Raw genomic sequence first — 56571 nt, forward strand, 5'->3', positions numbered from 1 at the left:
GCGCAAACAAACTCCCAGAACCAGAAGGCCTCACAGCCTGACCTGGTGCGTTAGGGCGCAAATAATGCGCCTTAACGCACCGGTAAATTGTCCAAGCGCCAAATTTGACCATGATGTCAACGGGCTAAATTTCCCCACTTTAAGGTTTGAATGTCTGAATGGCGCGTGGTAGCCGGGATATCCCAGCCGTTTACAGTGTGTGAATGTTAGCTTTCCGGGGCTTTTGGCTGGGCCCCTGAAAGCGGTTTTTGATATGGTATGACTTCAAAGCTAAGACCCATCTTAAGCCTGTGCAGCCCACAACGTGTGGTGGCCGGAGCGTTCTTCCTTCCTATGCTGGCTTACGCTTTTCCGCCATTCCAGATGTCTGATTTGCCATTTGTCATATGCTTCTTATTTTGGTTCGGGGTGATGGGCATCGCTGTGACGTCGACCTGGATGGCCCGAAAACTGATCCGCGAAACCGGGACTGTTCTGAACCTGCCGGTGCGTGACCTGGCAATCGCCCTGTTTGTTCTGCTGTTGTTTATCCCGTCCCTTTGGTTGCTGGGCGTGGTTCTGTTTTCCATTGGGGGCCACTCTGCACCCGGCATCCCGCAGGTTATAGGATACAGCGCCTTGTTTACTGCTGGCCTAATACTGACCAGCCGAGCGGAACGCAAAAGCGCACCACTATCATCCCCGGCACCGCGGCTTGCGCGACGGTTGCCTGCGTCTTTTCAGGGGCAGATTTATCGCCTGAGCTCGCGCAATCACTATGTGGATGTGGTCACATCTGAGGGCACCTTTGCGATCCGGTTACGGCTCTCTGATGCGGTTGGGGAAATGGAGCCCTTGCGCGGGCACTGTGCGCACCGCTCTCACTGGGTCGTGGATGAAGCAGTTGCAGCCACTGAGAAAGTAGCCGACAGAATTTACTTGAAGCTGGTGAATGGTGACCTGATACCAGTCAGCCGGAAGTACAAGCCGAAGCTCGAGGATGATGGGCTGATATGATCTTAGCGCGGCATTGGGATGATTTGCGGATGAGGGCCGGTCAGGATGGCCATTGCCCGGTCGCTCATCAAGTCACTTAGAACCTTCTCGGAACTTCGCAGCCCGCCTGTATAGGTGCCATAGGCCGGTAGGATAAGCCGTGCATTGTCCAGCAAAAACGCCGGGCGTGTGATCGTCCGACCGCGTGCCCTGATGCGGGTTTTGGGATGGTAGTGACCCGAGACTTCACCTTGCGCACCAAGTAGGGCGATATGTCGGAAAACCAGCGGACCCACCGTGTATTCAGCCAGATGTGTTCCGCCCAGATCTATTGGGCCCGGGTCGTGGTTTCCTTCGATCCAAATCCATTGTCGGCCTGCCTGAAGGGCCGTCAACGAAAGCTTCTCGGTGGTGCCCAATGCAGTCAACGCATCCAGATCGTCAAAGCTATCGCCCAGACAGATGACAGTTTGCGCGCCGGTTCTGTCGATGTCTACGGCCAGCCTGGTCAGGGTGTCCTGACTGTCATAAGGCGGAAGTGAGGGACCACCGCGTCGCGCCATACGTTCGGATTTGCCAAGATGCAGATCGCTGACGCATAGCAGGTTCCGGCTTGGCCACCACAACGCACCAGTTCCCAGAGCGCGCAGGTCTTGATCAACAAAGGAAAACGCCAAATCGTTCATGGTACGTTCTTTGCCTGTTTTGACCTCTGGCGCAACCTGATTTACTTCGTGTCCAGTCCCGCAGCCTGTAGCAACCGGGCGCTTTCCTCGGCCAACAGGCGTTCTTCGGCGGCACCTTTGACTGGTACCTTGCCAACCTCCAGAAACAACGGAGCAGCAAGCGGAGAGACCCGATCAAGCCGAACCAGATCGATCCGGTCGCCAATGCGTTCGATCATCGCCTCGATACGCCCAAAATCGACCAGGCCGCGCATTGCTTCCTCGCGGGTGATCTGCATCAGCAGGTGGTCGGGGTCATACTTCAGCAGCGTATCGTAAAGAATATCCGAGGAAAACGTAGCCTGACGCCCGCTTTTGCGTTGCCCGCCTGTATTGCGCTCGATCAGGCCTGCTATTGTGGCCGAAGCGCGAAAGGTGCGTTTCATGACAGCGTTGCCCGCCAGCCATGTCTCAAGCCCGTCACGCAGTTTGTCCAATTGGAGCAATGGGCTTGGGTCGGTCACAGCATCCAAGCCCCAAATCAGCGTCGCATAGTCGGTGGCAACAAAACCAAGCGGCGCCAACCCGGTTTCCTCCATCCGTTTGGTCAATAAAAGCCCAAGGGTCTGTTGCGCATTGCGCCCAGCGAAGCCGTAAACACACAGGTGTTCACGACCGTCATTGGGAAAACTTTCGATCAGCAAGCGATCCCGTTGAGGCAGTCGGGACATATCCCGCTGCAACGCTAACCATTCGGCCGTGTGGGCAGGTAGTTGTGGCCAGTCTGGCTGAGCGAACATGCGCAGGATACGGTCGCTGAGTTGGGTCGAGGTCGCGAACTTGGTGCCCGAAAATGTAGCGATCTTGGGCTTCTTGTCCGCCCGGCGGCTGACCTCGACCACCATTTCTCGCAGCCCCTCGTACCGTACGATCTGTCCGCCGATCAGAAACGTGTCTCCGGGCGTCAGAGAGGCTGCAAATGCCTCCTCGACCTCACCCAGCGGCTTGCCCCCGCGATTGCGCTTTAGGCGGACTTTCAGCGTGTCTGTGTCCTGTATCGTGCCCAGGTTCATACGAATACGCTGTGCTGCCCGTGGGTCTCTTAGCTGCCATTTCCCATCTGGCCGCTGCAACAGCCGCTGCCAGCGATCATAGGCGCGCAGCGCGTAGCCGCCGGTTGCACAGAAATCCAAACAGGCGTCGAACTCAGCGCGGCTGAGATCAGAATATGGCCCTGCTGCCGTCATTTCGGTGAACAGGGCATCTGCATCGAACGGACCTGCCGCAGCGGCGATGAGCATATGCTGGCACAACACGTCCCTTGGGCCCGGTCCGCGCGGTTCGCCATCCAGATCATGGGCCTTTGCCGCCTCCAACGCGGCGACGCACTCGACCACTTCAAACCGGTTCGCTGGCACTAATAGGGCTTTGGACGGGGCGTTGTAACGGTGGTTGGCACGACCAATGCGTTGAACCAGACGTTTGACGTTCTTGGGCGCGCCAATCTGGATCACTAGATCCACATCGCCCCAGTCGATGCCCAGATCCAGACTGCCGGTGCAAACAATGGCGCGTAGGTCACCGCGGATCATTGCAGCCTCGACCCGTTCGCGCTGTTGCCGATCCAGGCTGCCGTGGTGAATTCCAATGGGCAGCCCGTCATCATTGGCAAGCCAAATGTTGTGAAAGAATATTTCGGCCTGCGCGCGGGTGTTGTGAAAGATAAGCGTGGTTTTGTGTTGTTTGATCTGATCCAACACCGCAGGGATCGAATAGGCCGCCCCTCCACCGGACCAGGGCGGCATCTCTTGCGTCTCAAGCATTTGGATATCGGGGTCGGGGCCGGGATCAGCCTGAATGATCTTGCAAGGATCGGGGTGGCGGGCCAAAAACTGCGCGATGGCATCGGGGTCTTCGACTGTGGCCGACAGGCCGACGCGTCGCAGGTCAGGGCACAAGCTTTGCAAACGGGCCAGCGCCAACATCAACTGATCGCCACGTTTGCTTTCTGCCAGCGCGTGAATCTCGTCCACGATCACGCGCTGAACGCCTGCAAATATCCGCGGGGCGTCTTCGTACGAAGTTAGCAAGGCCAGGCTTTCAGGCGTGGTCAGCAGGATGTGCGGAGGGTCCACGCGCTGACGTTTCTTTTGCGTGGCCGTGGTATCGCCTGTTCGGTCTTCAATGCGAATGGGCAGACCGATTTCATCCGCCGGGCCGCGCAGGTTGCGGCGAATGTCGGCGGCCAACGCTTTGAGCGGCGAAACATAGAGCGTATGCAGGCCGGGGTGATCATTTTCCGCCAGTTCGGCCAGCGTCGGCAGGAAACCGGCCATCGTCTTGCCACCGCCGGTTGGCGCAATGAGCAAAGTGGCCGGGTCCGCAGCCCGGTCAAACATCTTTTGCTGATGTGGATGGATGGACCAGCCTTTGGCGTCAAACCAATCCGTGATCCGGGCGGGAATCTGCGTCATGAACGCAGACTACCCGGCCTGTCCCGGAAATGGCACGGCGTTATTTAACGATTGTTTCGTCTTTAACGAACATGTTGGCCCAGGCCCTGTCGATCAGGTCGGGGCTCATCTGATAGGGGATGCCCTCGAACTCGCAGATCGAGATCATCTGGTCGATCAGGAAGATCGGCTGATAGTTGGCGTAGACGTTGTTGATGGTCGGGTATTTGACCTTCAGCAAATGCACCAGAGCGGATTCATCCAGCGGCATGCCGCGTTTTCGCGCCACCATTGCGAAAATTTTCAGGAAGTCTTCTTGAACCGGACCACCGATCTTGATCTTGAAGAAGATCCGGCGCAGGGCCGCTTGGTCGAAGATCTCGTTCGGGTGGAAGTTGGTCGAGAAGATAACCAGTGTGTCAAAGGGAACCTCGAATTTTTCGCCTGATTGGAGGCCAAGAATATCCTTGTTCTCTTCCAGAGGAACAATCCAACGGTTGACCAGCGCTTGTGGCGGTTCCTGCTGACGACCAAGGTCGTCCACGATAAAGATGCCGCCGGTTGATTTCAGTTGAAGCGGCGCCTGATAGGTGCGTGCAGTCGGGTTGTAGACCAAATCCAGCATGGAAAGCGACAGTTCACCGCCCGTTACAACGGTCGGGCGTTCGCATTGAACATAGCGTGTGTCGAACCGTTTGCGGCGGCGCAGACTGTTGGGGTCATCTGCTTCCTGCTCGATCGCGGTGTGGACGATCGGGTCATAAACGGTGATGACCTGACCGGCATACTCGATGGCACGAGGTACATAGACGTTGTCCCCTAACGCGTCGCGAATACCGTTCGAGATCGAGGACTTACCGTTTCCCGGAGGGCCATACATCAGAATGGATCTGCCAGCGCTGACCGCGGGGCCCAGATGGTCCAGCAGGCTGTTGGGCAGAACCAGATGCCCCATGGCGCCCGTTAGCTGATCGCGGGTCACTTGAATATTTCGGATAGACTGACGCTTGACCTGTTCCCGGTAGACGTCCAGCGGAACCGGCATGGCGCCGAAGTACTCAGATTGGCTCAGCGCGTCCAGAGCGCGGGCTTTGCCGGCATCGGTAAGCTGATAGCCCATCTCATTGCCACTGTTGGCGTTCAGTGTGCCGGTCGCTTCGAGCAGCTTTTGTTCGCGGGCAATGTCCACAAGTTCTTGCGTGACCGCACCTGGCAAACAGACCGCTTCCGCGATTTCCGTGACCGTATCCACGTTCTTTCGGAATATCGTCTTAAGCAGAATGTCCCGCATCATCACGATGGGCAGTTTCATTTCGGCCATACCCTTAGGGGCAGGGGGAGCCATAACCGAGGTCGTCTGCATATTCATGAGCGTTGCCCGTCTATCCACTAATCACGCCAAAAGCCCCACACGGGCCACTTGCCTAAAATCTTAACCTGGTTTGTGTCAGCACCAAGGCACTGAAAAGGCGGACTGATGATAGTTTATGAGCCGGAAACAGTACCGAGAATCAGATAGATCGCCAGGCTGGCCCCCAACGGAAAACCCATCGGGAATTTCTTGCCCCGATCCCAGCTTTCCCAGTCCGGGGCAATTGCCCTAAGGCGCGTGTGTTTGGCCAGCCGATGTGTCACATATGCACCAAGCATGGCACAAGTGGCGATCAGCGTCATAAGCAGATAGTCACCGGCCCAGACAAAGGCCGAGGCGGCCGCTAGAAACTTGGCATCACCTGCGCCCATAACCCCAGCCGCGTTGAGCAGGATGCCAAAAAACAGAACGACAAAGATGTGCTGCAATTGCCATAGATAGGGCGGCAGCGTCAGGGCAATCGGACCAACGCCGCCGGTCGTCCACTCGGTGGACCAAGGTGGCAGCACAATCAATCCGACAACAGCAAAAATCGCGACCAAAGCGATCACGGCGTGATTTTTGATCAACATGCTACGCAGATCAGTGAAGGCTACGTACAAGCAGATCGGCAACACAAATGGCAAAAACCATGCGGCTGCCGTCGCAGGGATATTCATGAATCAGGCCTCTTCAAGCGCGCGAAGCGATCGAACGGCTTCCTCATAATGCTGCGGGTGGGTTGCAATGGCTTCGCGGAACAGGTTCTTGGCCGTTGTGATGTCGCCTTGCTTGATTGCAGAAATGCCCATTGTATTCAGTAACATGGCCCGCTCAACCTGCGTCAGAGGAACAACCGGCATGTTATAGTTGCCCTGCGCGGCCCGGGCCAGAACAAGGTTGTTCTTGGCGGTGAACAGCGATTTGTCCTGACGGATAGCTTCGGAAAACAGCCTTTCCGCATCCGCGTAGTCACCGCGCGATAGCTTGGAGTAGCCCCAGTTGTTCATAACGCTGCCAGGGCGCGTGGTCAGACCGACGGCTGTTTCGTAAAAGTGATCTGCGCGTTTCCAGTCTTTGCGAGAGTCCGCAACGACCGCCTCAAGGCGGTAACGTTGGAATGTCTCATAGGTTGGAGGAACAGAATCCAGCGTCGACTTGGCGGTCGACCAGTCACCTGCGCGGACCGATGCCGCGGCGTATTCGACCCGGTCGACGTTGCTCGCGCCTTTCATGGTTGTCACTTTTTTCCACGCCGAAGCGGCCTCGGTCGTGCGTTTGGCGCGCGTAAGAGAAATCGCGAGGCCCCGTTGCAGGTCGATCCGGCCGGGGTTTTTTGCAGCAGCACCTTTGAAATAGGTCACAGCCTCGTTCGGGTCAGCCGCGGTCAGAAGAACCTCGCTCAGGTTGGTTTCGTCAATGACGTCCACCTCCTGATAGGTGCGTTCGACCTTTTCTTCCTCGGTTTCTTTTTCGCAGGCGGACAGGACCATCCCGCAGATTACCATCGTTGGAATCAAGAATTGCTGGCGCATTTTTTGCGTCCCTTACTGCTCTTGCCAATGTTACGGGAGCTTGCGCAGCTTGAATTGCCCGTCGCCTTGCTGCTCCAGTGTATATTCTTGTTTTTCCGGGGTAGTATTAACAGGATTTTCCATTTTTGCGAGTGCTAAGCGTAGATTGTCTAAGATTGCGTCACTTTCGCCATTGTCCAAAGCAAAGGCGCGCCGGAACATCTGTTCTGCCTCGGGGTATTCGGCCTTTTCCATCAGCACAACACCAAGATTGTTCCACGCGATAGGCCAGTCAGGCTCATCCTCAATTGCGCGGCGCAGCAGTTCCTCTGCCTGCCCTAAACGCCTGAGACCCAGGTTCGCAGTCCCCATTGAGGTCAGGAGTTCCGTTGTCATCCCCTGATCCAGCGCGGCACGGGAAAAGGATGTCAGCGCCAGCTCATATTCGCCCGATGCCATCAGCCGGTTTCCGACTGTAACCGGATCAACAGCTTCGGCCTTAGGGTCGATGCCAGGAGCATCCAGATCGTTCGAAAGGCCTGTTTCTGTACAAGAGGCCACCATGGCAAGAACCAAGGTGGCCTGAAACGTGCGGCGTAGCCTAAACCGGATACACCTGAAATTTGAATTCATCGGGACATTATCCACCGGATCCACTGTTTGCAAAGTCCGCGATGCCTTTTGCCGAGGGGCCGACCAGAATGACCAGCAACGGCGGCACCGTCAGTATCATTGTGGCAAGTGTCATTTTGGTTGGCAACTTATTCGCTGCCTCTTCGGCGCGCATCACTCGTTTGTCACGCATTTCACCGGCATAAACCCGCAGGGCTTCGGCTATTGATGTACCAAATGTGGCCGACTGGATCATAACAGTCACGAACGAGCTGACGTCCTGAACACCGCAACGTGTGCCAAAGTCTCTGAGAACGCTGTCCCTGTCCTTACCTGCCTTCAGTTCGTGCGCGACGACTTCGAACTCTAGGGCGATATCCGGGTAAGAGACTTTCATCTCAGCCGCGACCCGAACGATTGCCTGATCCAGCGACTGACCCGCTTCCACGCAGACCAGCATCAGGTCCAGAGTATCGGGAAACCCTGCGACGATGGCTTCTTCTCGCTCGGCAACGCGTCGCGTTATCCAATAGCGGGGGAGGAAGTAGAACGCACATGCCGGGATCAAGACGCGGGTGGCCGTTTGAGTCGGTGTGAATTCTTGGCCACCGGAAAAAACCGTGACCAACAGAACACCAATCGCGACCCCGACCAAACCAAGGGCAAATTGGGCAAAGTGGAAAAAGCGCACCGCGTCCTTGGATTGATACCCCGCCTGGCGCAGCTTGAGTTCCATCGCGGACAGCTCTTCCTGATTCTGTGGTTCCAGGAAGTTCGCAAATTTCTGAAGCTGCTCGTTGCGACTGGCTTGTCGCAGTTTGTCCTTGTTGCCCTTCTTGCTTTCCTTGGGCGCTGCATTTGTACGTTGCAGTTTCTTGAGAGGGTCCTCTGGTTGGTTCAACATCAGTGGCACGGCCACCAAAATCATAAACAACCCCAGAACACCAACCACAATAAGTGGTCCGAACGGCCCCAAATGCTCGGTCAGGACTTCATTGATTTGGGTCAGAAATTCCATACTCAAGCCCTCAGACTTTGATGTTGGTAAGAATGCGCATGACGATCAGGTTCAGTGTCAGCATGATGCCCACAAAGAAGCACATCGGAATGAACCACTCGTGGTCAACAACCTCGTCATAGTAGCCCGGATCTTTCACCAGAATGAACAACAGGCAGAAAAGGGGGAAGCCAGACAGAAACTTGCCGGACCATTTAGCTTCGGCAGTGATCGCCTTAACGCGCCGGAACAAGCGAAACCGAGCACGGATAACTTGGGCCAAGCCCGCCAAAATTTCCGCCAGGTTACCGCCTGCCTGTTGTTGGATTCCGACAGCAACAGACAAAAAGCGCAAATCTTGCATCCCCAAACGTTCTGCCATGTCCTTTAGGGCTTCACCCACGTCGCGGCCATAGGCGCATTCGTCAGCGATGATACCAAATTCCGTTCCAAGCGGGTCCTGTACTTCGCTCGCAACAATCTGAATTGTTGAGACAAATGGGTTACCAACGCGAAGAGAACGAACCATCAGTTCAACGGCGTCGGGCAGTTGTTCCTCCATCAGGCCCATACGTTTCGAGGCTTTGTGGTTCACCCAAGCATAGACACCCCCGACACCGATCCCAATCGAAAGCGCAATCCGCAATACGGTATCCGTGGCCGTCCCGATACTTAACCCAACATAAGCAAAGCCTGAAACCAGCACCATGATCATAACCAACTGGCGTGGCGAAAAGGCGATTGCGGCCTTTTGCGCCTTGTCGGCCAACAGCGAATAGAGCGGGATGCTCTGGGTTTTCATATGCTGCTGCATTTCCTTGCGCAGCTGTTCCAGGACCTGCTCGCGTCCGACGCCTTTCTCAAGCATATCCAGACGCCGGTTCACACGGCTGTTCAGGCTGATGGACTTGCCAAATGCCACAAGATAGATGCCCTCGACCAGGAGAAGAACTCCTACGAAGATCACAACATAGATAAGAGCCTCTACGGGCAGTTGCATATCCGGATCTCCTTAGACGGTCGTAGGTTCGTAGATGGATGGAGGCAGGTCAAAGCCCCACAGACGGAAGCGTTCGGAATAGTGGCTGCGAACACCGGTCGCGGTAAAATGGCCAATGATCTTGTTGTCTGGCGTCAGACCAACGCGTTGGAACTTGAATATTTCCTGCATAGAAATCACGTCACCTTCCATCCCCGTAATCTCGGTGATTGAGGTCATCCGACGCGAGCCGTCCTGCAAGCGGCTGGCCTGCACAATCAGGTTCACAGCTGATGAGACTTGGCTGCGGACCGCTTTGATCGGCATCTCGATCCCGGCCATTGCGATCATGTTTTCGAGACGCGAAATCCCGTCTCGGGCCGAGTTGGCGTGGATCGTGGTCATTGAACCGTCGTGGCCCGTGTTCATGGCCTGCAGCATGTCGATCACCTCGGCGCCACGCGTCTCGCCAACGATGATGCGGTCAGGACGCATACGAAGGGCGTTTTTCAAACAATCGCGCGGGCTTACTTCGCCTTTGCCTTCGACGTTAGGGGGGCGGCTTTCCATACGTCCTACATGGGTCTGCTGCAGCTGAAGTTCCGCCGTATCCTCGATGGTCAGGATGCGTTCGGCGTCATCAATAAAGCTGGACAAGGCATTCAGCGTCGTCGTTTTGCCCGAGCCTGTACCGCCCGAGACGATGATATTCAGGCGCGTTGAAACAGCTGCCTGCAAATAGGCGGCCATTTCTTCTGTAAAAGCGCCGAAATTGACCAGATCGTCGATGGCCAGCTTGTCTTTTTTAAACTTACGAATGGAAACCAGCGACCCATCAACGGCGATAGGCGGCACCATTGCGTTGAAACGCGACCCGTCAGCCAGGCGGGCGTCAACATAGGGGTTGGATTCATCGACCCGACGACCCACGGCGGATACGATCTTGTCGATGATCCGCATCAGGTGCTTTTCGTCCTTGAACGTGACGTCGCTGATTTCTAGCTTGCCGTGCCGCTCGACAAAAATCTGCTGAGGGCCGTTTACCAAGATGTCGTTGACGCTGTCGTCTTGAAGCAGCGTCTCAAGGGGCCCCAGACCAGTGACTTCGTCATACAGTTCCTTGTTTAACTGCGACCGGTCTTCGCGGTTCAGAACGATATCACGAGATTCAAGGATTTCGCTCGAGATTGCGCTGATTTCTGCACGAAGTTCAGATTCTCCGGCCTTTTCAAGTGCCGCAAGATTCAGGTTTTCCAGCAGTTCCCGGTGCATCTCGATCTTGATTTCACCCAGGCGCTCTTTGCGCTTGCGATCCCGGTCCGAAGCGACCGGTTCAGCGGCCTTTTTTTGGATTGGGCGACGGGCGACGGCGTTTTCAGTGGATGCTTTTTTCGGAGCAGGCGTTTGTGCCGCAGCCTCAGGCGTAGGAGCAGCCTCGACCGGCTGCGCTGCTGGCTGCTTCTTGTATCTTGAAAACACGGCGACTACCCCTCTGAAATACGGTTACGCGGCTTCGGCGCTGCTGCTGCCCAAACTGTGAAGCGATTTTGCAAGTTTTGCGATTTCCCGACGCAGCGGGTTTTTGGCGGCGGATTTGGCCAGCGGCAATCCGTGATCACCGCTTTGCATGACGGGTTTGCCACCATCTGGCAATTGCAGGTCAATTGAAATGCCCAGGCTTTCGCCCATTCGCTTGACCCGGCCTTTGCCATTCAAGTCAGTGAATTTCGGGGCTCGGTTCAGAGCGAACCGGAGCTTGTTGAACGGCAGTTCCTCGGCCTGAAGGGCGCGTTTCAACCGCAGCGCGTTCTGAGCGGATCGCATATCCAGCTCGATCATGGCAAAGTACACATGTGCAGCCTGAAGAACCGTTTCCGACCAATGAACAAGGGTTGTCGGCATATCGACAACCACGTAGTCGAATTTCCTGCGGGCTATTTCGATGACGCGCTCGATGTCTTCGGGTGTGATCAGGTCCAACGGAACCATATCGGACGGTGCAGTCAGGACCTCAAGCTTTTCCTCATAGGTTTGTAGGGCCTGCGAGAAGACATCGTCGTCCATCGAGTTTGTGTCCGACAGCATCTCAAATATGGTTTCGCGTCGGGGAAGGTCCAGATAGGTCGACACGCTGCCGTATTGCAGATCCAGATCGATGACGCACACAGAAGGTGCCTCTTTGTCTGACGCAGTTGCCAGCTCCCAGGCGAGATTGACCGCCATAGTCGTTGATCCCACACCGCCTGCCAGCCCATGGACCACAAACAGCGCGCCTTCCTTCGAATCACCGTGAGCGGCAGGAGCTGTCGCAACCGCAGTCGCTGCTACCGGCTCAGGTTTGTTCATGCGCTCGATGGCTTCCTGCAGCTCTCCCTCGGGAAGAGGGTAGGGGACAAACTCGTCCGCGCCCTTGCGAAGTAGTTGGTGCAGAGATGCAGGTGTGACGTCTTCGGCGATCAGTACGATCTTGATCTTTTTCTCTTTGGCCTGCGAGATGATCTCGCCCATCAGAGAAAGGTTGTCCTCATCTTCTCCGTCAATGGCAAGCGCAACGAATTCAAGGCTTTCCGCCTCAGGTTGGCTGAAAAAAGCCAGGGCTTCGGCGAAGCCAAGGTCGCCCCAGCGTTCGCCCAAAATGGTTTCCATGTCCTCGATCAGAAGATCAAAATTTTGGACGTCACGGCTGATCGTGCAGGCCAGAATGGCAGTTCCGTCATCATGCGTTTTGGCGCTTGTCATTCACACAATCCTCGTCGTCTGGGCCTGCTCACTGCCCGAACATGTCTGGTTCGGTTCAGTTCGCTGTTGCCCGGCCGCGGCCAATTCGGGCCGCACTTCACCTAATTGTTGAAAAGATGGCTTGGAACTTAGGCAAGATTTTGGCGCAAAAGAACCAATTGTAGGGAAATGGGCGACGATGCCGCCCATTTCTTATGGATTATTCATCACTGCCGCCAGCATCGTCGCGCTGGATGTAGCTTTCCCTCGTGGCGCTTTCGACGTATTCGCGGTACACGATTTCGGCGTATTTGCCATCCAGAACCAGCGGATTGCGATCCAAAAAGCCCGACACTTCGGTGACCGTGCGCCTGTTGCGGCGATCTCGGTTCGGAGTGTCGATCAGAGGCCGCGTTTTCCCGAAGGAAACTACAGCTTCCAAACGCGACCGCGAGATCCCTTGCTGCGTCAGGAATGCAACGGCTGCGTTTGCACGACGTTGCCCAAGCGACTGGTTATACCCGGTTGAGCCAACGGCATCGGTATGGCCGTAAACGCGGAACCGTGCTTCGGGGAACTGCTTGATCCATGCCGCTTGCCGCAACAAGACCCGCTGCGCCTGAGCGTCCAGCTGAGAACTGTTAAACGCAAAATTGATCTGCGTTGGCACTTCTGCGGCAAACCGCTGGCCCAGGATTTGTGCGTATGTCAGCTCACCGTTCATGACCTGAACGTTGTTTAGAGTTGCGTTGCCAAAGGCGCCTTGGTCAGCTTCGTACCCCGCTTCACGTGTACACGCGGCAACGGCGACCGACAGACCCAGTGTTATGATCCACTTTTGCATTGGTCCTATCCTCTCAATCATTCCAGGATGTAGCCGTATGAGCTGCCAAAGTCCTGTTTGGCGACTTCAGACGCAGCACCCGAACCAACGCGTGTGGTTCGCGCCGTTCTTCCGTTCAAGAACAGGTCAAACTCGCTAGGCGGTTTGACGCGGTCTGTCGGCAGGGCCAGGGCTTCACCACGGGTGGGTGATACCAGATGGGCTGTGACGATGATAACCAGTTCAGATTGCTGACGCTGGTATTCCGCGCTGCGGAACAAAGAACCCAGTACAGGAATGTCGCCGACCCATGGGATTTGGCTGTTCAGGTCTGCGAAGTTGTCCTGAATCAACCCTGCAATCGCAAAGCTCTCTCCGTCTCGCAATTCAACTGTCGTCTTTGTTTGACGCGAGATAAAGGTAGGCACGTTGTTGCCTGCAATTGAGAAGTTGGAGTTCGGGTCAATAGTTGAGACCGATGTTCCCAACTCAAGGTTAATCAGATCACCATCCACCACGCGAGGGGTAAAGAGAACCTGCACACCGAAGTTCCGATATTCGATTGCAATGTTGCCGTCATCCGCAGGAACAGGAATCGGGACTTGGCCACCCGCCAGGAATTCAGCTTCCTGACCTGACAGGGCTGACAGGTTGGGCTCTGCAAGAGTACGGGCGAGCCCTTTGGTTTCGAGCGCCTCCAACAACAAGCGTACCTGCGTTGAACCGGCACCAAAGCCAAACAGGATGGCACCTGTATTTGTCTGCTGGAAGGGAATTCTGTCGGCGAGGGCGTTCGCCAAAGCGCCTGCACTGTTCAGGGTGTTGAAGCCGCCCGTAGCGTCACCGCCGCCAAAGCCCAACGATGCAGTCAGACTTTTCGCAACCGACCGATTCATTTCGGCAAAGCGAACTTTCAGCATAACCTGTTGAACGCCGCCAACGGACATCAGGTTCGAAACCCGCTCGGGCGCGTAACGTTCTGCAAGCTCCAGAGCACGGGCCAATTTGGCCGAGCTGGAAATCGTGCCAGAAAGAACGATGCCGTCGTTGGCAGTGCGCACTTCGATTGGCTCACCCGGTAGAATCTGCCGCAATCTCTCTTTGAATTCAGACACATCCGGCGAAACACGGACCCGAACATTGGCCAGCAGGTTGCCAGCCCCATCGAACAAAGTCAGCGTGGTCAGGCCAGGTGCCTTACCCAAAACATAGATGGTACGATCAGAAAGGGACGAAATGTCAGCGATGCCTGCGTTGGCAATGCTGAGTTCCGCAAAAGGTGTTTCGCTTTCAACGACGATTGCGCGGTTCATCGGAACGTCCAGCGTTTCCGCCGTACCGTTCTTAACCACGCGAAGTGTTTCAGCCTGGACAGCAGTGCTGGCCGAACTGATAACTAACGCCAACCCCAGAAGGGTTGCGTTGAACCAAGATTTTATTTTCATGTGACCTGCCTCTCCGATCACGCCTCGTTTTAGGTCTAATGCCTTATGTGCGGTAACACTGCGCGAATTACGATTTTATTGCAATAATCAATGGTTTCTGGAATTTTCCTTATGTGGGTAATGCGCAACATTCGAAACGAAACAAGCCGCGCTGATGGCGCGGCTTGTGGCGTTAACGTTTTGATTTCGCGCTAGTTTGTGCAGGGCGTTATTATTCCGGTATCGACGATTTCGCCGCCACGACGCGCCTTAACCGTGCAAATCTGTTTCTCGACTTTGACGGGTGCGGGCGCTGCTTCTTCGATTCCCAAGAGTTTTCTTTGGTCCACTTCAATCGCAGTCGCAATAGTCTCATCTTGTGCACCGACCAGCGCCAGTGACAACCGCCCGGTGTTCTGTGCCTGGGCGAGAGCGGCGACCTGTTCCGGGGTAATAGCGACAGTAACCGTCCTGGCAATAGTTGTGCCGGTCACGTCCGATCCTGCGGTCTGATCAATTGCGATAAGTTCGATGTTGGTCTGGATTAGACGTGTGATCTCTCCCTCGCCGCCAGTACCTCTTAGGGATCCGGTCCAGTAAACGTCGACGTTATCGCCTGGGCGTAAAAAGCCAGATACACCAGATGCAACATCTACACTGATTGCGAAGGCGCGCATGCCTTTCTCAAGACGAGACGTAAGGCCGGCCGACTCACCGGGTTGGGTAACTTTGACTTCCAAAAGGGCTTCGTCTTTTTCGATTGTACGAAGGATAAACCGCTCGCCCCTCCCATCCGTGGGAAACAAAACGGCCATATCCGAAAAAGTCCCTTCGGGAATCGCGTCCTCAGGCCACTGCACGATGCGTACATCTTCCGGCGCAAGACGCTCCCCATACTTCATGGCCCGGTTAACGACCGTGACAGGGACTGTTGGAATGGTCTTAACATTTGCGAGCGCGTTTTGAGTCGCCAATCTTTCCCGTTCAAGTTCCGCTTGGGTTTGACTGATGTAGTCCCTTGCCAAGTAGACGGCCCCACCGGCCAAAGCGACCCCAACAATCAGGACAAGTCCAAATACTAGCCGCATTCGCGTCCCCTCTTAGTTATTCGATTTAGTTAGTTCGTCAAAGATTTACGACGAAGATCAACACTGATCTAAAGGGAGATTGTGTCGAAAAGGGGGACAATATTTGAAAATTTTCGCGTCCAATAATTTTTTTTGGACATTTAAGCAATTGCGAGTTCACGAATCCGGTGCGTCGAAACGCACGGAAATTTCGTCAGCGACATCGATCCCACTCAGGGCTGCACCTGATCTGGCATCCAGGTCTCGGACTGGTTGATGAAAAACAACGAAAACACCGGCGGCAATTCCCACGATTGCGGCTGTCAAAACCACCCAGTCAACCGTCACGGCCCCGTCTTCACGTTTGCAGAATAGGATCGTTCTTTTGAACATATCGTTTCCAATGCTGGGCCATGAAAAATTACGGGGCCGAGTCAAACAACCCAGCCCCGAGAAAAATAGTCACAAAGACTAAGCGCTTAGATTAAGGCGTGGTCGGCGGAGTGACAGGGATCGATGAAGCGGTTTTGGTCGCCGCGTCGGACAGAGTCGCACCTACTTTGTTCGAAACAGCCTGAGTGCCGGTACCGATTTGGGTATAGGCGACCGATGCCAGGCCAACGATTGCTGCGGTCAGAACGACCCAGTCTACTGTTACGGCGCCGTCTTCGTCTTTGCGGAAGTTCTTGATGAACTTGATCATGTTACGTCCCTCCTAAAGGATCTAAAAAAGTCTATTAAACCTCGGCGTCTATCAGAGCTTCCTCTCTCAGTCCGCTCCCGATCGTCTCGGTATGGCACTATGATTGACCGCTATGCGTGGCAGGAATTGGGCCAAACACCATTTTTTTTTGATGAAGTTTAACTTTTTGGTAGTTATTTTGGTAAGTAATTGAAAAAAAACAATAAAAAACTTCACTACGCAAAGGTTGTCTAGACGGCCAGATGCAAATTTGCGGCAAATGAGGCGAATTTGCCCCATTTCACGTTGTTTTTCTGGCTTTACGGGCAGATTCGAGGTTCAAATCAACCAAAAGAAAAACATGAGGCAGGCAAATGAATCTCCGGCTCGCAATGACTTGCGCTGGTTTGACGGCGTTGATGCTGTCTGGCCCTGTGCCAGTCGTGGCAAACGAGGTTGAACCAAGAGGTGTCTACAAACGGATCAAGGCCCCCAAGCCCGGCACACGACCGCGCGTCACGGTTCAGATCACGCCCGATGAGCATGCGAAGATCCCGTCTGCCCCTAGTACGGGGGTAGAATTGGTCGAACCTGAAATCATCGCGCGCACGCGTGTCGTACCGCCAACTCTTCCCGGTGCGAGCAAAAAACCGGTTGGTTCGTACAAGGCTTTCTGGGAAAGGGTGTCGCCGTCCTTGGCCGAGGCCGGGTCCGGACGACTGCACGATGCCATGAATGCGCTGGCTGCGATCAATGTCGCGGCACCCCGTTTGCAGACCCTGCAAAACATCGCCCAACAGCGCCGCGTGGATATTCTGCGCTCGACCGTTGGAACAAATGTCTCACCGGCATTGGTTCTGGCGGTCATTTCCGTTGAGTCCGCTGGGCGCACTGACGCTGTAAGCTCGGCCGGGGCACAGGGGTTGATGCAATTGATGCCTGCAACCGCCAAACGGTTTGGAGTTCAGGACAGTACCCAGCCGTCGCAAAACATCGCGGGCGGTGTGAAGTACCTGAACTGGCTGATGGAAGAATTCGGTAACGACCCGATCCTCGTCCTTGCAGGGTATAACGCTGGGGAAGGGGCCGTACGTAAGCACGAGGGCGTCCCACCTTACGCAGAGACCCGTGATTACGTACCCAAGGTTCTTGCAGCGTTTCAGGTGGCGCGGGCGTTGTGTTCGACACCGCCTCAGCTGATAACGGATGGGTGTGTATTCCAAACGTTGAACTGAAAATGGCCCACCCGAAACGGTGGGCCTTTTCATTGGTGTGAATTAGTTGACGATGTTGGCTTCGGTCGCGGCGCGGATTTCGTCTTCGGTCACGCCTTCGGCAATCTCGATGATCTTCAGGCCGCCATCAACCACGTCCAGAACGCCAAGGTTGGTGATAATGCGATTCACCACCTTCTTGCCGGTCAGGGGCAGGGTGCACTTCTTCAGCAGCTTGGACTTGCCGTGCTTGTTGGTGTGATCCATCACGACGATCACGCGACGAACACCTGCAACCAGGTCCATCGCGCCGCCCATGCCTTTAACCAGCACGCCCGGAATCATCCAGTTGGCCAGATCGCCTTCTTCATCGACCTCCATCGCGCCCAGAACGGCGGCCGCGATCTTACCGCCGCGGATCATGGCAAACGATGTGGCACTGTCGAAATAGGCGGTGCGGGACAGCTCCGTGATCGTCTGCTTGCCAGCGTTGATCAGATCCGGGTCTTCTTCGCCTTCAAAGGGGAAGGGGCCCATACCCAGCATTCCGTTCTCGGATTGCAGGGTGATGTCCTTGTCGCCCACGTAGTTTGCCACCAGCGTCGGAATACCGATGCCGAGGTTTACATACATGCCGTCTTCCAGCTCTTGCGCCGCACGTGCGGCCATTTGATTACGATCCCAGGGCATTATGCTTCCTCCTTCTTACGGGTGGTGCGTTGTTCGATGCGCTTTTCGTGCTGACCCTGAATGATGCGATGCACGTAGATGCCGGGCAGGTGGATCATATCGGGGTCCAGCGAACCACGCGGCACGATTTCCTCGACCTCGGCGATGCAGATTTTGCCACAGGTCGCAGCAGGTACGTTAAAGTTGCGCGCGGTCTTGCGGAAGATCAGGTTGCCGGTGTCATCGGCCTTCCAGGCTTTGACAATGGCCAGATCGGCAAAGATGCCTTCTTCCAAGATGTAAGTCTCGCCATTGAAGTCTTTGTGCTCTTTACCATCGGCGATCACGGTGCCCACACCGGTCTTGGTATAGAACCCGGGGATGCCTGCGCCACCGGCGCGCATACGCTCGGCCAGGGTTCCTTGCGGGTTGAATTCCAGCTCCAGTTCTCCGGCCAGATATTGGCGCATGAACTCGGCGTTTTCACCGACGTAAGAGCTGATCATCTTTTTGACCTGCTTGGTCTGCAACAGGATGCCGATGCCGAAATCGTCAACGCCGGCGTTGTTGGAGGCAAACGTCAGATCTTGAGCGCCCGAGTTCTTGATGGCCTCAAGCAGCAATTCGGGAATACCGCACAGGCCGAAACCGCCCGCCGCGATCATCATGCCGTCCGAAATCACTCCATCAAGCGCTTCGGTGGCATTGGCATAGACTTTCTTCATGGAAAACTCCCCCAATGACATGGTGATGGCGCAGGTTGTGCCGCCACGTCACGGGGAAGTCAATGAAACCAAGGGGTGGGTGGTATTTCTACCTAACCCCCTGTCAGGTGGCGGCCTTTTTGGTTGTTTTTTTGGCCGCAGCTTTCTTCTTGGGGGCCGCTTTTTTCTTGGTGCCCTTTTTGGCTGCGCGTTCGTTGACCAGTTCGATGGCCATTTCCTGTGTCACGTCCTCGGGCTTGATGTCTTTGGGAATGGTCGCGTTGACCTTTTCCCATTTCACGTATGGCCCATAGCGCCCATCCAGCACCTGCATCGCGCCGCCATCGGGATGCTCGCCCAATTCCTTCAACGCTTTGGCCGCTGCGCGGCGGCCCCGTCCGGGGTTGGCGCGCTTTTCAGCCAGCAACTCGACCGCTCGGTTCATGCCGATCTCGAACACGTCATTGGGGTCTTTGAGATTGGCGTAGACCGGTTTGGCCTCATCGGCCAACTGATGCATCAGATAGGGACCAAACCGCCCAAAATTCGAGCTGATCATGCCGCCCTCGGGGTGTTCGCCAATCTGGTGGGGCAGGGACAAAAGCGTCAGCGCCTTGTCCAGATCCATGTCATCCTTGCTCCACCCACGCGGCAGTGAGGCGCGCGGTGGTTTCTTGTTCTCGGGCGTCGGTTCGCCGCGCTGAACATAGGGGCCAAAGCGGCCGGATTTCAGCCAGATATCATCCCCTGCATCTTCGCCCAGAAGACGTTCCTCGCCTTCAGCGCCTTCGCCGGCGATGGGGCGGGTATAGGTGCATTCAGGATAGTTTCCACACCCAACGAACCCGCCGGTGCGCGACGTCTTCAGGTGCAACTGACCCTGTCCGCATTTCGGGCAGATACGCGGGTCCGAGCCGTCTTCACGCGGCGGATAAAGTTGCGGCGCCAGGGCTTCGTCGAGTTTGTCCAGAACCTCGGAGATCCGCAATTCGGACGTTTCGCCAATAGCAGCCGAGAAATCGCGCCAGAACTTGCTCAGCAACTCCTTGTAGTCACGCCCACCGGCGCTGACGTCGTCCAATTGTTCTTCCAGATTGGCGGTGAACTCATACCCCACATACTGCCGGAAGAAGTTCAGCAGGAAGATCGTAACGATCCGGCCCTTCTCCTCTGGGATCAGCCGGTTCTTGTCTTTGCGCACATATTCCCGGTCCTGAATCGTGGTCACGATCGAGGCATAGGTCGACGGTCGCCCGATCCCCAGCTCTTCCATCCGCTTGACCAGCGTAGCCTCGGTGTAGCGCGGCGGCGGTTGAGTGTGGTGCTGCAGGGCCAGTACAGATTCGTTCTCGGATAGAATGGCCTCTTTCGCGGCCTTTTCAGTGCCCTCGCTGGTTGCTTTGGTGAACTGATCGCGCAGGGATGTTTTGGCAAACCGAGCTGGATCGCCCTGCATGATTTGCGGCAGGCGCTTTTCATCATCATCGGCCACGTCGTCGCGGCCTTCTTCATAAACGCGCATGAACCCGTCGAACAGAACAACCTGACCGGTGGCGCGCAGGCCGATCTGGCCGTCATCGCTGCCAATCTCAACCGTAGTGCGCTCCAGTCGCGCAGCAGCCATCTGGCAGGCAATGGTACGCTTCCAGATCAGGTCATACAGCTTGCGCTGATCTTCATCTGTGACCTTCAGGGCCTTGGTATCGCGGGACATATCCGTCGGGCGGATACATTCGTGCGCTTCCTGGGCGTTTTTGGCCTTGTTTTTATAGATACGCGGGCTGTCCGGCACGTATTCTGCACCGTAACGGTCTGTGATGGTATCGCGGGTGGCCGCCACGGCCTCAGGCGCCATGTCGATGCCGTCGGTCCGCATATATGTGATGTAGCCCGCCTCGTAGAGGCGTTGAGCAACCTGCATCGCGTGACGCGCGCCCATTCCGAACTTGCGGCTTGCTTCCTGCTGCAAGGTAGAGGTCATGAAGGGCGCGCTGGGGTTGCGCGCGGCAGGCTTGGCTTCGACCGAAGAAACACTCAGCGCGCGGCTGGTAATGGCCTGCACCGCTAATTCAGCCTGGGTGGCGTTGGCCAAATCATGTTTGTCCAGTTTCTTACCGGCCAGTGTGACCAGGCGTGCCTCATAAGTCTGGCCGCGCGGTGTTTCGAACACTGCCTTCACAGACCAATATTCGACTGGCTTGAACGCCTCGATCTCCATCTCGCGCTCGACGATTAGGCGCAGACAGACTGACTGAACGCGACCGGCGGACTTCGCGCCGGGCAGCTTGCGCCACAGGACCGGCGACAGGTTGAAACCCACCAGATAGTCCAGCGCGCGGCGGGCCAGATAGGCCTCGACCAGCGGCATGTCGACCTGGCGCGGGTTCTGCATCGCCTCGGTCACGGCGTCCTTTGTGATCGCGTTGAAGGTCACGCGGCTGACGGGAGTGTCTTTCTTGATCGAGCGGCGCTTGGTCAGGGCTTCTTGCAGGTGCCAGCTGATAGCCTCACCCTCACGATCAGGGTCAGTCGCGAGAATCAGAGCGTTGTCTTCCTTCAGCGCATCGGCGATGGCTTTGACATGTTTGCGGCTGTCGTTACCGACCTCCCATTTCATCTCAAATTCATGCTCGGTATCGACGGATCCGTCCTTGGGCGGCAGGTCCCGGACATGGCCATATGAGGCCAGCACCGTGTAGTCGGGGCCAAGATATTTGTTGATTGTTTTGGCCTTGGCAGGGGATTCTACAACAACTACAGGCATTTAAGGGAAAACCTCGCTCGACGGAATTGGCGCCTTCTATGATCGTGCAAGATGTGGAGGGCAAGGGCGAATTGTCAATGCGTTCCTTTGAACACAGGAATTATGTTGTTATTTCAATCACGTAGCCTGTGCACAAAAAGGGCTTGGGCAGGAACCGCTCGTCAGAGTTGGTATTTATGCAGACAATGACAGAAGTCCGCCGGGCTGCCGCTGGATCTGTCCTTCGAGTTCCAGATCAATCAGAGCCGGTCCTATTTCTCCGGCTGTTGCAGCAATGTCGCGGATCAACTGATCTTCGGCAATCGGGGAGGGGCCTAACAGTGACAAGATCGCACTATGCAACGCGGCACCTGTGATTGCTGGTTCATCAACTGCGATGGGTGGGGCGGGGGCCTCAACCTGAGGCGCTGTTACCTGTTTCGGAAGCGCTTCAATGATGTCTTCCGCGGTTCGCACCAATATCGCGCCGTCCCGGATCAACATGTTGCACCCCGCGGCCCGCGCATCGAAGGGGTGGCCGGGCACGGCCAGAACCTCGCGCCCTTGGTCCAAGGCATCCCGCGCCGTAATCAGGCTGCCGGACTTTGCTGCCGCTTCAACGACGACAACCGCTTGTGCCAGACCTGAGATAATTCTGTTTCTGCGCGGGAAATGGCGCGCCTGCGGCGTGACGCCCATAGGCTGTTCGGACACGCGCAACCCGGTTTCAGTTATCTTTTCTGCCAGTGCTGTGTTTTCGGCAGGATAGACAACATCCACGCCGCCCGCCATCACCGCGACAGTACCCGTTTCAAGCGCGGCCATGTGGGTCGCGGTATCTATCCCGCGTGCCAGGCCGGACACAACGACATAGCCTTGCTTGCCGAGATCTGTGGCAAGCCCCCGCGCCATCCGCGCCCCCAAGGACGAACAATTCCGCGCGCCGACCAGTGCAAGCGACCGACGCTGCAGCAGAGAGCTATCTCCAATCGCCCAAAGCATTGGCGGGGCGTCGGATAGATGGTTCAAGGCATCTGGATAATCGGCGGAGCCAAGGCACAAAAGGTGCGCGTTCGCGGCTTTTGCGGCCTTGAGTTCCGCCTCAATCACGCCGGGGGGGCAGGTTTCATACCCTTTAATTCCGGCAGCGCGTGCCATTTCCGGCAGCGCGGCCAGCGCGTTCTGCGCCGAGCCATGTTCCCGCAGCAACCGACGAAACGTCACCGGACCAACCTTGCGAGAGCGCAACAGACGAAGCCAGGAAAACCGATCCTCTTCCGTGGTGGGTGGGAGTGTGGGGTGATAGGAAGAATGCTGCTCTTCGGTCATCCGATGCTCCGCCTGATTGCAGAACTGGTTTACGATTGCCGGGGTTAACAGCTTGTGAATCTCTTCAAATTATTCGGATAATTTTCGGCGTTTATTATTGAGAGCTTTCTAGCGCGTTGAAATATAATAAATAAAAATCACTTTCCTCGACACGGTCGCCTGACAGGATGTTAATGCGCAGACGGACAGAAAGCACAGTGTTAACTCTGCGCTCTCGATTGCCCGCCGAGCGATTCCCGGTTACGCAGCCGATCCGCCGACCGTCAGGCCATCCATTAGAACGGTTGGCTGGCCCACGCCGACCGGCACCCACTGGCCGTCTTTGCCACAGGTCCCCATGCCCGGATCCAACGCCATGTCGTTGCCCAGTCCCCGAATGCGTTTAAGGGCCGATGGGCCGTCGCCGATCAGGGTTGCGCCTTTGACGGGCGCCCCGATTTTACCATTTTCAACGCGGTACGCCTCGGTGCACGAGAACACGAATTTGCCATTGGTGATATCCACCTGACCGCCGCCGAAACCAACGGCCCAGAGTCCGTCCTTTATGTCCGCAACCAAAGAGGCCGGATCGGCGTTTCCGCCCAGCATCACGGTATTCGTCATCCGCGGCATGGGTTTGTGTGCATAGCTTTGCCGCCGGCCGTTTCCGGTGGGGGCGACGCCCATCAGGCGCGCGTTCTGGCGATCCTGCATATAGCCGGTCAGGACGCCATCTTCGATCAGAACCGTGCGCGAACTGGGTGTGCCTTCGTCATCCAAGGATATCGAGCCGCGACGATCCGGGATCGTGCCATCATCGACGACGGTCACGCCTTTGGATGCGATCTGCTGCCCCATCAAACCGGCAAAAGCGGAACTTCCCTTGCGGTTGAAATCCCCCTCCAACCCGTGTCCGATTGCTTCGTGCAGCAGGATGCCCGGCCAACCTGGGCCAAGCGCGACCTCCATCACGCCGGCAGGGGCAGGGATCGCGTCAAGATTGACCAAGGCGATCCTCAACGCTTCTCGCGCTTTGTCCTGCCAATCCGACGGATCGATCAGGCCGTCGAGCCCGACGCGCCCGCCACCCCCGGCCGAGCCGCTTTCGCGACGGCCGTTCTGTTCGACGATGACAGAGATATTGAGGCGGGTCATTGGCCGCACGTCTCGCATCAGTACGCCGTCCGGGCGCAAAATCTCGACCTCTTGCACGGCTGCGGCGATTGTCGCACTGACCTGCACGACGCGGGGATCCATGTCACGGGCATAGGCGTCGATCTCGCGCAGCGTTTCGATCTTGACCGGGAAATCAGCGGATTCAATCGGGTCTTCGTCCGTATAAAGGCGGGTATTGGTGGGACGGGGACCGTCGGCGAGCGTGCCGCCGCCGTCGCCAACCGCCAGGCGCGCGGTCTCGGCTGCCCGCTTCAGCGCCGGAATTGAGACGTCGGTGGAATGCGCATACCCGGCAACCTCGCCCTGTACGGCCCGCAGGCCAAACCCCTCGGATGCGTCATAAGATGCTGTCTTCAAGCGCCCGTCATCAAAGACCAAAGCCTCGGATTTCCGCCGCTCGACAAACAGCTCTCCGTCTTCCGCCCCAGCGGTGGCAGATTGCAAAACCGCAAGCGCCTCGTCCTGCGGAACAGCGCTGTCAAATGGGCGAAACGGGTCGTTGGACATCTGTTGGGACCTTCCGAGTTTGATCCAGATCAAAAATAGCGTCTGTTTGACGCAAGCATTTTGCTTTATCTACCCGACGGAATATGGTTTTTAACGCGGCCAAAGACAACGGGAGAGGTGCGACTGATTCACACCTTTTCGCCAGAGAAGCAAAGATCAGACGATCAGGACAGAAAATGAAGAATGCTTTGATGCTTTCGGGGTTGATGACAGCCCTCTCCAGCCTTCCCGCAATGGCTCAGGAGCTTGAGATTATTGGTAAGCCGGTTGATGGCGGCCTTGGGTTCCAGCCCGCGGCGACCAGCCTGGCCTCGGGGATTCAGCGGCTGGATGATATGATTCTGGTGATCATCACCGCGATCTGCCTGTTTGTTGCGGGTCTGCTGATCTACTGCATCATTCGCTACAATTCGCGCAACAACCCTGAACCGGCGCGATTCTCGCACTACACCCCGGTTGAGATTGCCTGGACCCTTGGCCCGATCCTGATTCTGGTCTTCATCGGTGCCTTCTCGCTACCAGTTCTGTTCAATCAGCAGGAAATCCCCGAAGGCGACATCACCATCAAAGTCGTTGGGAACCAGTGGTACTGGACCTACGAATACGTTGATCACGATTTCGCCTTTGACAGCTATCTGCTGGGCCACCCGGCCACATTGGACGAAGGCGCACGCCCGGCCGATGCGGACGTGACCCCGTTTGTTCTGAACGACGCGATGCGTGCCAAGCTGGCGGATGCGGGCTACAGCGATGACGAATGGCTGCTGGCTACCGATACCGCCGTTGTGGTCCCGGTTGGCAAGATCATTGTGATGCAGGTTACCGCATCAGACGTGATCCATTCGTGGACCATCCCGTCCTTCGGTGTAAAACAGGACGGTGTTCCTGGACGTCTGGCCGAACTGTGGTTCGAGGCCGAAAAGGAAGGCATCTATTTCGGTCAGTGTTCCGAACTGTGCGGCAAGGACCACGCTTACATGCCGATCACCGTCAAAGTGGTCAGCGAAGAGGCGTATGAGCAGTGGCTGCAAGGCGCACTGGAAGAGTATGCAGGTCAGCCCGCAGCCTATCAGGTTGCATCCAAGTGATGACCCGCGCGGGCTGAAAACTCGCGCCAAAGGTAATGCAGGCTGCGCGGTATCCGCGCGGCTTTCGCCCCAGAAGGACCGGAAATGAGCGACGCAAGCATCAATGCCAGCACAGTAAGCGCCCAATCCCACGCGGATGAGGCCAGCTTTGGCGATTTCTTTGCCTTGCTGAAGCCGCGCGTGATGTCGCTGGTCGTGTTCACCGCTTTGGTCGGCCTTCTTGCGGCACCGGTCCCTGTTCATCCATTCGTGGGCTTCTGCGCCATCCTGTTCATCGCCATTGGCGGCGGCGCATCCGGTGCTTTGAACATGTGGTGGGACGCAGATATCGACCGCGTGATGAAGCGGACCAAAGGCCGCCCGATCCCGTCTGGCAAGGTCCAGGAGGGTGAGGCGATGGCAATCGGGCTGGCCCTGTCGGGGCTGTCCGTTATTATGCTGGGTCTGGCAACCAACTGGTTTGCTGGCGCTTTCCTAGCTTTCACGATCTTTTTCTACGTTGTCGTCTATACGATGTGGCTGAAACGCTCGACGCCGCAGAACATCGTGATCGGCGGCGCGGCAGGGGCATTTCCGCCGGTCATCGGCTGGGTAGCCGCAACGGGGTCTATGTCCATCGAGCCGTGGCTGATGTTTGCCCTGACCTTCATGTGGACCCCACCGCATTTCTGGGCGCTGGCGCTGTTCATGCGCTCGGATTACGACGATGCGGGTGTTCCGATGCTGACCGTCACACATGGTCGTCGCGCGACGCGCTGGCACATTCTGGTATATACCGGGCTGCTGGCCATGCTGGCTGTTGGAACCGCATTCTCGGGCATTGGAGGTCCGATCTACCTGACTGTCGCGGTGGTGTTGAACGCGCTGTTCCTGCGCGGTGCCTGGCAGATTTCGCGCCGCAACGAGGATGATTCCGAGGCCGACAATTTCAAGGTCGAACGCGCGTTCTTCAAGCTGTCGTTGCTGTACCTGTTCCTGCATTTCGGTGCTATCTTGGTCGAAGCACTGCTGAAACCCTATGGGCTGGGAGGTTGGTCATGAGCCTGCGCAAGAGCCACGAACTTCACCAACGCCGGTTCAGCCGTAACCTTGGGGTCGGCCTGACGCTGGCCGCCTTTATCGTGATCATATTTGGTCTGACGGTCGTAAAGGTTTCAGGAACAGATTTCAGCTTGGCGACGCAAGAGGTACAGAACTGATGGCTCTGTCAGGGCCGCAGAAAACTGTTGCGCAGACAGTTGGCGTGGTTGTCCTAATGGGCAGTCTGGCGTGGGCATCAGTCCCGTTTTACGATTGGTTCTGCCGCGTCACCGGTTTTGGTGGCACCACCGGTGTGGCCGCGACTGCGCCCGAGGATATTCTGGATCGCAAGGTTACCATCCGCTTTGACGCTTCGAAGGCGAAAGACATGGCATGGGAATTCAAGCCAGTCGTGCGCGAGATGGAAGTGCGTATCGGCGAAACCGGACTGGCCTTCTATGAAGCTTACAACCCGACCGACCGCCCCATCGCGGGACAGGCGTCCTATAACGTGACTCCGTATTCAGCCGGCGGGTATTTCCAGAAAATTGCCTGTTTCTGCTTTGAAGAGCAGGTGCTGCAACCCGGTGAACGTGTTGAGATGCCGGTCACCTTTTTCGTCGACCCTGAAATGGTCGAGGATCTTGAAGCTAAGTATGTTCATACGATCACACTGTCGTATACATTCTACGAAATTGACCTGCCCGAGGGCGTTGCCGCCCTTGAGACGCAGGCTGATATAACAACGAACTAACGCCTGTAGGTGAGGGACGCTGATGGCACACGCAAAAAACCATGATTATCACATTCTGGCCCCGTCGATCTGGCCTCTGATCGGCGCGATCGGCGGCTTTGTGATGCTGTTCGGAGCCGTCCTGTGGATGCACGGGGTTACCTCGTGGATGTTCTGGGCCGGTCTGGTGGCCGTTCTTTACACCATGTTCGCATGGTGGTCCGAGGTTGTGGTCGAAAGCCGCCAGGGCGATCACACACCGGTTGTCCGCATCGGCCTGCGCTATGGCTTCATCCTGTTCGTTATGTCCGAGGTGATGTTCTTCTTTGCCTGGTTCTGGTCGTTCTTCAAACATCGCATGTACCCAATGTACGACTATGCCGGCACCGAGTACATCCAGCCGGACATTCACGCGGTTGACCCGTTCCACCTGCCGCTGATCAATACTCTGGTCCTGCTGCTGTCGGGCTGCGCAATCACCTGGGCGCACCACGCGCTGGTGCACGGCAATGATCGAAAGGCGCTGGTGCAGGGGTTGGCCATCGGTATCGCTCTGGGCGTCGCATTCACAGGTCTGCAGGCCTTTGAATACTATGAGCTGCTGGCGCATGAAGGCTGGAAATTCGGCGGTGATCAGTTCTATTCGAACTTCTTCATGGCAACCGGCTTTCACGGTTTCCACGTTCTTATCGGTACCATCTTCCTGTCAGTGTGCTTAATCCGGGCGCTCAAGGGTGACTTCACGCCTGAGAAACACGTCGGGTTTGAGGCGGCTGCCTGGTACTGGCACTTCGTCGACGTTGTCTGGCTGTTCCTGTTCTTCGCAGTATACATCTGGGGCCAAGCGCCGCTGATGTAACGCCAGACGGGCGAACAAATTGCAAAAGCCGCCCTTTCGGGGCGGCTTTTTCTCTGTTCCGGGCGCAAAAATTGCGCCCCATACAATTGGGCGGTTGCAAATCGCACGGCTCGCCCCTTAACAAGACGCCGGTTCCTGCAATGAGGTTTTGCTCCACCATGCGCCGCACTCTGTTCCTTCTGATCTTCGGCCTCGCCGGTCTGGGCGTGCTGCTGTCGCTGGGTGTGTGGCAGGTTCAGCGTTTGGTTTGGAAAGAAACTCTTCTGGCGGAGATCGGAGCCATGATTGATGGCGACATCACATCGCTCCCTGCAAACCCAACGCGAGGAGAAGACCTGTATCTGACGGTCGCTGTGACTGGTGAAATGCTCCTGGACGAAGTTCACGTTCTAGTCTCGGTCAAGCAAGTCGGGGCTGGGTACCGGATCATACAGCCTTTTGTCACCGAAGGTCGAACGATTATGGTGGATCGTGGCTTTGTTCCGACGACTGCCAAGGAAGCCGAACGTCTGAACGGCCCGATGGAGATAACCGGAAACCTGCATTGGCCGGATGAGATCGACAGTTACACGCCTGAACCTGACCTCAATGCAAACATCTGGTTTGCCCGTGATGTGCCCCATCTGGCAGCGGCTCTGGGTGCGGAACCCGTTCTGCTGATCGCCCGCTCGCAAACCGATCCCGGAATAACGCCTTTGCCCGTCAGCACGACGGGCATCCCGAACGATCACTTGCAATATGCAATAACATGGTTTGGCCTGGCTTTGGTCTGGGCCGCGATGACCGGATATTTTCTGTGGCGCAGCCGCGCCCCTTCTGAGAGTGACGTGACATGAAATACATCTCGACCCGCGGGCAGGCGCCCGAACTGACGTTTGAAGAGGCGATGCTGACCGGGCTGGCCCGTGATGGTGGCCTGTACCTGCCTGCTGAAATCCCGGTGATGACGCAGGATGAGATCGCAGCACTGGCCGGACTGCCCTTTGAGGAAATCGCGTTCCGGGTGATGTGGCCCTATGTCAGCGGATCTTTCGGTGAGAGTGAGTTCAAAGAGATCATCGGCCGCGCCTACGAAGGCTTTGGCCATGATGCCCGCGCGCCATTGAAGCAGTTGAACGAGAACCACTTCCTGTTGGAGCTGTTCCACGGGCCGACATTGGCCTTCAAAGACTTCGCCATGCAGCTGATCGGTCAGCTGTTCCAGGTGGCGCTGAAACGCCGTGGTGACCGTGTAACCATCGTTGGCGCGACCAGTGGCGACACCGGTTCGGCTGCGATTGAAGCGTTCCGGGGGCTCGACGCCGTGGACGTGTTCATCCTGTTCCCGCATGGCCGAGTTTCGGAAGTGCAGCGTCGGCAGATGACGACACCTGCGGACCGCAACGTGCATGCGTTGGCCGTGGACGGCGATTTTGACGATTGTCAGGCCGCGCTAAAGGACATGTTCAACGATTTCGACTTCCGCGACGGCGTGAAGCTGGCTGGCGTGAATTCGATCAACTTTGCCCGTGTTCTGGCGCAAATCGTCTACTACTTCTCCGCTGCTGTCAGCCTCGGCGCGCCACATCGCAAAGTCAGTTTTACGGTGCCGACCGGCAATTTCGGTGACATCTTCGCGGGCTACCTTGCAAAGCGTATGGGCCTGCCAATTGACCGTCTGGTTGTCGCCACCAACCAAAACGACATCCTGCATCGTTGCCTGTCGGGCGAGGGGTACTTCAAGGGCGACACCATCCCCTCGATCAGCCCGTCGATGGATATTCAGGTCAGCTCAAATTTTGAACGCGCGCTGTACTATGCGTATGGCGAAGATGGCGGCGCTGTCGCGCAGTTGATGGATGAATTGAAGACCGGCGGCTTTAACGTCAGCCAGGGCGCAATGGAAGCGCTGCGCGAAAGCTTTGACTCGGGCCGTGTATCTGAGGATGAGACCCTGGCGACAATCAAGTCCACTCTGACCCACAGTGCGGAACTGGTTTGCCCGCATACCGCCGTGGGCATCAAAGTTGCAGAAGCACATCGCGCGGCCGACGTTCCGATGATCACACTGGCCACCGCGCACCCCGCAAAATTTCCGGCAGCGGTCGAGAAGGCAAGCGGCACGCATCCGCCTCTTCCATCCCGCATGTCTGATCTATATGAACGTCCGGAACGGGTGACCCGCATCGCCAACGATCTGGGTGCCCTCGAGGATCATATCAAAAGGCATATCGCTGAGTGACTGTCAGACAAGACCAACTGAAGAACGGATTTCGTATCGTCAGTGAACAAATGCCGGGGCTGCAATCTGCGGCCATCGGCATTTGGGTAACCGCCGGCGGGCGGCACGAACGAATCGAACAGAACGGCATCGCCCATTTCCTTGAGCACATGGCGTTCAAGGGAACTGAGCGTCGTTCGGCATTGCAAATCGCCGAGGCGATCGAGGATGTCGGCGGATACATCAACGCCTACACATCGCGCGAAGTGACGGCCTACTATGCCCGTGTTCTGAAAGACGACGTGGCGCTGGCGATGGATGTGATCGGCGACATCGTTCTGAACCCGGTTTTCGACCCGCGCGAGATTGAGGTCGAGCGCGGCGTGATCCTGCAGGAGATTGGTCAGGCCTGTGACACGCCGGACGACGTGATCTTTGACTGGTTGCAGGAGCAGAGCTATCATGATCAACCTCTGGGCCGGACCATTCTGGGTCCGACCGAACGGGTCAGCGCGTTTTCACGAGAGGACCTGTCAGGGTTTGTCGCCGAGCATTACGGCCCGGAACAGATGATCCTGTCGGCGGCTGGTGCGGTCGACCACGACGCGCTGATGAAAGCGGCGGAAGAGATGTTTGGTCACCTGCAACCATGCAAGGGCCTGATCCCAGAAACCGCCCGCTTTACCGGTGGAGAGGCGCGGCAGGAGAAAGAGCTGGAGCAGGCCCATTTTGCGCTTGCGCTGGAAAGTCCCGGCTATCGGGATGACGCGATCTATACCGCGCAGATCTATTCTACTGCTTTAGGCGGCGGAATGTCTTCGCGCCTGTTCCAGGAGGTGCGCGAAACGCGCGGGCTTTGCTACACCATCTTCGCTCAGACCGGAGCATATGCGGATACCGGCAGCACGACGATCTATGCTGGTACGTCGGCAGACCAAGTTGGTGAACTGGCAACCATCACCATCGACGAGATGAAACGCGCCGCCGAAGACATGAGCGCGGAAGAGGTTGCGCGTGCCCGTGCCCAAATGAAGGCCGGGATGTTGATGGGGCTGGAAAGCCCGTCGAACCGGGCCGAACGTCTGGCGCGCCTCGTTCAGATATGGGACCAAGTTCCCTCGCTAGAAGATACGGTTGCTAAGATCGATGCCGTAAGCACCCAAGATGTTCGTGTATTCGCCGAACAAATGGCCGTGCAGGCACGGGCAGCGCTGGCGCTTTATGGCCCGGTCTCGGGCGCACCTACGCTGGCCGAATTGCAGGAGAGGCGTGCGGCGTGATGCTGTTGGGCAGACGCAAGCTGAAACTCGAAACCGAGCGCCTTAGCTTGCGCCCGCCGGTGCATTCCGACTTTAACGACTGGGCGGCGCTGAGGCGCGCGTCGCAGCAATACCTGACCCCGTGGGAGCCGGTCTGGGCCAAGGATCATCTGAGCCGGAAGTCCTTTACGAACCGCGTCTACTGGGCCCAGCGGTCCGTGGCCGGAGGAACTGCGATCCCACTGTTTCTGTTCCGGCGCACTGACGATGTACTTCTGGGGGCCATCACGCTGGACAATGTCCGTCGCGGCCCGGCGCAGGCAGGAACCTTGGGATATTGGACGGGCCAGTCTTTTGCCCGTCAGGGTTACATGCGCGAGGCCATTGGTGCGATCGTTCATCACGCCTTTACCCGACTGGACCTGAGTAGGATAGAGGCTGCCTGCCTGCCCGAGAACAAACCATCACGTGGGTTGCTGGAAAGTTCGGGGTTCAAATACGAGGGCGTGGCGCAGTCGTACCTACAGATCAACGGGCGTTGGCGGACGCATGTGCTGTATGCCAGCTTGCGCTCGGACCGGCGTGGGAAGACGGACGCGGGGTAGGTCTATGGCGCGGGCAAAACAGCCAGTGATCTGGATCAGCGATGCAATGGTGGGCACTGCGGCGTTGAAAGGATTTCATTCTGATCGTTGGGATAATGATCTGAAGTTCACAGCGGACGCAAACACCCGAAATGTCCTAGGAGAGCCGCTTACAGCGGATTTCTTCCCTTCGGAGGTATTTGCCGATTACAAAGACAAAAAAGAGAAGAAGCAACCAGACTTCTTTATGGCTGCGGGTGCATGGACCGTGTCCGCCGCGTGTGCGACAGTTCTGCGCCAGTTTGATCTCGGGGAAGGCAATCTCTACCCGGTCAAACTTTTTCAGCATGATCGTACCACGCTGGTTGAAGGCGAGTATTTTTGTTTGAACTTCGGTGCGCAAAAGGCAGCCGTGCTGACAGATCAATCTCCGCGTATAGACAAACCATATGAAAACCATGACATTTGGGAGCCGCCGGGAGCAATGCAAGACAAGGATATTGCGGTCAGCGCTTCGGCCCTGGATGGTCCTGACATCTGGATAGACACACAAATGCGCCACGCGTTTTTTGTGAGTGATCCGTTGGCACAAGCGTTACGTGTGGCGAAAGTCTCACGTCCCTTCAATCTGCGGAAGTGCATCGTTCTCTGAACTGCTCCTACAAAATGCCAATTCCGTGATTTCACTCACGCGATATCTGCAGGCGTGACTTACCTGTGTTCTGCGCTACACTCCAAACATGCGCTGGGTTGTTGCGGTATTGATGGTGATCTCGGGTGGGGTTTCGGCACAGGAACGGCGGCCGAGCCATTGCATTGCCATCGCAGATGCCGCACCGGGGATTGAGTATATTCACAAAGCAGCCTGGCAGGACCCGGTGCCGGAGTTCTCGGTTCGGATTAGCTTTATTGCTCACGCGTCCTTTCTGATTCAGACGCAGGGCGGGTTGAACGCGGTGACGGATTTCACCGGTTTCATCGGCAGCGCGGATCTGATCCCGGACGTGGTGACGATGAATCATGCCCACGGCACCCATTGGACCGCCCACCCGGACCCAGCCATTCCGAATGTGTTGCCGGGGTGGGGCGAGTTCGGGCAGGGGATCGAACACTATCTTGATTTGGGAGAGATGCTGATTCGCAATGTCTCGACCGATATCCGATCCTCTTATGGCGGTGTGGAAGAGCGCGGAAACTCTATCTTTGTTTTTGAGGTTGAAGGGTTGTGCATTGGTCATCTGGGTCACCTGCACCACGTGCCGTCAGATGAACAATTTGCCGCATTGGGCCGTTTGGATGTTGTGATGGCTGCTGTGGATGGCGGTACGACGATGCCGTTGCCGGAAATGATCACGGTTTTGAAGCGACTGAAAAGTTCGATCATCATTCCGATGCATTGGTTTTCAAGCTTTTCACTGGACCGGTTTCTGGTCGATATCCGCGAAGATTTTCCGGTTCAACGCAAAGGGGAGTCTGAGATCACAGTGTCCCTGCGCACGTTGCCCGACCGCCCGACAGTTGTGGTGCTTGAGCCGCAATACCTCATTGAACTGGAATAGGGCTTGTGGGCGCACGGCTGCTTGGGCAAGGAAAGGGTATGAAACTGAACCCTGCCGATGATACTTTTGCCCAGTCGATCCGCGCGGCGATCGGTGACGATGTTCTGCACCCCGTCGAGGCCCGATATCTGGAAGAGCCGCGCCGAAGGTTTGCGGGCCATGTGGGCGTTCTGGCCCTGCCGAGGTCGGTAGAACAGGTTTCGACGCTCGTTCAGTTGGCCTCGGACGCGTCGGTTCCTATCGTGCCTTATGGCGGCGGGACCGGGCTGGTCGGCGGGCAGGTGATGGCTGACGGTCCGGCCCCGTTGCTTATTTCACTGGAGCGGTTGTCTGCCATCCGGGCGGTCTATCCGACCGAGAACATTCTAATCGCCGAGGCCGGTGCCATTCTTGCCGATGTTCAGGCCGCCGCGGAACAGGTGGATCGGCTGTTCCCCCTTGCGTTGGCTGCACAGGGATCGTGCCGGATCGGCGGCAATCTTGCGACGAATGCGGGCGGGGTTAATGTCCTGCGCTACGGCAATGCGCGAGATTTGTGCTTGGGGCTTGAGGCCGTCTTGCCGAACGGTGAGATCTGGCATGGTCTGAGCCGTTTGCGTAAGGATAATACCGGGTACGATCTGCGCAACCTCCTGATCGGAGCGGAAGGTACGCTGGGGATCATCACAGCCGCGTCGTTGAAGCTGTCCCCACGGCCGGCTGAAACTGGCACTGCGATGTTCCGCGTGGCCTCGCCTGAGGCTGCCATTGATTTGCTGGCGCTGGCACGTGATCAGGTGGGCGAGGGGGTCAGCACCTTTGAGCTGATCCATAAGCAAGGCCTGCAGTTCCTGTCCGAGGTTTTGCCCGATATCCGTCAGCCCTTTGACGACCAGCCCGAATGGATGGTGCTGGTGGAGTTGGGACTTTCCGGCGGCGTGTCAGCGTCAGAAGCGCTGATGGCGGTGTTCGAGGCTGCAGAAGCGCGCGGGCTAGTAGATGATGCGGTCATAGCTCAAAGCGAAGCGCAACGAATGGAACTTTGGGCGGTGCGTGAGCAGATCCCTGAGGCCAACCGATTGATCGGTTCGGTCTCAAGCCATGATATCTCGGTCCCGATTTCGGATATCCCCGCGTTTATCCGGCGTGGGTCCGAGGTGGTCAATGCGTTGGGGACATTCCGTATCAATTGCTTTGGACATTTGGGCGACGGCAATCTGCACTACAACGTGTTTCCGCCGCAGGGGCACAACCGCGCGGAATATGATACCCAGCGGTATAGTGTAAAGCGCGCGGTGCATGATCTGGTGCATGAATTCGGTGGGTCGGTTAGCGCTGAGCACGGCATAGGCCGTTTGAAAACGGATGATTTGGAGAATTATGGCGATCCGGTAAAACTGTCTGCAATGCGTGCGATCAAAGCTGCCCTTGACCCAAAGGGGATCATGAATCCAGGCGCCGTACTAAAGGTGTAGGCGCGACCCACTTCGCGTGGGCCGCGCGCTGATATTACGATTCAGGCAGAATAACCTTATCAATCACGTGGATGACGCCGTTCGACGTTTCGATATCGGCCTGCACAACGTTGGCGTCGTTGACCATCACGCCGTTGTCCAGATCAATCTTGACTTCTCCGCCCTGTACGGTTGCAGCTGTCATGTTATCGGACAGATCGCCTGACATCACTTTTCCCGGCACCACGTGATAGGTCAGGATGGCGACCAGCTGATCCTTGTTCTCGGGTTGCAGAAGGGTCTCGACTGTGCCCTCGGGCAAGGCTGCAAAGGCGTCATCGGTCGGAGCAAACACGGTGAAAGGGCCTTCACCTTTCAGGGTATCTACAAGTTCTGCGGCCTGAACGGCGGCGACGAGTGTTTCAAAGCTGCCTGCGCCGCTTGCGGTGTCGACAATATCCTTGGAGTGACCATCAGCATAAGCGGCCGTTCCTACGAAAAAGCTTGCGACACCGGCAATTGCGAGTTTGCGAAACATGGTTTGATATCCCTTGTTGGAATGCCCTTGGTGGCATCAACCGGGATACGGGGCGTCATCGAAGGAAGATCACTGAATATGTCGATAAGTTCGGGTTGGTCCAATGAAAAACCGCGCTAAGCCAGCGGGTTTCAGGTTTCAACTCACGATTTTGTGAATGTGCGGGCTGTCAAAGGCCTTCGAATTCGCACAAGACTTGGACATCCATTCCCATGTCTTCCAATGCCTTGCGCCCGCCCAATTCGGGCAAGTCGATAATGAACGAGCATGAGACGATCTCGCCCCCCAACCGTTCGATCAGTTTGATGCCTGCGGCAGCGGTGCCTCCTGTTGCCAGCAGATCATCGACCACGAGGATTTTTTCGCCCGGCTGGATGGCGTCGTCGTGGATTTCGACAATCGCCTCGCCGTATTCCAACTTGTAATCTTGGCTGATCGTAGTTCCCGGCAGCTTGCCCTTTTTGCGGATGGGCACGAAACCGACGCTGAGCTGGTGCGCGATCGCGCCGCCAAGGATAAAGCCGCGCGCCTCAAGGCCAACGACTTTGTCGATGCGCTCACCGGCATAGGGGTGTAGCATCTGATCAATCGCCATGCGGAAACCGCGCGGATCCGCGAACAGGGTCGTTACGTCCCGGAACATGATCCCCTCATGTGGGAAATCCACGATGGTCCGAATGTAATCTTTGACCGACTTGTTTCTGGACATGGCCCACCTCTCTGGCGTCAAAACACGCTGGGCTGTTTGGCCCATTGGTGTGAGTCATGCAAGGAAAGATTGCCGCCCCCTACTTGGGGCGTTTCGACTGGCCGTTGTCGCGGTTCAGTGTATCGGGCATCCACGTCAGGTAAGGATTGTGCCACTTGCACTGATCTTTCAAAAATCGCCTGAGCGACATGAAGGTTCATTGCCACAACCTTCTTTTGTTGTTAGGTGCTCGTGAATTACAAATTCTATGCGAAGTATATACAAAGACTATCTTGTATGTCTGGGGTTTTGATGGAAATGGGACGCGTGGGAACGAAAGACGGCAAGGTTTCAACCAAGAAAAACAGTCAGTTGGTCCTGCGGCTGGACAAGGATGAACGGGACGAGTTTGTTCAGCTATGCAAAGAGCTGGACACGTCGGCCGCGCGAGAAATCCGGCGGTTCATTCGCGGGTTCATGAAGGAACACGCTGAGGGCTGAGCCCTCAAGCCGGGCGGCGCAGGACAGCCGTGGCCACACCCATCCCGATTAATGCCAGCCCTCCGAACCGGGTCATAGCGGTGATGACGCCTGAACGGCCGATCATCTTGCGCAGGTGGTCCGCCAAAAGGGCGTATGCCAGCGAATTCAGCCATGCCAGCCCCACAAAGGTTACGATCAGGATAGCAAATTGCGGTCCGAGCGGGTCATCTAGGCGCAGAAACTGAGGAACGAAAGCGATAAAAAACGCGATAGATTTCGGGTTCAACGCGGTGACCGCGGCAGCATGGCCAAAAACGCTGTGTGCGGTGACATTGCGCCCGGTGTCCACAGTCTCAAGCCCGCCTGATGGCGCGCTGCGCAACAGTTTGATCCCCAGCCAGACCAAATAGGCGGCACCGACCCATTTGAGGGCTGTGAACAAAGTGGCCGAAGCCAGGACCAGCGCGCCAAGCCCCAAAAGAGAGGCCGTCATAGCCACCAGATCTCCAACAGCTACACCCGTCGCCGAAGCGACAGCCACGCTGCGACCTTTGGACAGGGCATAGCTGAGCACCAGCAAGACCGTTGGGCCTGGGATCAATAGTAGGGCAGTAGATGCAGCGACAAAGGCGAGCCAAAGGTCAAGGGACATCGGAAATCCTGTGAATACGTTTCCCGCAGCAAGCCCGGACCAGCGCGCAAGGTCAAGCCCTGCGTGGTTGTGTGGTCAAACGCATCAAAGCCTCTAGCGGGCCGCTTTTGAACTTTCGAGACCACAAAATCGCAAAGCCCGAGGATGCCGCGCAAAACGCAAACGCGCAGCCCACGATTTGAGCGGCGTTCAGTGATCCATTCAGCAAACCCGCCTCTTCTAATATGCCCATGCCGATCAGGATGTGCGCCATATAGAGCGTCAGGCTCTGCCGACCGGGCGCGGTCAGGGCTGGGCCGATGCGCAACTTTTCGATCTTGGGCCAAAGCTTCAACAGCAATCCGATCACCACGCAAGCCGAGCCGGTTCCGGCAATAATGTAGAACGGTCCCGGTGGGATGGACGCGGTTCCCAGATAGATCACCAGATCAGGGTCCGAGGCCAACATTTGCGGAAACAGGGCAAATACGGCAACTCCGAACCCCCACATGATCAGCCTGTGTTGAATGCAGATCGTGTGCAGTTCGGATCGTCCAATAGCCATTCCGATCAACAGGAACGCCGCCCAGGGAAGGACCGGGTGCCAGCCGTTGAAAAACAGGTTACGCAAAAAACCGGGCAGGGTCCAAAGGTCGGTGTATGTCAGCGTTTCCCAGTCCCAGCCAAGGTCGTAGTTGAAAATCATGACGGCGAGGACAGCCAGCGCCACCACCCCAACTGAACCCAACCACAATGCACGGGTTGGTGCCGTCAGGAAAGCAGCGCCAACAACGAAGTACACGGCGTAGAAATGCAGGATATCGGCGTCAAATACGGTCATGTTGATCAGGCCGAGCGCGAACAGAAACACCGCGCGCCGTAGCAGCACCGACGCTGAAACAGAGGATAACCCAATTCCGATGCCGGCCAGGATGACGAACAAAGCGGCGGCGCGGCCTTCCAGCAAATCGATCAGGGTCGAGGCCCAGTCATTGCCAGGGGCGACCTGAGCGGCGATGCGGAAATTCACCAGAACCATTCCACAAAACGCCAGAAACCGGGCTGCGTCCAATGCCTCAAGTCGCTTCATGCTATCCCTCTGTTTTGCCAGCGTTTTGACGGTGCCGTGCGAACCACAGATCGGTGCAGTACAGGAGATATTTCAAGGTGAAGGGCAAAAAAGAGCCGGGGCTGTGCAACGCGGCAACAAGTTTTAAGATTGGATTAAGTGTAACCCGCGCGGCTTGAAACGGTTCCTTGGGCCACCGACCTTGGATCGTACGCAACACTTCGGAGAGGCCGATGGTTCAAACAGATCAAACACGCGCGAACGCGGCACCTAAAACCAGCCACTCACGGCTTACCCACCTAAAGGGCGCGCTGATCCTTTTGGTTCCGGTCCTCGCGGTGATCTATGCGGGCGTCGTGGGGTACATGTATGTGAACCAGCAATCGTTGTTGTTCAAACCGGACGGAGAATTACCAGCGCCCAACACGGTAGGATTGGCTGATGTGGAGTCCGTTTCCTTCACAATGTCCGATGGCGTTACGCTGACCGCGTGGTCCGCCCCGCCCGCGACCGATGATGCGCCGACAGTTTTGTTCTTTCATGGCCAATCGGGCAACCTGGGCGACCGCGCCGATCGGATGAGAGAGATCCTCAACAGTGGCTTCGGCCTGCTGGCCCCCAGCTATCGTGGATATCCGGGCAGCGAGGGCGAACCGTCCGAGATGGCGCTAATTTCCGACGGCATCCAGATGTATGACCAGTTAGATCGCCAAGGTGCGGACGTTGTGTTGCACGGCCAAAGTCTTGGAACAGCCGTTGCGACCGCCGTAGCTGAACAGCGCCCAAATGCACAGCTGCTGGTGCTTGAGGCACCCTTTACGGCCACGGTGGACGTCGCGGCGGAAAGATATCCCTGGCTACCGGTACATGCCCTGATGCGGGATCAGTTCGCGACCCGTGATCTAATCGAGAACGTCACCGTTCCGACTTTGATATTCCACGGGACCGAGGATGAAACGGTTCCACTGCATCACGGCGAAGCTTTGGCCGCGATGGCCGGGGAGACGGCGCAGATCTATGTCATCCCGGACGGCACCCACAACGACCTCTGGTCGCACGGTTTGTGGGATAAGGTTCAACAGTCCTTGCCAGCCAACTAAAGTTGCCGGTCAGAGAATCCGACCAGCAACAGCATCCAATTTTGCCAACACGGTGGGATCACGTTTCTCCGGTGCGGTCAGGATGGCATATTCCAGTGCCCGGTCGCAGCCATGAGGGCAGGGCGCGCGGTCAGCGCCCAGCAGATCGGGCAGACCTTTGACAAGCGCACGGCCTTTCTCGGCATTGCCGGTTAGTGTGGCGATGATGGCGGTGACGTCCACCTCGCCGTGGTCCGGATGCCAGCTGTCGTAATCGGTGACCATCGCGATCGAGGCATAGCAAAGCTCGGCCTCGCGAGCGAGTTTGGCCTCGGGCATGTTGGTCATGCCGATCACGTCGCAGCCCCAGTGTTCGCGGTACATCTTGGATTCCGCCAGTGTTGAGAATTGCGGCCCCTCCATCGCCAGATAGGTGCCGCCGCGATGAATGGTGATCCCGGCAGCCTTTCCAGCAGTTTCACATGCGTCCGACAAGCGTGGACAAGTGGGGTGCGCGACGCTGACATGGGCGACGCATCCGGTGCCGAAAAAGCTCTTGTCCCGCGCAAAAGTTCTGTCAATGAACTGATCGACGATTACGAAATCCCCAGGCGCCATATGCTCGCGGAACGAGCCACAGGCCGAGACAGAGATCACGTCTGTCACACCAAGCCGTTTCAAAGCATCGATATTCGCACGATAAGGCACTTCAGTAGGGGAATGCACGTGGCCGCGCCCGTGACGAGGCAGAAAGGCCATCTCAACGCCATTCAGCGATCCGGTCAGGATCTGATCTGATGGATCACCCCATGGGGTTTCGACCGTAACCCATTCCGCTTTTTCCAAACCGTCGATGTCGTAAATGCCTGATCCGCCGATGATCGCGATTTTGGTCTGGGTCATGGCTGCTCTCCGTGAAAAACTGTTGTAAGAGTTCTGCGTGGCAGCCGCGGGTTTGGCAAGTGGCTTCAAGAGTTTGTGTAACTTGCTTGCTAGCTATGCGGTTTACGCATATCAGGGTCCCGCTGGGTGCAGTATCTAATGTCAGGTATGACAGGTAAAAGGCATCTTTCGCGCGAACAAACAACCCCACAGGACGTCTCATGCCCCGAGCCATGCTGGCAAGCTTTGCCAATCGTATAGCCAAACCCGATCTCCGCTGGATGCCGGATGAGGGGCTGACCGTCTCGCGCCTGCGGATTGAGCTGTTGTCGGGCCTGACGGTTGCGCTGGCGCTGGTCCCCGAAGCGGTGGCGTTTGCCTTTGTCGCAGGTGTGCACCCGTTGGTCGGACTGTATGCCGCGTTCATGGTGGGCTTGATCACGGCGCTGATCGGCGGTCGACCTGGTATGATCTCCGGCGCAACCGGCGCTCTGGCTGTTGTGATGGTGGCGTTGGTGGCTGAACACGGTGTGGAATACCTGTTCGCCACGGTGGTTCTGATGGGTGTTTTGCAGGTCATTGCAGGCGCGATGCATTGGGGCCGGTTCATCCGACTGGTGCCGCATCCGGTGATGCTGGGGTTTGTGAATGGTCTGGCCATCGTGATTTTTCTGGCCCAGATGGGGCAGTTCAAGGTTCCGGGCACCATGGAAAACACCGGCCACGGCCTAAGCGGTGGTGAATGGCTGTCGGGCCTGCAGCTTTACACGATGTTGGGTCTGGTTGCCCTGACGATGGCCGTGATCTGGGTCATGCCGCGTATAACGCGTATCGTGCCCGCACCATTGGCCGGGATCGTTGTCGTGGCTGCGCTGGTGATCGGCTTTGGACTTGATGTGCCGCGCGTCGGTGATCTGGCGTCTATCGAGGGTGGTCTGCCCGCATTCCACATCCCGATGGTGCCGCTGAACTGGGAAACCTTCGAGATCATCCTGCCTTACGCTGTCATTCTGGCAGCCATCGGCTTGATTGAATCCCTGCTGACCCTGAACCTCGTTGGTGAAATCACCGGCAAGCGCGGAGGGGCCTCGCAAGAATGCATTGCGCAGGGTGTGTCCAATGTAGCGACTGGATTCTTCGGCGGCATGGGCGGTTGTGCGATGATCGGTCAGTCGATGATCAATGTAAAATCCGGCGGTCGTACCCGTATCGCCGGGATTGCTGCGGCCCTGTTCCTGCTGGTGTTCATCTTGTTCGCCTCACCGCTGATTGAGCAGATTCCGCTGGCCGCGCTGGTTGGTGTGATGTTCATGGTCGTGATCGGGACCTTTGCCTGGAACTCGTTCAAGATCATGCGCAAGGTGCCCCTGATGGATGCGTTCGTCATTGTTCTGGTGACTGTTGTGACCGTGATGGAAGACCTTGCGGTTGCCGTTGTTGTAGGTGTGATCGTCTCAGCTCTTGCCTATGCCTGGAACAATGCGAAACGCATCCATGCGGTCAGACGGGACTCGGAGACGGAAGAAGGCGCAAAGGTCTATGAGATTCAGGGGCCTTTGTTCTTTGGTTCGTCCGACGGATTCATTGAACTGTTTGATATTCAGAACGACCCTGACACTGTAATCGTGGACTTTGCCGAAAGCCGCGTCGTGGATCAATCCGCGCTGCAAGCCATCGAAAACATCGCTGGCAAATACGAGGCTGCGGGCAAACGCGTCATGCTGCGCCACCTCAGCCGGGATTGCCACAAACTGCTGAACAAGGCCGGCCACCTTGTGGTCGATAGCGACGATGACCCGGACTACGAACTGGCCGTCGATTACTCGGTCCGCACGGGTGTGCTGGGCGGGCATTGATTGTAAAAGGCGGCCACTTCGGCCGCCTTTTACTTTGGAGCAATCCGTTCCAATTCTTCAATATTACCAGACAGAAGCGCCTCTTCGGCTTCGGCGATCTTCTCGGCGGGCCAATCCCACCAGTTCAATGCTAAAAGCCGGTCGATGGTGTCCTTTTCGAACCGGAACCGCCGCACTTCGGCAGGGTTCCCGGTAATGATCGCATATGGCGGTACGTTTCCGCGAACAACAGACCCGGCACCAATAATTGCCCCCGAACCGATCTGCGCACCGGGCAGGATCATCGCGCCATAGCCAATCCAGACATCGTGGCCGATGAGAGTGTCGCGCGTGTCCGGCTGAAACCCGGTCATTCCGTCCGGGTCGAACACTGGAAACGGAAAGCACGTTAATCCATCCATTGAATGATTGGCCGATGATGTGATGAAACGTACGCCATGGGCGATCTGACAGAACTTCCCCAGCACTAGCTTTTCTTGCGAAAACGGAAACAGGTAGGGGGCAAGTCGTTGCGCCCAATCCTCGGGCGCATCAAAATCCGATGCGTAGCTGTATTCTCCGGCCTGAAACTTGGGATGGTCAATCGCTTCAGACAGGAAAACCGTGCCCTTGTGATCAGAGCCATCAGGGAGCGTTATCGGGTATCTGCGTAAGTGGTCAGGAATTGGCATCAGTCATCCGGTCGTGAAAGGCTGAACAGCTCGGTGACCACTGAATAGTCCCGGTACCCAAGCCTTGCCAGCGGTTGAAATGTTGTGACGTCGAACATGCCGTCTTTCAGGCAATCGTCGCGCAGATGTACGCCGGTTACTTCTCCGAACACCACCCGATTGGCCTCGCCCGGAAGGGACACGATCTGGGTTAGCTTGCATTCCAGCGCTGCCGGAGCCCCATCGATCCGGGCGCATGGGATGGTTTCGCATTCCACGGGGGTGAGGCCTGCATGGCCAAATTCGTCGACATGTTTCGGCAGGCCTGCTGAGCTGGCATTCATCGCGTCGCGATGTGCGTGGGCCACGACGTTTACACAAAACACCCCCGTTGCCTTGATATTGGCAAGACTGTCTTTCGTGCCGTCCTGATCGTGTTTGGTTCCGGTTGAAGCAAACATCACCTGCGGCGGGGTGTAAGCAACGCCGTTGAAAAACGAATACGGAGCCAGATTGTTGATCCCATCTGTGTCACGTGTGGAAATCCAGCCGATCGGCCGCGGCGTGATAATGGCGTTGAACGGATTGTGCGGCAGGCCGTGGCCGTCTTCGGGGCGATAGAACATATGGTCTCCAAGCGTTTGCCCAAGGCGTACCGAAGTGCTAGGGCGATTGCCAGCTAGGAAAAGAGGGCAGGGTGCAGCAGTTCGTGATCAGGCCGGAAGAGCCGGATGATTGGTGGGAGGTCGAGGCCCTCTACGACCTGTGCTTTGCACCGGGGCGCGAGGCGCTGTCCTCGTATCGTCTGCGCGATGATGTTCCGTCGGTGTCGGGCCTTTCCCTTGTTGCGCGCGACGGGCAAGGCATTCTGGCCGGTGCGATCCGGTTCTGGCCTGTGCATGTGGGCGATCACGACGCTTTGTTGCTGGGTCCCGTGGCGGTGCACCCGACCCACCAGGGCGAAGGCCTTGGCGGATTCCTGATCCATCAGGGGCTTGAGGCTGGTCGCGAAATTGGCTGGCAAAGGGTGATGCTGGTGGGCGATGCGCCTTATTATGCGCGTTTCGGGTTCACCCGGCTTTCCGGTGTGGAAATGCCGCCCCCAACAAACCCTGACCGGGTCTTAGGCGTGGAATTGAGCCCCGGTGAATGGTTGAATGTGCGTGGCACGGTCACACGCTGGTCGCGCTGAGCTATTGAAACCACGCCATTTAGCCCCGATGTTTAACGGCAGGAGGGCTTAAATGCAGGACGTGCTTCTAGTCGAAAAGCTGGATACCGATGCTGAATTGGATCGGTTGGCCAAATATTGCAGAACAGCCGGAGGCCCGGGCGTTAAACTGTTGAACAGTTTGGGAGGTTCGGCGGAATCGCTACTGGAACAACTTCCTGTATCTGTGCGGGAGGGGCTTACAGGGGCCACGGAACAGGCGCTTTGGCTAGCGATGCATGCAGCCGAGGGGTCTCGCCGGGCTGTTCCTGATCAAAAGCCCTGGGTCAACACCGCTGTCGCAACGGCGATGGGGGCTGCTGGCGGCATGGGTGGCGTGTCGACTGCCCTGATGGAATTGCCTGCAACAACGGCCATGCTGTTGCGTGCCATTCAGGGTGCGGCGTTCCGCGAAGGGTTCGATCCGTCCGAAGAAGGCGTCAAATTTGATTGCGTTCGGGTCCTATCTGCAGCCGGACCTCTGTCTTTTGACGATGGCGCCGATCTAGGTTTCTTTTCGGTCCGCCTGACGTTGACTGGCCCTGCGATGCAAAAGCTGATTGCAGCGGTAGCGCCGCGACTGTCCATTGTACTGGGCCAGAAGCTGGCAGCGCAATCGATACCGGTCCTGGGTGCGATCGCAGGTGGTGGAACAAACTACGTCTACACCCGATATTATCAACAGGTGGCGCGCGTTCACTTCGGGTTGCGGCGACTGGCAATCGATGCCGATATCCCGCATGAAGATCTGGTTCGGAAATTGGCTGCTCGGGTCTGAAGCCTGTCTAAACTCTTGGAAGAAACCGCACCATATGGTATTCTGACCCCAGCCGGCCGCTAAATGTATAAAAACCTCAAAGGTCGGCGATTGAGGATGAAAGCAGTTTGAAAGGTGGTGCGGCGTGATCGGTGCGAGGCAACCGACGTGTCTGCAGGGAAGCGAACAGCACCTGCGACTTAAGCATCAATCGGCAGCCCTATGCTATCGCATCAAACACGGAAAGCTCAGGGTTTTGCTGATCACAACGCGCAAATCCAAGCGCTGGATCATACCGAAGGGCTGGCTGATCGAGGATATGACACCGTCGCAAGCCGCCAGACGAGAAGCTTGGGAAGAGGCTGGGGTTAAAGGCGATTGTGCAAACAAGCCCATGGGCCGTTTCACATACCTGAAATCCCGCTCGGGTATGAGCCCCATGGTTTGTCTGGTGGATGTCTTTCCCCTCTGTGTTACGTCGATTGCGCCTGAATTTCCTGAATGGGCCCAACGAAAGCGAAAGTGGGTTTCGCCTAAAAAAGCGGCCTCTCTGGTGAAATCGCGTGAACTGTCCCTTTTGTTACGCCGTCTTGGCCCAATTCTACACTGACTCGCCTTGCGAAGGGCTTGATCTTGCCATGTCTGTCGGTATCTATTTGCCTACCGGAAAATGGACGGACCATGATTCAATATTCGCTGAAATGCAGCCGCGACCATACATTTGACAGTTGGTTTCAATCGGCAGCCGCTTACGACAAACTCGCCTCCGCAGGTATGGTGACCTGCGTTGTGTGTGGTGACGCGCAAGTAGATAAGGCCATCATGACCCCTCGCGTTCGTCCGGCTCGCAATGCTCAGACAACTGAACCACAAAGCAAACAGGTGGATGTCGCGACCCCGTCGCCAGATATCGAGAAGGTGCTGGCCGATCTGCGCCGCAAGGTCGAGGAAAACTCGGACTATGTCGGTAAGGACTTTGCCAAAGAGGCGCGTAAGATTCATTTGGGCGATGCGCCCGAACGCGCGATTTATGGCGAAGCCAAGCCCGATGAGGCCAAAGCGCTGATTGACGATGGCGTGCCGGTTTCGCCGCTTCCTTTCCTACCCACCCGTAAAACGAACTGACCCATGCATATCGTTATCACCGGGGCTAATCGCGGAATTGGACAAGCTCTGGCGGGTCGTTACCGCGCGCAGGGGCATGACGTTACCGGAACCGCCCGGGACACCAGCGCGCAGGTCGTGCTGGATGTAACCGACCCGGCGCAGCAGGCTGCTATGGCCGAAGGGCTGGCAGATCGCCCGGTTGATCTGTTGATCTGCAACGCCGGGGTTTATCTGGACAAAGGCCACGGCATTGATGGCTATCCTGCCGACATGTGGGCGCAGAGTTTTGCGACGAACGTAACGGGCGTCTTCCTGACCGTGCAGGCGCTTTTGCCCAACCTTCGGGCTGCGCCGGGCAAGGTTGCGATCCTGTCGTCCCAGATGGCGTCGCATACGCGCGCGCCCGGTGGCAGCTATATCTATCGCGCGTCCAAAGCGGCGGCTCTGAATCTGGGGCGCAATCTGGCGACGGATCTGCGCGCGGATGGAGTCGCAGTTGGCATCTACCATCCGGGTTGGGTGCAGACGGATATGGGGGGCACTCAGGCTGAGATCACAGTTGATCAGGCTGCCGACGGGCTGCTTGACCGCTTTGGGGCATTGTCACTTGCCACAACCGGGTGTTTTGAAACCTGGGACGGTCAGCCGCACGCTTATTGACGTTTCAAAGCCGCCGTGGGGATTTCGTAAACTTCATCGGGGTCGATGAAGACCACTGTCAGGTCACCCCGTGTTTCGTGACTGATCCGGGCAGGTGAGCTGCTGGAGGTCGGTACGCCATCGGTGAAATAGATGCTGCGTACTTCGGCGCCGCCCAGCCCCACTGCCAAGGTCGTGGTACCGTCGTCATGGTGGCGCAGTTCGGCGTGGCAGCTGCTTAGCGCTGCACCGGCTTTGGCACAGGGCACCGTGCCCAGTGCATTCTTGCCGTCGGTTGCAGCCAGCGTTGAGACCTGTGCAAAGGCGGATGAGGATAAAAGGACGAGGGCTGCGGCAGCGCGGATCATGGAGAACCTCTGGGAATAAATGCGAGTTGCAGGCTGACAGCCTCTTGGTCGGTTGTAAAGCGATCAGGTGCGGCCATCCGATTGGTTTTGAACTCTTGCCCTTGCGGCCCCCCTCGCATAAGACGCACGGGACCAGAAATCCAAGGCGCGGAGACACTTGCCCCCATGCCCTTACTCGTGATGAAATTTGGCGGCACTTCGGTTGCCAACCTTGACCGTATCCGCCGCGCAGCCAAGCGCATCGGCGTCGAAGTGGCGAAGGGCTATGACGTGATCGTCATCGTCTCGGCGATGTCCGGCAAGACAAACGAGCTTGTGGGCTGGGTCGATGAAACATCACCGTTGTACGATGCGCGGGAATATGATGCCGTCGTTTCCTCGGGTGAGAATATCACCGCTGGCCTGATGGCGTTGACGTTGCAGGAAATGGATGTCCCGGCCCGCAGCTGGCAGGGCTGGCAGGTTCCGCTGTTGACCACGAGTGCCCACAGCCAGGCCCGGATCGAGGAAATCCCGACCGATAACCTGAACCAGAAATTTGGCGAGGGCATGAAAGTTGCTGTTGTCGCAGGCTTTCAGGGCATCAGCCCGGAAGGCCGTATCACGACCCTGGGCCGAGGTGGGTCGGACACCACCGCCGTGGCATTTGCCGCCGCCTTCGGTGCCGAGCGGTGCGACATCTACACGGATGTTGACGGTGTCTATACCACCGACCCGCGCATCTGCGAGAAGGCACGCAAGCTGGACCGTATTTCGTTCGAGGAAATGCTGGAATTGGCCTCGTTGGGGGCAAAGGTGCTGCAAACCCGCTCGGTCGAATTGGCGATGCGGTATAAGGTGAAACTGCGCGTTCTCTCAAGTTTTGAGGAACAATCCGACGAGGCTGGTACGCTGGTCTGCGATGAGGAGGATATCATGGAATCCAATGTTGTGGCCGGTGTGGCCTATTCCCGCGACGAAGCCAAGATGACCGTTGTCTCGGTGGCTGACCGCCCGGGCATCGCGTCGATCATTTTTACCGCGCTTAGCGATGCGGGCGTGAATGTCGATATGATCGTGCAGAACATCTCGGACGAAGGGCGCACGGACATGACCTTTTCCTGCCCCACCGATCAGGTGGCCCGCGCCGAACAGGCATTGCTGGCGATCAAGGATGCGGGTGAGTTGAATTATGCCGAACTGGTCGCGGATCAGGATGTCTGCAAGGTCTCGGTCGTGGGTATCGGTATGCGCTCGCAGTCGGGCGTGGCGGCCAAGATGTTCAAGATACTCTCGGATGAGGGGATCAATATCAAGGTCATTACAACCTCCGAGATAAAAATTTCCGTCCTTATCGACAGGAAATACATGGAACTTGCTGTTCAGGCACTGCATGATGCCTTTGAATTGGACAAGGCGGCCTGAGCATTTCAGCCAAAGGTCTCGCCTGATTCCGTAATTTGGGTGGGATATGGCGGAAGGCACCGAAACTGAATCCCGCAAGCTGCTGGGGCGGCTGCGCGAAGAGATGGCGAGTGAAGCCGCCGGTCAGGAACGTCTTGACCGGATCACGCATCTGATTGCCGACAGTATTCGGGCCGAGGTGTGCTCGATCTACCTGTTCCGGGATGCCGACACCCTTGAGCTTTGCGCGACTGAAGGGTTGTCGCCAGAGGCGGTTCACAAAACACGTATGCGGTTGGGTGAAGGGCTTGTGGGTCATGTTGCGCAATCCGGCAAGGTCGTGAACACCGCCGACGCGCCTTCGACCAAAGGGTTTCGGTACATGCCGGAAACCGGCGAAGAGAGGTTCTCGTCCTTCATTGGGGTGCCGATCCAGCGTTTGGGTGAAAAGCTGGGCGTACTGGTCGTTCAATCCCGTGATGCGCGCGTGTACTCTGCTGACGAGGTCTATGCGTTGGAAGTGGTCGCCATGGTTCTGGCCGAGATGACCGAGCTTGGTGCCTTTGTGGGCGAGGGCGCAGCGCTTTCACCCCGGCACCAGCAATCGGTGCAATTTGAGGGGGGACCAGCACAGGAAGGATCTGCCGAAGGGCATGTCTGGTTGCATGAACCCCGTGTTGTCGTCACCAACCCGATTGCCGACGATCCCCATCGCGAACGCGAACGTCTGAACGAAGCCGTGGATGAGCTGCGCGTGGGTGTCGACAAGATGCTTGAGATTTCGCAGGGCGGTGACACGGAACAATTGCAGGTTCTGGAAGCCTATCGCATGTTCGCCAATTCCAAAGGCTGGATGCGCCGGATGGAGGAGGATATTGCCCTCGGCCTTAGCGCCGAAGCGGCGGTTGAGAAAGAACAATCGCAAGCCCGCGCCCGCATGGGGCAGGTTACCGACCCCTATCTGCGGGAACGGCTGGCAGATCTGGATGACCTCAGCAACCGGCTGCTGCGGATTCTGACCGGGCAGGGGGGCACTAACGGGGCCGACTTGCCACCGGATCCGATTCTGGTTGCCCGAAATATCGGGCCTGGGGATCTGTTGGAATATGGTCGCTCGTTGAAAGGGATCGTTCTTGAGGAAGGCTCGGTCGGTAGCCACGCCACGATTGTGGCCCGCGCCCTTGCAATTCCACTAGTGGTTCACGTTGGGCACATCACGACCGAGGCGTTGAACGGAGATCATATTCTGGTCGATGGCGATCAGGGCATGGTCCAACTGCGTCCGGAAGATACGGTTGTTTCCGCGTTTCGCGATAAAATCGCTATGCAGGCCAAAGCGCAGGAACGCTATGCCTCGATCCGCGATACTCCGACAGTGACGCGCGATGGTGAGCGGATCAATCTGGTTATGAACGCGGGCCTGATGGCCGATCTGCCGTCGCTGGGAAATTCCGGGGCCGAGGGTGTGGGCCTGTTCCGCACCGAGCTTCAGTTCCTGATCCGCAATCAGATGCCCAAGCGGTCCGAGCTTGTGACACAGTATCAACGCGTAATGGATGCTGCTGGCGACATGCGCGTTGTGTTCCGCACACTGGATATCGGGTCGGATAAAGTTCTGCCCTATATGAAGCACGTCGAAGAGCCGAACCCGGCTTTGGGCTGGCGCGCTATTCGCGTTGGTCTGGACAAACGCGGCGTGATGCGGATGCAGTTGCAGGCGTTGATGCGTGCAGCCAATGGGCGGCCTTTGACAATCATGTTCCCGTTTGTGGCGCAGGCCGAAGAATACCGTGAGGCACGTTGGGAAGTGAACAAGACCATCGAACGCGAAAAGCGTCTTGGTCATGTGCTGCCAGAATCGATCGAAGTTGGCGCAATGCTGGAAACGCCATCTCTCGCCTTTGCCCCGCAGAAGTTCTTTGACGAGGTGGATTTCGTCTCGATCGGGGGCAACGACCTGAAACAGTTCTTTTTTGCCGCTGACCGCGAAAACGAGCTGGTGCGCCGACGTTATGACACGCTGAACGTCAGCTTCCTGACCTTCATCGAACGGATTGTCGAGCGCTGCAATATCTCGAACACGCCGTTGTCTTTCTGTGGCGAGGATGCCGGGCGACCGGTTGAGGCACTGTGTCTGGCAGCCATGGGTATTCGGACCTTGTCAATGCGCCCGGCGTCGATTGGCCCGGTCAAAAGCGTGTTGTTGCGTGCCGACCTGCAGTCACTGCGTAAGATCATTGCCGACGCCCGTCATCGCGGAGACCAATCGGTTCGATCCTCGGTAATGGAGTGGTTGCGGAATCAGGGTTGATTTTCCAGTTGTGCTTCCCTATTCAGTGCCTGAATGTTAGCGGTAACAATGCTTGCATCACAAGGACCAGTGATAACTGCGCCTAAGTGATGCCAGCAGATTTGAAGGAGCCCATAGATGGTTTCACGCGTAATCCCGGTAGACCCGTTCGATCTGGTGCTATTCGGCGCGACCGGTGATCTGGCGCAGCGCAAGATCTTACCCGGGCTCTATCATCGGTTCGAAGTCGGTCAGATGCCCGAAGACGCAAAGATTATCGGCACAGCGCGGTCCGACATGGACAGCGACGGGTTCCGGGACCAAATACGCGCCTCGATGAAAGAATTTGCGCCTGCATTCAAAAAGGACGTTCTGGATCAGTTTCTAAGCCATGTTGAATATGTTCCCGTTGACGCAATGGGAGATTCTGGCTGGAAAGATCTTGCCAACACCTTGCGTCCTGACGTGGTACGCGCCTTCTACCTGTCAGTTGGTCCCAGCCTTTTCTCGGGCATCGCAAAACGGCTGAGCGATCATGGTTTGGCGACCCCTGACAGCCGTATCGTGGTCGAAAAACCCTTTGGCCACGACCTCGCGTCAGCCCGGGCGCTGAACTCCGGGCTGCGAGCCTGCTTTGAAGAGCACCAGATATATCGGATCGACCACTATTTGGGAAAGGAAACGGTGCAGAACCTGATGGCGCTGCGCTTTGCAAATTCCCTGTTCGAACCTCTCTGGAACGCGACACATGTCGATCACGTTCAAATTACCGTGGCCGAGACTGTTGGCGTCGAAGGGCGCGGGGCCTATTACGATCAGTCCGGTGCGATGCGGGATATGGTGCAGAACCACCTTGTTCAGCTTCTGTGTCTGACTGCGATGGAACCTCCGTCCAAATTTTCGCCCAACGCCGTGCGGGACGAGAAGGTCAAGGTGATCGAGGCGCTGGAGCCTGTTGCGCCGTCTGACATCGCACGCGGTCAATATCGTTCGAGCAAGGGCGGCGACGGTTACTTGGATCATGTTGGTAACCCCGCAAGCCGCACCGAAAGCTACATCGCTCTTAAGGCCCATATCGGCAACTGGCGCTGGGCGGGCGTACCATTCTATCTGCGAACCGGAAAACGCCTGCGTGCCCGCGAATCCGAAATCGCGGTGTTTTTCCGGGATCCGCCGCATACGATCTTTCCCAATGTCGGCCCGCTGCACGGCAATGTGCTGGTGATCCGCCTGCAACCGGACGAGGGCATCACACTGCGCACCACGATCAAAGAACCGGGGCAAGGCGGCTTCCGCTTGTCCGACGTGGCGCTGGACATGAGCTTTGCCGATGCACTGGGTGATGAGGCCCAGTCGCCGGACGCTTATGAACGACTGATCATGGATGTCATTCGTGGCGACCAAACACTGTTCATGCGCGGGGACGAGGCAGAGGCCGCCTGGGCCTGGGTTGATCCCATTATTCACAGTTGGGAAGAGCGTGGAGATCGCCCCGCGAAATATGATCAGGGCAGTTCCGGCCCAGAAGAAGCGCTGATGCTGATGCATCGCGATGGGCGCCGCTGGCGTCAGATCGGAGGGTAATCATGGTACAATCAGTCATCACCGACGTCACACAACGCATCATCGACCGCAGCGCCGAACTGCGCGGCCCGCATATTGAGCGTATGGAACATGCCCGATCCAAGGGACCGGCGCGCGCGCATTTGTCTTGCAGCGGCCAAGCCCACGCCTATGCCGGCGCGGGTGAAGATCAGCAATCCATGGTCACCGGTACGGCCGGGAACCTGGGCATTGTGACCGCCTATAATGACATGCTTTCCGCGCACCAGCCGTTCGAGCGTTATCCCGGATTGATCCGAGACGCGATCCGCAAAGCGGGCGGCACCGCACAGGTCGCGGGCGGTGTACCAGCCATGTGTGATGGGGTCACCCAAGGCGAGGCGGGAATGGAGTTGTCTCTGTTTTCCCGCGACGTGATTGCCCTGGCGACTGGAGTAGCGCTGAGCCACAATACCTACGATGCGGCCGTTTTCTTAGGCGTCTGTGACAAGATCGTGCCCGGTCTGGTCATTGGTGCACAGGCGTTCGGCCATCTGCCCGCTGTTTTCCTGCCAGCAGGACCGATGACCAGCGGTTTGCCCAACGATGAAAAAGCCAAGATTCGCCAGAAATTCGCCGCCGGAGAAATCGGCCGCGACGAGCTCATGGCTGCGGAAATGGCCGCGTATCACGGACCGGGCACTTGTACTTTTTATGGCACCGCGAACACCAATCAGATGCTGATGGAATTCATGGGCCTGCACCTGCCGGGCTCCAGCTTTGTGAACCCCAACACGCCTCTGCGGGACGCACTGACCGAGGAAGGCGCGCGCCGCGCGCTGTCACTGAGTGCGCTGGGCAACCGCTATACACCGGTCTATCAGGTGCTGGATGAGCGGGCGTTTGTGAACGGCATCGTGGGTCTGATGGCCACGGGTGGGTCGACCAACCTGCTGATCCATCTGATCGCAATGGCGCGCGCAGGTGGTATCGTGCTGGATTGGCAGGATTTTTCGGACATTTCCGCCGTGGTGCCTCTGGTTGCGCGGGTTTATCCGAACGGTCTGGCAGACGTGAACCACTTCCACGCAGCTGGTGGTCTTGGATACTGCATTGGAACGCTACTGGAAGACGGGCTGTTGCACCCTGACACTCTGACCGTCGCGGGGCAGGGTCTGCAGAATTACACTAAAGAACCGAAGCTGAAGAACGGTGAGCTGGTTTGGGAAGACGGGGCTGGCCACAGCCTGAACGAAAAAATCGTCCGCCCGGCGAAAGACCCGTTCCAACCTACTGGTGGGTTGTCGCGCCTAACCGGCAATTTGGGCACCGGCGTGATGAAGGTTTCGGCCGTCGCCCCGGAACATCAGGTTGTCGAAGCGCCTGTACGCGTTTTCCATGATCAGGACGAAGCAAAAGCTGCGTTCAAGGCCGGAGAGTTCACCGGCGACGTCATCGTTGTTGTCCGGTTCCAGGGACCCAAGGCAAATGGCATGCCCGAGCTACACTCGCTGACGCCGATCCTGTCGATCTTGCAGGGTCGCGGCCAAAAGGTGGCGCTTGTAACCGATGGTCGTATGTCCGGCGCGTCCGGCAAAGTCCCTGCGGCGATCCATGTCTGCCCCGAGGCGCTGGATGGTGGGCCGATCGCTTACCTGCAGGATGGCGACATCTTGCGCGTCGATGCGGTGAAGGGTGAGTTGGAGATTCTGACCCCCGGGGTTCTGGACCGTGCCCCTGCCACTGCTGATTTGTCGGCCAACCAACACGGCGTGGGGCGTGACCTTTTCGCTACCTTCCGCCAAAATGTCGGATCAGCAGACACCGGCGCCAGTATTTTCGGAGTTTGACCCATGTCCAAAACCCAACGCACGCGTGAAATCTGCGCACTTGCGCCCATTGTTCCTGTTCTTGTCGTCGATGACGTGGCTCAGGCGCGCCCATTGGCCGAGGCGCTTGTCGCAGGTGGCCTGCCCGCGCTTGAGGTTACTCTGCGCACACCTGCTGCACTAGACGCGATCCGCGCGATGGCGGATGTGCCGGGCGGCGTCGTCGGCGCAGGAACTTTGGTAACGCCCGAAGATGTGTGCGCCGCGAAAGAGGCAGGCGCGCAATTCGGGGTCTCGCCCGGTGCCACCGACATTTTGATCGCGGCCTGCGAGGCCGAAGGCCTGCCCTTGTTGCCCGGCGCCGCCACAGCCAGTGAGGCGATGCGTCTGTTGGAAAAGGGCTATGACATGCTCAAGTTCTTCCCGGCCGAAGCATCGGGTGGTGCACCGGCGTTGAAGGCGATCGGCGCACCGTTGCCGCAAATCAAGTTTTGCCCGACCGGTGGTGTGTCGCCCGAAAATGCAAAGAATTACCTGTCCTTGTCCAATGTGGTTTGCGCGGGCGGAAGCTGGGTTGCGCCGAAAAAGATGGTCATTGATGGGGATTGGGCCGGTATCGAAAACCTTGCGCGCGCGGCCTCCAAGCTGATGGATTGACGCCGCTTAAAGCTGCGCTAGGGTGGGCGTCAATTCATACAGGTTGATCCCATGACAAACTCCATTTCCCTGGCGCAAGGGCGCGAATATCTGGCGATTCCAGGACCTTCGGTCATTCCAGACGCGGTGTTGCAAGCCATGCACCGCCCGTCACCGAATATCTACGAGGGCGAGCTGATCGAGATGATGCCGTCGCTGACCCGCGATCTGTGTCGCGTGGCGCGGACCGAGCATAATGTTGCTATCTATATCTCTAACGGCCACGGAACGTGGGAGGCCGCGCTGTCCAACGTCATCGCACCCGGTGAAACGGTTCTAGCCCCCGCATCTGGCCGATTTACCCATGGCTGGGCCGAGATGGCCGAGGGTATCGGCGCCAAGGTTCAATTGATCGACTTCGGCTCGTCCTCGGCATGGGACTTCGACCGTATTGCCGAGGCATTGCGTGACGACAAAGCCCACATGATCAAGGCGGTACTGGCCGTTCATGTGGACACGTCAAGCTCAATCCGGAACGACATTCCAGCACTACGCGCCTTGTTGGACGATCTGGACCACCCGGCACTTTTGATGGCGGATTGCATTGCCTCGCTGGGGTGTGACCGGTTCGAAATGGATGCCTGGGGCGTCGATGTTACGGTTACGGCTTGCCAGAAGGGGCTGATGACACCCGCTGGCACCGGCTTTGTCTTCTTCAATGACAAGGCACAGGCCAAACGGGCCGCTATGCCGCGTGTATCGCAATACTGGGACTGGCAGCCACGATCCAACCCCGAGCTGTTCTATCAGTATTTTAATGGCACCGCGCCAACCCATCACCTCTACGGTTTGCGCGCGGCCTTAAACATGATCCATGCCGAGGGGATGGAACAGGTTTGGGCGCGTCACGAACGCCTTGCCACGGCGATCTGGGAAGCGTGTGAAATTTGGGCGCTAGGTGGCGCGCTGCATCTGAATTCCGCTGATCGTCTACATCGCAGCCACGCTGTCACCGCCTTGCGACTGACCGAGGAGCGCGGCACGCCATTGCGCAAGTTCACTGAAAACCAACTGGGGTTGACCCTTGGTATTGGTCTGGGGATGGACGACTGGGACGGATGCTTCCGTCTTGGCCATATGGGTCACGTCAACGGCCAGATGGTTATGGCTACGTTGGGCGGTGTGGAAACAGCCATGGCCGCACTAGATATCCCTCGCGGCAAAGGCGCATTAGAAGCTGCAGCTGCGGTGCTTGCGTCGAAGACCTAACGCCGCGCCTCGGCAAGCGCTTTTGGCAATGCTGTGGCAAAAGCATCCAGATCGGCTGCCTCGCCACAGCTGACGCGGATGCAGCGATTTTGCGGGGCGGCAAAGGGCATACGCACGAAAATGCCCTGCGCAACCAGCGAGTCCAGAACCGCCTTGGCAAAGGCTCCATCCTTCCCGCAATCAATGGCAACGAAGTTGGTGGCCGAGGGCAAGGGCGCCAAACCATTTTCTCGTGCAATATGGCCAATCCGGTCACGCGCTTCGGTAATCTTGGTCTGAACATGATTTAGCCACTCGGCATCATTCAGTGCGGCCAGCGCACCGGCCTGCGCGGCTCGGTTCATTCCGA

At 57.2% G+C, this 56571-nt stretch carries 57 protein-coding genes (1 of these 57 only partly in view); 28 read left to right on the forward strand and 29 right to left on the reverse strand.

Features of this window, described 5'->3' with window-relative positions; genetic code table 11:
- Nucleotides 1–411 precede the first annotated feature (411 nt).
- Entirely contained in the window at nucleotides 412–996 is a 585-nt protein-coding gene (locus tag AC2FGC_RS11640; RefSeq protein WP_496725971.1) for a LytTR family DNA-binding domain-containing protein, read from the forward strand.
- Nucleotides 997–998: 2 nt separating this feature from the next.
- Here AC2FGC_RS11640 and pdeM read toward each other — a convergent pair whose 3' ends face one another.
- The 15 genes from pdeM to AC2FGC_RS11715 form a co-directional block, all read right to left on the reverse strand.
- Complete coding sequence (pdeM, locus tag AC2FGC_RS11645) at nucleotides 999–1661, reverse strand: ligase-associated DNA damage response endonuclease PdeM (RefSeq protein WP_496725972.1); 663 nt, start codon at nucleotides 1659–1661, stop codon at nucleotides 999–1001.
- Nucleotides 1662–1702: 41 nt separating this feature from the next.
- Nucleotides 1703–4114: a ligase-associated DNA damage response DEXH box helicase gene (locus AC2FGC_RS11650; RefSeq protein WP_496782391.1), complete on the reverse strand. Its 2412-nt coding sequence runs from the start codon at nucleotides 4112–4114 to the stop codon at nucleotides 1703–1705.
- A gap of 40 nt (nucleotides 4115–4154) precedes the next feature.
- Nucleotides 4155–5462: a DUF8689 domain-containing protein gene (locus tag AC2FGC_RS11655; RefSeq protein WP_496725974.1), complete on the reverse strand. Its 1308-nt coding sequence runs from the start codon at nucleotides 5460–5462 to the stop codon at nucleotides 4155–4157.
- 116 nt (nucleotides 5463–5578) lie between these two features.
- Complete coding sequence (locus AC2FGC_RS11660) at nucleotides 5579–6124, reverse strand: prepilin peptidase (RefSeq protein ID WP_496725975.1); 546 nt, start codon at nucleotides 6122–6124, stop codon at nucleotides 5579–5581.
- Nucleotides 6125–6127: 3 nt separating this feature from the next.
- Entirely contained in the window at nucleotides 6128–6979 is an 852-nt protein-coding gene (locus AC2FGC_RS11665; protein ID WP_496725976.1) for a tetratricopeptide repeat protein, read from the reverse strand.
- Nucleotides 6980–7009: 30 nt separating this feature from the next.
- Entirely contained in the window at nucleotides 7010–7591 is a 582-nt protein-coding gene (locus AC2FGC_RS11670; RefSeq protein WP_496740612.1) for a tetratricopeptide repeat protein, read from the reverse strand.
- Nucleotides 7592–7598: 7 nt separating this feature from the next.
- On the reverse strand, nucleotides 7599–8588 hold the full coding sequence (locus AC2FGC_RS11675) for a type II secretion system F family protein (protein WP_496780319.1): 990 nt from the start codon (nucleotides 8586–8588) through the stop codon (nucleotides 7599–7601).
- Nucleotides 8589–8598: 10 nt separating this feature from the next.
- Nucleotides 8599–9567 carry a type II secretion system F family protein gene (locus tag AC2FGC_RS11680; protein WP_496725979.1) on the reverse strand — a complete coding sequence of 323 codons (969 nt, stop codon included), beginning with the start codon at nucleotides 9565–9567 and terminating at the stop codon, nucleotides 8599–8601.
- A gap of 12 nt (nucleotides 9568–9579) precedes the next feature.
- On the reverse strand, nucleotides 9580–11025 hold the full coding sequence (locus AC2FGC_RS11685) for a TadA family conjugal transfer-associated ATPase (RefSeq protein ID WP_496740608.1): 1446 nt from the start codon (nucleotides 11023–11025) through the stop codon (nucleotides 9580–9582).
- A gap of 24 nt (nucleotides 11026–11049) precedes the next feature.
- Nucleotides 11050–12285, reverse strand: coding sequence for a CpaE/TadZ family protein (locus tag AC2FGC_RS11690; RefSeq protein ID WP_496725981.1), 1236 nt, complete (start codon nucleotides 12283–12285; stop codon nucleotides 11050–11052).
- Between the two features lie 199 nt (nucleotides 12286–12484).
- Complete coding sequence (locus tag AC2FGC_RS11695) at nucleotides 12485–13108, reverse strand: OmpA family protein (protein WP_496725982.1); 624 nt, start codon at nucleotides 13106–13108, stop codon at nucleotides 12485–12487.
- A gap of 17 nt (nucleotides 13109–13125) precedes the next feature.
- Nucleotides 13126–14532 carry a type II and III secretion system protein family protein gene (locus AC2FGC_RS11700; RefSeq protein ID WP_496725983.1) on the reverse strand — a complete coding sequence of 469 codons (1407 nt, stop codon included), beginning with the start codon at nucleotides 14530–14532 and terminating at the stop codon, nucleotides 13126–13128.
- 191 nt (nucleotides 14533–14723) lie between these two features.
- Nucleotides 14724–15599, reverse strand: a complete 876-nt coding sequence (cpaB, locus tag AC2FGC_RS11705; protein WP_496725984.1) for a Flp pilus assembly protein CpaB — start codon at nucleotides 15597–15599, stop codon at nucleotides 14724–14726.
- Nucleotides 15600–15755: 156 nt separating this feature from the next.
- On the reverse strand, nucleotides 15756–15971 hold the full coding sequence (locus tag AC2FGC_RS11710; RefSeq protein WP_496725985.1) for a hypothetical protein: 216 nt from the start codon (nucleotides 15969–15971) through the stop codon (nucleotides 15756–15758).
- A 91-nt stretch (nucleotides 15972–16062) separates the two neighbouring features.
- Nucleotides 16063–16281: a Flp family type IVb pilin gene (locus AC2FGC_RS11715; protein ID WP_496725986.1), complete on the reverse strand. Its 219-nt coding sequence runs from the start codon at nucleotides 16279–16281 to the stop codon at nucleotides 16063–16065.
- Between the two features lie 353 nt (nucleotides 16282–16634).
- Between AC2FGC_RS11715 and AC2FGC_RS11720 the strand changes: the two genes are divergently transcribed.
- Complete coding sequence (locus tag AC2FGC_RS11720) at nucleotides 16635–17495, forward strand: lytic transglycosylase domain-containing protein (RefSeq protein WP_496725987.1); 861 nt, start codon at nucleotides 16635–16637, stop codon at nucleotides 17493–17495.
- Nucleotides 17496–17537: 42 nt separating this feature from the next.
- Here AC2FGC_RS11720 and AC2FGC_RS11725 read toward each other — a convergent pair whose 3' ends face one another.
- From AC2FGC_RS11725 to tldD, 5 genes are all read right to left on the reverse strand, one after another.
- Entirely contained in the window at nucleotides 17538–18164 is a 627-nt protein-coding gene (locus AC2FGC_RS11725; protein ID WP_058276937.1) for a CoA transferase subunit B, read from the reverse strand.
- Nucleotides 18164–18868 (reverse strand): CoA transferase subunit A, encoded by a 705-nt coding sequence (locus AC2FGC_RS11730; protein ID WP_108861806.1) that lies wholly within the window; start codon nucleotides 18866–18868, stop codon nucleotides 18164–18166. Before AC2FGC_RS11730 ends, AC2FGC_RS11725 begins: the two co-directional genes overlap by 1 nt.
- 103 nt (nucleotides 18869–18971) lie before the next feature.
- Entirely contained in the window at nucleotides 18972–21611 is a 2640-nt protein-coding gene (gene topA / locus AC2FGC_RS11735; protein ID WP_496782394.1) for a type I DNA topoisomerase, read from the reverse strand.
- Between the two features lie 174 nt (nucleotides 21612–21785).
- Nucleotides 21786–22919 carry a DNA-processing protein DprA gene (dprA, locus tag AC2FGC_RS11740; RefSeq protein WP_496725989.1) on the reverse strand — a complete coding sequence of 378 codons (1134 nt, stop codon included), beginning with the start codon at nucleotides 22917–22919 and terminating at the stop codon, nucleotides 21786–21788.
- Between the two features lie 240 nt (nucleotides 22920–23159).
- Nucleotides 23160–24581: a metalloprotease TldD gene (tldD, locus tag AC2FGC_RS11745; protein WP_496782396.1), complete on the reverse strand. Its 1422-nt coding sequence runs from the start codon at nucleotides 24579–24581 to the stop codon at nucleotides 23160–23162.
- A 176-nt stretch (nucleotides 24582–24757) separates the two neighbouring features.
- On the opposite strand from tldD, the gene coxB reads away from it, so the two are divergent.
- The 12 genes from coxB to AC2FGC_RS11805 all read left to right on the forward strand — a co-directional run bounded on the left by coxB (nucleotide 24758) and on the right by AC2FGC_RS11805 (nucleotide 35337).
- On the forward strand, nucleotides 24758–25669 hold the full coding sequence (gene coxB, locus AC2FGC_RS11750) for a cytochrome c oxidase subunit II (protein ID WP_109313444.1): 912 nt from the start codon (nucleotides 24758–24760) through the stop codon (nucleotides 25667–25669).
- Nucleotides 25670–25753: 84 nt separating this feature from the next.
- Nucleotides 25754–26710: a heme o synthase gene (cyoE, locus tag AC2FGC_RS11755; RefSeq protein ID WP_058272269.1), complete on the forward strand. Its 957-nt coding sequence runs from the start codon at nucleotides 25754–25756 to the stop codon at nucleotides 26708–26710.
- Nucleotides 26707–26868, forward strand: coding sequence for a cytochrome c oxidase system small membrane protein (locus tag AC2FGC_RS11760; protein ID WP_170561014.1), 162 nt, complete (start codon nucleotides 26707–26709; stop codon nucleotides 26866–26868). Before cyoE ends, AC2FGC_RS11760 begins: the two co-directional genes overlap by 4 nt.
- The gene (locus AC2FGC_RS11765) at nucleotides 26868–27443 is read left to right on the forward strand and encodes a cytochrome c oxidase assembly protein (RefSeq protein WP_496725991.1); all 576 of its coding nucleotides are present in this window, start codon (nucleotides 26868–26870) and stop codon (nucleotides 27441–27443) included. Before AC2FGC_RS11760 ends, AC2FGC_RS11765 begins: the two co-directional genes overlap by 1 nt.
- Nucleotides 27444–27465: 22 nt before the next feature.
- Entirely contained in the window at nucleotides 27466–28281 is an 816-nt protein-coding gene (locus AC2FGC_RS11770; RefSeq protein ID WP_058272267.1) for a cytochrome c oxidase subunit 3, read from the forward strand.
- A gap of 158 nt (nucleotides 28282–28439) precedes the next feature.
- Complete coding sequence (locus AC2FGC_RS11775; protein WP_496725992.1) at nucleotides 28440–29117, forward strand: SURF1 family protein; 678 nt, start codon at nucleotides 28440–28442, stop codon at nucleotides 29115–29117.
- A complete protein-coding gene (gene thrC, locus AC2FGC_RS11780) occupies nucleotides 29114–30502 on the forward strand; it encodes a threonine synthase (protein ID WP_496725993.1) in 1389 nt (462 codons plus the stop codon). The genes AC2FGC_RS11775 and thrC overlap by 4 nt, the downstream gene beginning before the upstream one ends.
- Nucleotides 30499–31761 carry a M16 family metallopeptidase gene (locus AC2FGC_RS11785; RefSeq protein WP_496725994.1) on the forward strand — a complete coding sequence of 421 codons (1263 nt, stop codon included), beginning with the start codon at nucleotides 30499–30501 and terminating at the stop codon, nucleotides 31759–31761. The genes thrC and AC2FGC_RS11785 overlap by 4 nt, the downstream gene beginning before the upstream one ends.
- Nucleotides 31761–32345 (forward strand): GNAT family N-acetyltransferase, encoded by a 585-nt coding sequence (locus AC2FGC_RS11790; protein ID WP_496725995.1) that lies wholly within the window; start codon nucleotides 31761–31763, stop codon nucleotides 32343–32345. The genes AC2FGC_RS11785 and AC2FGC_RS11790 overlap by 1 nt, the downstream gene beginning before the upstream one ends.
- Nucleotides 32346–32370: 25 nt before the next feature.
- Nucleotides 32371–32976 (forward strand): hypothetical protein, encoded by a 606-nt coding sequence (locus AC2FGC_RS11795; protein ID WP_496725996.1) that lies wholly within the window; start codon nucleotides 32371–32373, stop codon nucleotides 32974–32976.
- Nucleotides 32977–33064: 88 nt separating this feature from the next.
- Complete coding sequence (locus AC2FGC_RS11800) at nucleotides 33065–33883, forward strand: MBL fold metallo-hydrolase (protein WP_496782398.1); 819 nt, start codon at nucleotides 33065–33067, stop codon at nucleotides 33881–33883.
- A gap of 38 nt (nucleotides 33884–33921) precedes the next feature.
- Entirely contained in the window at nucleotides 33922–35337 is a 1416-nt protein-coding gene (locus AC2FGC_RS11805; RefSeq protein WP_496725998.1) for an FAD-binding oxidoreductase, read from the forward strand.
- Between the two features lie 34 nt (nucleotides 35338–35371).
- Here the strand turns inward: AC2FGC_RS11805 and AC2FGC_RS11810 are convergent, their stop codons facing one another.
- Both AC2FGC_RS11810 and AC2FGC_RS11815 read right to left on the reverse strand, forming a co-directional pair.
- The gene (locus AC2FGC_RS11810; RefSeq protein WP_496725999.1) at nucleotides 35372–35854 is read right to left on the reverse strand and encodes a fasciclin domain-containing protein; all 483 of its coding nucleotides are present in this window, start codon (nucleotides 35852–35854) and stop codon (nucleotides 35372–35374) included.
- Nucleotides 35855–36023: 169 nt separating this feature from the next.
- Entirely contained in the window at nucleotides 36024–36563 is a 540-nt protein-coding gene (locus AC2FGC_RS11815) for an adenine phosphoribosyltransferase (RefSeq protein WP_109313474.1), read from the reverse strand.
- Nucleotides 36564–36839: 276 nt separating this feature from the next.
- Between AC2FGC_RS11815 and AC2FGC_RS11820 the strand changes: the two genes are divergently transcribed.
- Nucleotides 36840–37043, forward strand: coding sequence for a hypothetical protein (locus tag AC2FGC_RS11820; RefSeq protein ID WP_496726000.1), 204 nt, complete (start codon nucleotides 36840–36842; stop codon nucleotides 37041–37043).
- A gap of 4 nt (nucleotides 37044–37047) precedes the next feature.
- Here the strand turns inward: AC2FGC_RS11820 and AC2FGC_RS11825 are convergent, their stop codons facing one another.
- Both AC2FGC_RS11825 and AC2FGC_RS11830 read right to left on the reverse strand, forming a co-directional pair.
- Nucleotides 37048–37677 carry a LysE family translocator gene (locus tag AC2FGC_RS11825; RefSeq protein WP_496726001.1) on the reverse strand — a complete coding sequence of 210 codons (630 nt, stop codon included), beginning with the start codon at nucleotides 37675–37677 and terminating at the stop codon, nucleotides 37048–37050.
- Nucleotides 37678–37729: 52 nt separating this feature from the next.
- Nucleotides 37730–38746: a DUF418 domain-containing protein gene (locus AC2FGC_RS11830; protein WP_496726002.1), complete on the reverse strand. Its 1017-nt coding sequence runs from the start codon at nucleotides 38744–38746 to the stop codon at nucleotides 37730–37732.
- Nucleotides 38747–38958: 212 nt separating this feature from the next.
- On the opposite strand from AC2FGC_RS11830, the gene AC2FGC_RS11835 reads away from it, so the two are divergent.
- Entirely contained in the window at nucleotides 38959–39825 is an 867-nt protein-coding gene (locus AC2FGC_RS11835) for an alpha/beta hydrolase (protein ID WP_496726003.1), read from the forward strand.
- A gap of 9 nt (nucleotides 39826–39834) precedes the next feature.
- On the opposite strand, the gene AC2FGC_RS11840 is transcribed toward AC2FGC_RS11835, so the two are convergent.
- On the reverse strand, nucleotides 39835–40707 hold the full coding sequence (locus AC2FGC_RS11840) for an S-methyl-5'-thioadenosine phosphorylase (RefSeq protein WP_496726004.1): 873 nt from the start codon (nucleotides 40705–40707) through the stop codon (nucleotides 39835–39837).
- A gap of 200 nt (nucleotides 40708–40907) precedes the next feature.
- Here AC2FGC_RS11840 and AC2FGC_RS11845 point away from each other — a divergent pair, with 200 nt between their 5' ends.
- Nucleotides 40908–42542 (forward strand): SulP family inorganic anion transporter, encoded by a 1635-nt coding sequence (locus AC2FGC_RS11845; protein ID WP_496726005.1) that lies wholly within the window; start codon nucleotides 40908–40910, stop codon nucleotides 42540–42542.
- Nucleotides 42543–42571: 29 nt separating this feature from the next.
- Here the strand turns inward: AC2FGC_RS11845 and AC2FGC_RS11850 are convergent, their stop codons facing one another.
- Together AC2FGC_RS11850 and AC2FGC_RS11855 are read right to left on the reverse strand one after the other, a co-directional pair.
- Nucleotides 42572–43213, reverse strand: coding sequence for a CatB-related O-acetyltransferase (locus AC2FGC_RS11850; RefSeq protein ID WP_496726006.1), 642 nt, complete (start codon nucleotides 43211–43213; stop codon nucleotides 42572–42574).
- A complete protein-coding gene (locus AC2FGC_RS11855; RefSeq protein WP_496726007.1) occupies nucleotides 43213–43818 on the reverse strand; it encodes a flavin reductase family protein in 606 nt (201 codons plus the stop codon). The genes AC2FGC_RS11850 and AC2FGC_RS11855 overlap by 1 nt, the downstream gene beginning before the upstream one ends.
- 71 nt (nucleotides 43819–43889) lie before the next feature.
- Between AC2FGC_RS11855 and AC2FGC_RS11860 the strand changes: the two genes are divergently transcribed.
- The 5 genes from AC2FGC_RS11860 to AC2FGC_RS11880 all read left to right on the forward strand — a co-directional run bounded on the left by AC2FGC_RS11860 (nucleotide 43890) and on the right by AC2FGC_RS11880 (nucleotide 46926).
- A complete protein-coding gene (locus AC2FGC_RS11860; protein ID WP_496726009.1) occupies nucleotides 43890–44384 on the forward strand; it encodes a GNAT family N-acetyltransferase in 495 nt (164 codons plus the stop codon).
- Between the two features lie 52 nt (nucleotides 44385–44436).
- Complete coding sequence (locus AC2FGC_RS11865; RefSeq protein ID WP_496726010.1) at nucleotides 44437–45180, forward strand: EcsC family protein; 744 nt, start codon at nucleotides 44437–44439, stop codon at nucleotides 45178–45180.
- A gap of 124 nt (nucleotides 45181–45304) precedes the next feature.
- Nucleotides 45305–45769: an NUDIX hydrolase gene (locus AC2FGC_RS11870; RefSeq protein ID WP_496726011.1), complete on the forward strand. Its 465-nt coding sequence runs from the start codon at nucleotides 45305–45307 to the stop codon at nucleotides 45767–45769.
- Between the two features lie 71 nt (nucleotides 45770–45840).
- A complete protein-coding gene (locus tag AC2FGC_RS11875) occupies nucleotides 45841–46284 on the forward strand; it encodes a DUF1178 family protein (RefSeq protein ID WP_282120015.1) in 444 nt (147 codons plus the stop codon).
- 3 nt (nucleotides 46285–46287) lie between these two features.
- Entirely contained in the window at nucleotides 46288–46926 is a 639-nt protein-coding gene (locus tag AC2FGC_RS11880) for an SDR family NAD(P)-dependent oxidoreductase (protein ID WP_496726012.1), read from the forward strand.
- On the opposite strand, the gene AC2FGC_RS11885 is transcribed toward AC2FGC_RS11880, so the two are convergent.
- Nucleotides 46920–47273 (reverse strand): hypothetical protein, encoded by a 354-nt coding sequence (locus tag AC2FGC_RS11885; RefSeq protein ID WP_496726013.1) that lies wholly within the window; start codon nucleotides 47271–47273, stop codon nucleotides 46920–46922. The two genes, AC2FGC_RS11880 and AC2FGC_RS11885, sit on opposite strands and share 7 nt — an antisense overlap.
- Before the next feature lie 165 nt (nucleotides 47274–47438).
- On the opposite strand from AC2FGC_RS11885, the gene AC2FGC_RS11890 reads away from it, so the two are divergent.
- The 6 genes from AC2FGC_RS11890 (at nucleotide 47439) to AC2FGC_RS11915 (ending at nucleotide 56222) form a co-directional block, all read left to right on the forward strand.
- Entirely contained in the window at nucleotides 47439–48677 is a 1239-nt protein-coding gene (locus tag AC2FGC_RS11890) for an aspartate kinase (RefSeq protein WP_496782400.1), read from the forward strand.
- A 46-nt stretch (nucleotides 48678–48723) separates the two neighbouring features.
- Entirely contained in the window at nucleotides 48724–50967 is a 2244-nt protein-coding gene (gene ptsP / locus AC2FGC_RS11895; RefSeq protein ID WP_496782402.1) for a phosphoenolpyruvate--protein phosphotransferase, read from the forward strand.
- 117 nt (nucleotides 50968–51084) lie between these two features.
- Nucleotides 51085–52530, forward strand: a complete 1446-nt coding sequence (zwf, locus tag AC2FGC_RS11900) for a glucose-6-phosphate dehydrogenase (protein ID WP_496726016.1) — start codon at nucleotides 51085–51087, stop codon at nucleotides 52528–52530.
- Between the two features lie 2 nt (nucleotides 52531–52532).
- Nucleotides 52533–54338 (forward strand): phosphogluconate dehydratase, encoded by a 1806-nt coding sequence (gene edd, locus AC2FGC_RS11905; RefSeq protein ID WP_496782404.1) that lies wholly within the window; start codon nucleotides 52533–52535, stop codon nucleotides 54336–54338.
- Between the two features lie 3 nt (nucleotides 54339–54341).
- Nucleotides 54342–54974, forward strand: coding sequence for a bifunctional 4-hydroxy-2-oxoglutarate aldolase/2-dehydro-3-deoxy-phosphogluconate aldolase (eda, locus tag AC2FGC_RS11910; RefSeq protein ID WP_496726018.1), 633 nt, complete (start codon nucleotides 54342–54344; stop codon nucleotides 54972–54974).
- Nucleotides 54975–55025: 51 nt separating this feature from the next.
- Nucleotides 55026–56222: a pyridoxal-phosphate-dependent aminotransferase family protein gene (locus AC2FGC_RS11915; RefSeq protein ID WP_496782405.1), complete on the forward strand. Its 1197-nt coding sequence runs from the start codon at nucleotides 55026–55028 to the stop codon at nucleotides 56220–56222.
- Here AC2FGC_RS11915 and AC2FGC_RS11920 read toward each other — a convergent pair.
- Nucleotides 56219–56571 carry the final stretch of a pyridoxal phosphate-dependent aminotransferase gene (locus tag AC2FGC_RS11920; protein WP_496782406.1) on the reverse strand. Its footprint extends 748 nt past the window's final position, so the window shows 353 of its 1101 coding nt (coding positions 749–1101); the start codon falls outside the window, past its right edge; it ends in the stop codon at nucleotides 56219–56221. The genes AC2FGC_RS11915 and AC2FGC_RS11920 overlap by 4 nt on opposite strands.

It is taken from the genome of Ruegeria sp. CDSC054 (assembly GCF_059610645.1).

Coding starts and splice junctions, on each gene's coding strand:
- edd (WP_496782404.1), top strand. CDS start 52,533: ATGGTACAATCAGTCATCACCGACGTCACACAACGCATCATCGACCGC.
- cyoE (WP_058272269.1), top strand. CDS start 25,754: ATGAGCGACGCAAGCATCAATGCCAGCACAGTAAGCGCCCAATCCCAC.
- AC2FGC_RS11885 (WP_496726013.1), bottom strand. CDS start 47,273: ATGATCCGCGCTGCCGCAGCCCTCGTCCTTTTATCCTCATCCGCCTTT.
- AC2FGC_RS11655 (WP_496725974.1), bottom strand. CDS start 5,462: ATGAATATGCAGACGACCTCGGTTATGGCTCCCCCTGCCCCTAAGGGT.
- ptsP (WP_496782402.1), top strand. CDS start 48,724: ATGGCGGAAGGCACCGAAACTGAATCCCGCAAGCTGCTGGGGCGGCTG.
- AC2FGC_RS11770 (WP_058272267.1), top strand. CDS start 27,466: ATGGCACACGCAAAAAACCATGATTATCACATTCTGGCCCCGTCGATC.
- tldD (WP_496782396.1), bottom strand. CDS start 24,581: ATGTCCAACGACCCGTTTCGCCCATTTGACAGCGCTGTTCCGCAGGAC.
- AC2FGC_RS11725 (WP_058276937.1), bottom strand. CDS start 18,164: ATGCCCTGGGATCGTAATCAAATGGCCGCACGTGCGGCGCAAGAGCTG.
- AC2FGC_RS11700 (WP_496725983.1), bottom strand. CDS start 14,532: ATGAAAATAAAATCTTGGTTCAACGCAACCCTTCTGGGGTTGGCGTTA.
- thrC (WP_496725993.1), top strand. CDS start 29,114: ATGAAATACATCTCGACCCGCGGGCAGGCGCCCGAACTGACGTTTGAA.
- AC2FGC_RS11830 (WP_496726002.1), bottom strand. CDS start 38,746: ATGAAGCGACTTGAGGCATTGGACGCAGCCCGGTTTCTGGCGTTTTGT.
- AC2FGC_RS11815 (WP_109313474.1), bottom strand. CDS start 36,563: ATGTCCAGAAACAAGTCGGTCAAAGATTACATTCGGACCATCGTGGAT.
- AC2FGC_RS11915 (WP_496782405.1), top strand. CDS start 55,026: ATGACAAACTCCATTTCCCTGGCGCAAGGGCGCGAATATCTGGCGATT.
- cpaB (WP_496725984.1), bottom strand. CDS start 15,599: ATGCGGCTAGTATTTGGACTTGTCCTGATTGTTGGGGTCGCTTTGGCC.
- zwf (WP_496726016.1), top strand. CDS start 51,085: ATGGTTTCACGCGTAATCCCGGTAGACCCGTTCGATCTGGTGCTATTC.
- AC2FGC_RS11665 (WP_496725976.1), bottom strand. CDS start 6,979: ATGCGCCAGCAATTCTTGATTCCAACGATGGTAATCTGCGGGATGGTC.
- AC2FGC_RS11890 (WP_496782400.1), top strand. CDS start 47,439: ATGCCCTTACTCGTGATGAAATTTGGCGGCACTTCGGTTGCCAACCTT.
- AC2FGC_RS11880 (WP_496726012.1), top strand. CDS start 46,288: ATGCATATCGTTATCACCGGGGCTAATCGCGGAATTGGACAAGCTCTG.
- AC2FGC_RS11640 (WP_496725971.1), top strand. CDS start 412: ATGGGCATCGCTGTGACGTCGACCTGGATGGCCCGAAAACTGATCCGC.
- pdeM (WP_496725972.1), bottom strand. CDS start 1,661: ATGAACGATTTGGCGTTTTCCTTTGTTGATCAAGACCTGCGCGCTCTG.
- AC2FGC_RS11660 (WP_496725975.1), bottom strand. CDS start 6,124: ATGAATATCCCTGCGACGGCAGCCGCATGGTTTTTGCCATTTGTGTTG.
- AC2FGC_RS11845 (WP_496726005.1), top strand. CDS start 40,908: ATGCCCCGAGCCATGCTGGCAAGCTTTGCCAATCGTATAGCCAAACCC.
- AC2FGC_RS11730 (WP_108861806.1), bottom strand. CDS start 18,868: ATGAAGAAAGTCTATGCCAATGCCACCGAAGCGCTTGATGGAGTGATT.
- topA (WP_496782394.1), bottom strand. CDS start 21,611: ATGCCTGTAGTTGTTGTAGAATCCCCTGCCAAGGCCAAAACAATCAAC.
- AC2FGC_RS11710 (WP_496725985.1), bottom strand. CDS start 15,971: ATGTTCAAAAGAACGATCCTATTCTGCAAACGTGAAGACGGGGCCGTG.
- AC2FGC_RS11670 (WP_496740612.1), bottom strand. CDS start 7,591: ATGAATTCAAATTTCAGGTGTATCCGGTTTAGGCTACGCCGCACGTTT.
- AC2FGC_RS11775 (WP_496725992.1), top strand. CDS start 28,440: ATGCGCCGCACTCTGTTCCTTCTGATCTTCGGCCTCGCCGGTCTGGGC.
- AC2FGC_RS11800 (WP_496782398.1), top strand. CDS start 33,065: ATGCGCTGGGTTGTTGCGGTATTGATGGTGATCTCGGGTGGGGTTTCG.
- dprA (WP_496725989.1), bottom strand. CDS start 22,919: ATGACCGAAGAGCAGCATTCTTCCTATCACCCCACACTCCCACCCACC.
- AC2FGC_RS11690 (WP_496725981.1), bottom strand. CDS start 12,285: ATGACAAGCGCCAAAACGCATGATGACGGAACTGCCATTCTGGCCTGC.
- AC2FGC_RS11855 (WP_496726007.1), bottom strand. CDS start 43,818: ATGTTCTATCGCCCCGAAGACGGCCACGGCCTGCCGCACAATCCGTTC.
- AC2FGC_RS11650 (WP_496782391.1), bottom strand. CDS start 4,114: ATGACGCAGATTCCCGCCCGGATCACGGATTGGTTTGACGCCAAAGGC.
- coxB (WP_109313444.1), top strand. CDS start 24,758: ATGAAGAATGCTTTGATGCTTTCGGGGTTGATGACAGCCCTCTCCAGC.
- AC2FGC_RS11840 (WP_496726004.1), bottom strand. CDS start 40,707: ATGACCCAGACCAAAATCGCGATCATCGGCGGATCAGGCATTTACGAC.
- eda (WP_496726018.1), top strand. CDS start 54,342: ATGTCCAAAACCCAACGCACGCGTGAAATCTGCGCACTTGCGCCCATT.
- AC2FGC_RS11850 (WP_496726006.1), bottom strand. CDS start 43,213: ATGCCAATTCCTGACCACTTACGCAGATACCCGATAACGCTCCCTGAT.
- AC2FGC_RS11805 (WP_496725998.1), top strand. CDS start 33,922: ATGAAACTGAACCCTGCCGATGATACTTTTGCCCAGTCGATCCGCGCG.
- AC2FGC_RS11865 (WP_496726010.1), top strand. CDS start 44,437: ATGCAGGACGTGCTTCTAGTCGAAAAGCTGGATACCGATGCTGAATTG.
- AC2FGC_RS11715 (WP_496725986.1), bottom strand. CDS start 16,281: ATGATCAAGTTCATCAAGAACTTCCGCAAAGACGAAGACGGCGCCGTA.
- AC2FGC_RS11875 (WP_282120015.1), top strand. CDS start 45,841: ATGATTCAATATTCGCTGAAATGCAGCCGCGACCATACATTTGACAGT.
- AC2FGC_RS11820 (WP_496726000.1), top strand. CDS start 36,840: ATGTCTGGGGTTTTGATGGAAATGGGACGCGTGGGAACGAAAGACGGC.
- AC2FGC_RS11765 (WP_496725991.1), top strand. CDS start 26,868: ATGGCTCTGTCAGGGCCGCAGAAAACTGTTGCGCAGACAGTTGGCGTG.
- AC2FGC_RS11790 (WP_496725995.1), top strand. CDS start 31,761: ATGCTGTTGGGCAGACGCAAGCTGAAACTCGAAACCGAGCGCCTTAGC.
- AC2FGC_RS11680 (WP_496725979.1), bottom strand. CDS start 9,567: ATGCAACTGCCCGTAGAGGCTCTTATCTATGTTGTGATCTTCGTAGGA.
- AC2FGC_RS11675 (WP_496780319.1), bottom strand. CDS start 8,588: ATGGAATTTCTGACCCAAATCAATGAAGTCCTGACCGAGCATTTGGGG.
- AC2FGC_RS11810 (WP_496725999.1), bottom strand. CDS start 35,854: ATGTTTCGCAAACTCGCAATTGCCGGTGTCGCAAGCTTTTTCGTAGGA.
- AC2FGC_RS11825 (WP_496726001.1), bottom strand. CDS start 37,677: ATGTCCCTTGACCTTTGGCTCGCCTTTGTCGCTGCATCTACTGCCCTA.
- AC2FGC_RS11835 (WP_496726003.1), top strand. CDS start 38,959: ATGGTTCAAACAGATCAAACACGCGCGAACGCGGCACCTAAAACCAGC.
- AC2FGC_RS11695 (WP_496725982.1), bottom strand. CDS start 13,108: ATGCAAAAGTGGATCATAACACTGGGTCTGTCGGTCGCCGTTGCCGCG.
- AC2FGC_RS11720 (WP_496725987.1), top strand. CDS start 16,635: ATGAATCTCCGGCTCGCAATGACTTGCGCTGGTTTGACGGCGTTGATG.
- AC2FGC_RS11760 (WP_170561014.1), top strand. CDS start 26,707: ATGAGCCTGCGCAAGAGCCACGAACTTCACCAACGCCGGTTCAGCCGT.